General features: G+C 52.7%; 45 protein-coding genes and 2 pseudogenes (1 of these 47 running past the window's edge). 40 read left to right on the top strand and 7 right to left on the bottom strand.

Going from position 1 to position 57,671, the window contains the following annotated elements:
* Both PKO01S_RS16775 and PKO01S_RS16770 read left to right on the top strand, forming a co-directional pair.
* Positions 1-516: the 3' end of a glycoside hydrolase family 9 protein gene (locus PKO01S_RS16775; RefSeq protein ID WP_127532586.1), read on the top strand. Its footprint begins 2,652 nt before the window's first position; only the last 516 of its 3,168 coding nucleotides appear in the window; its start codon lies beyond the left edge, outside the window; its stop codon occupies positions 514-516.
* A gap of 262 nt (positions 517-778) precedes the next feature.
* Positions 779-2,395: a response regulator gene (locus PKO01S_RS16770; RefSeq protein ID WP_127532585.1), complete on the top strand. Its 1,617-nt coding sequence runs from the start codon at positions 779-781 to the stop codon at positions 2,393-2,395.
* 1,025 nt (positions 2,396-3,420) lie between these two features.
* On the opposite strand, the gene glsA is transcribed toward PKO01S_RS16770, so the two are convergent.
* Positions 3,421-4,365 carry a glutaminase A gene (glsA, locus tag PKO01S_RS16765; protein WP_127532584.1) on the bottom strand — a complete coding sequence of 315 codons (945 nt, stop codon included), beginning with the start codon at positions 4,363-4,365 and terminating at the stop codon, positions 3,421-3,423.
* Positions 4,366-4,546: 181 nt separating this feature from the next.
* Between glsA and PKO01S_RS16760 the strand changes: the two genes are divergently transcribed.
* The 19 genes from PKO01S_RS16760 (at position 4,547) to PKO01S_RS16675 (ending at position 29,536) form a co-directional block, all read left to right on the top strand.
* On the top strand, positions 4,547-5,194 hold the full coding sequence (locus tag PKO01S_RS16760; protein WP_246070602.1) for a cyclase family protein: 648 nt from the start codon (positions 4,547-4,549) through the stop codon (positions 5,192-5,194).
* Between the two features lie 136 nt (positions 5,195-5,330).
* Positions 5,331-6,014, top strand: coding sequence for a tetratricopeptide repeat protein (locus PKO01S_RS16755; RefSeq protein WP_127532583.1), 684 nt, complete (start codon positions 5,331-5,333; stop codon positions 6,012-6,014).
* A 90-nt stretch (positions 6,015-6,104) separates the two neighbouring features.
* The gene (locus tag PKO01S_RS16750) at positions 6,105-7,865 is read left to right on the top strand and encodes a sensor histidine kinase (protein WP_127532582.1); all 1,761 of its coding nucleotides are present in this window, start codon (positions 6,105-6,107) and stop codon (positions 7,863-7,865) included.
* 145 nt (positions 7,866-8,010) lie between these two features.
* Entirely contained in the window at positions 8,011-9,660 is a 1,650-nt protein-coding gene (locus tag PKO01S_RS16745; protein ID WP_127532581.1) for an SWIM zinc finger family protein, read from the top strand.
* Positions 9,657-12,539, top strand: a complete 2,883-nt coding sequence (locus PKO01S_RS16740) for a DEAD/DEAH box helicase (RefSeq protein WP_127532580.1) — start codon at positions 9,657-9,659, stop codon at positions 12,537-12,539. The genes PKO01S_RS16745 and PKO01S_RS16740 overlap by 4 nt, the downstream gene beginning before the upstream one ends.
* A gap of 27 nt (positions 12,540-12,566) precedes the next feature.
* On the top strand, positions 12,567-12,737 hold the full coding sequence (locus PKO01S_RS28845; RefSeq protein ID WP_164779643.1) for a hypothetical protein: 171 nt from the start codon (positions 12,567-12,569) through the stop codon (positions 12,735-12,737).
* 472 nt (positions 12,738-13,209) lie between these two features.
* Positions 13,210-14,586: an extracellular solute-binding protein gene (locus tag PKO01S_RS16735; RefSeq protein ID WP_127532579.1), complete on the top strand. Its 1,377-nt coding sequence runs from the start codon at positions 13,210-13,212 to the stop codon at positions 14,584-14,586.
* Positions 14,587-14,695: 109 nt separating this feature from the next.
* Complete coding sequence (locus tag PKO01S_RS16730; protein WP_127532578.1) at positions 14,696-15,580, top strand: carbohydrate ABC transporter permease; 885 nt, start codon at positions 14,696-14,698, stop codon at positions 15,578-15,580.
* Positions 15,580-16,485 carry a carbohydrate ABC transporter permease gene (locus PKO01S_RS16725; protein WP_127532577.1) on the top strand — a complete coding sequence of 302 codons (906 nt, stop codon included), beginning with the start codon at positions 15,580-15,582 and terminating at the stop codon, positions 16,483-16,485. The genes PKO01S_RS16730 and PKO01S_RS16725 overlap by 1 nt, the downstream gene beginning before the upstream one ends.
* 57 nt (positions 16,486-16,542) lie before the next feature.
* A complete protein-coding gene (locus tag PKO01S_RS16720; protein ID WP_127532576.1) occupies positions 16,543-18,351 on the top strand; it encodes a cache domain-containing sensor histidine kinase in 1,809 nt (602 codons plus the stop codon).
* Positions 18,348-20,033 (top strand): response regulator transcription factor, encoded by a 1,686-nt coding sequence (locus PKO01S_RS16715; protein WP_127532575.1) that lies wholly within the window; start codon positions 18,348-18,350, stop codon positions 20,031-20,033. The genes PKO01S_RS16720 and PKO01S_RS16715 overlap by 4 nt, the downstream gene beginning before the upstream one ends.
* Positions 20,034-20,131: 98 nt before the next feature.
* On the top strand, positions 20,132-21,775 hold the full coding sequence (nagZ, locus tag PKO01S_RS16710) for a beta-N-acetylhexosaminidase (RefSeq protein WP_127532574.1): 1,644 nt from the start codon (positions 20,132-20,134) through the stop codon (positions 21,773-21,775).
* Positions 21,776-21,959: 184 nt separating this feature from the next.
* Complete coding sequence (locus PKO01S_RS16705) at positions 21,960-23,033, top strand: undecaprenyldiphospho-muramoylpentapeptide beta-N-acetylglucosaminyltransferase (protein WP_127532573.1); 1,074 nt, start codon at positions 21,960-21,962, stop codon at positions 23,031-23,033.
* A gap of 39 nt (positions 23,034-23,072) precedes the next feature.
* On the top strand, positions 23,073-24,089 hold the full coding sequence (locus PKO01S_RS16700) for a S66 family peptidase (protein ID WP_127532572.1): 1,017 nt from the start codon (positions 23,073-23,075) through the stop codon (positions 24,087-24,089).
* A 245-nt stretch (positions 24,090-24,334) separates the two neighbouring features.
* Positions 24,335-25,891 (top strand): spore germination protein, encoded by a 1,557-nt coding sequence (locus PKO01S_RS16695; protein WP_407669662.1) that lies wholly within the window; start codon positions 24,335-24,337, stop codon positions 25,889-25,891.
* A gap of 20 nt (positions 25,892-25,911) precedes the next feature.
* On the top strand, positions 25,912-27,018 hold the full coding sequence (locus tag PKO01S_RS16690; protein WP_127532570.1) for a GerAB/ArcD/ProY family transporter: 1,107 nt from the start codon (positions 25,912-25,914) through the stop codon (positions 27,016-27,018).
* A complete protein-coding gene (locus tag PKO01S_RS16685) occupies positions 27,015-28,199 on the top strand; it encodes a Ger(x)C family spore germination protein (protein WP_127532569.1) in 1,185 nt (394 codons plus the stop codon). The genes PKO01S_RS16690 and PKO01S_RS16685 overlap by 4 nt, the downstream gene beginning before the upstream one ends.
* On the top strand, positions 28,196-28,417 hold the full coding sequence (locus PKO01S_RS16680) for a hypothetical protein (protein WP_127532568.1): 222 nt from the start codon (positions 28,196-28,198) through the stop codon (positions 28,415-28,417). The genes PKO01S_RS16685 and PKO01S_RS16680 overlap by 4 nt, the downstream gene beginning before the upstream one ends.
* Before the next feature lie 18 nt (positions 28,418-28,435).
* On the top strand, positions 28,436-29,536 hold the full coding sequence (locus PKO01S_RS16675) for a GerAB/ArcD/ProY family transporter (RefSeq protein ID WP_127532567.1): 1,101 nt from the start codon (positions 28,436-28,438) through the stop codon (positions 29,534-29,536).
* A gap of 36 nt (positions 29,537-29,572) precedes the next feature.
* Here PKO01S_RS16675 and PKO01S_RS16670 read toward each other — a convergent pair whose 3' ends face one another.
* Both PKO01S_RS16670 and yfbR read right to left on the bottom strand, forming a co-directional pair.
* The gene (locus PKO01S_RS16670) at positions 29,573-30,229 is read right to left on the bottom strand and encodes a hypothetical protein (protein ID WP_127532566.1); all 657 of its coding nucleotides are present in this window, start codon (positions 30,227-30,229) and stop codon (positions 29,573-29,575) included.
* 106 nt (positions 30,230-30,335) lie between these two features.
* Positions 30,336-30,947 carry a 5'-deoxynucleotidase gene (yfbR, locus tag PKO01S_RS16665; RefSeq protein ID WP_127532565.1) on the bottom strand — a complete coding sequence of 204 codons (612 nt, stop codon included), beginning with the start codon at positions 30,945-30,947 and terminating at the stop codon, positions 30,336-30,338.
* Between the two features lie 120 nt (positions 30,948-31,067).
* Between yfbR and PKO01S_RS16660 the strand changes: the two genes are divergently transcribed.
* Together PKO01S_RS16660 and PKO01S_RS16655 are read left to right on the top strand one after the other, a co-directional pair.
* Positions 31,068-32,621, top strand: coding sequence for a FumA C-terminus/TtdB family hydratase beta subunit (locus tag PKO01S_RS16660; protein WP_127532564.1), 1,554 nt, complete (start codon positions 31,068-31,070; stop codon positions 32,619-32,621).
* A 113-nt stretch (positions 32,622-32,734) separates the two neighbouring features.
* Complete coding sequence (locus PKO01S_RS16655) at positions 32,735-33,079, top strand: cupin domain-containing protein (RefSeq protein WP_127532563.1); 345 nt, start codon at positions 32,735-32,737, stop codon at positions 33,077-33,079.
* A 39-nt stretch (positions 33,080-33,118) separates the two neighbouring features.
* Here PKO01S_RS16655 and serC read toward each other — a convergent pair whose 3' ends face one another.
* Positions 33,119-34,210: a 3-phosphoserine/phosphohydroxythreonine transaminase gene (gene serC, locus PKO01S_RS16650; RefSeq protein ID WP_127532562.1), complete on the bottom strand. Its 1,092-nt coding sequence runs from the start codon at positions 34,208-34,210 to the stop codon at positions 33,119-33,121.
* Positions 34,211-34,686: 476 nt separating this feature from the next.
* Here serC and PKO01S_RS16645 point away from each other — a divergent pair, with 476 nt between their 5' ends.
* The 5 genes from PKO01S_RS16645 (at position 34,687) to PKO01S_RS16625 (ending at position 40,446) form a co-directional block, all read left to right on the top strand.
* Entirely contained in the window at positions 34,687-36,393 is a 1,707-nt protein-coding gene (locus tag PKO01S_RS16645) for an ABC transporter substrate-binding protein (protein WP_127532593.1), read from the top strand.
* Positions 36,394-36,516: 123 nt separating this feature from the next.
* A complete protein-coding gene (locus PKO01S_RS16640; RefSeq protein WP_127532561.1) occupies positions 36,517-37,488 on the top strand; it encodes an ABC transporter permease in 972 nt (323 codons plus the stop codon).
* Complete coding sequence (locus PKO01S_RS16635) at positions 37,485-38,483, top strand: ABC transporter permease (protein ID WP_127532560.1); 999 nt, start codon at positions 37,485-37,487, stop codon at positions 38,481-38,483. The genes PKO01S_RS16640 and PKO01S_RS16635 overlap by 4 nt, the downstream gene beginning before the upstream one ends.
* A complete protein-coding gene (locus PKO01S_RS16630) occupies positions 38,450-39,454 on the top strand; it encodes an ABC transporter ATP-binding protein (RefSeq protein ID WP_127532559.1) in 1,005 nt (334 codons plus the stop codon). Before PKO01S_RS16635 ends, PKO01S_RS16630 begins: the two co-directional genes overlap by 34 nt.
* Positions 39,451-40,446, top strand: coding sequence for an ABC transporter ATP-binding protein (locus PKO01S_RS16625; protein WP_127532558.1), 996 nt, complete (start codon positions 39,451-39,453; stop codon positions 40,444-40,446). Before PKO01S_RS16630 ends, PKO01S_RS16625 begins: the two co-directional genes overlap by 4 nt.
* A gap of 958 nt (positions 40,447-41,404) precedes the next feature.
* Here the strand turns inward: PKO01S_RS16625 and PKO01S_RS16620 are convergent.
* Positions 41,405-42,082, bottom strand: a complete 678-nt coding sequence (locus PKO01S_RS16620; RefSeq protein WP_246070601.1) for a hypothetical protein — start codon at positions 42,080-42,082, stop codon at positions 41,405-41,407.
* Between the two features lie 36 nt (positions 42,083-42,118).
* A pseudogene (locus PKO01S_RS29790) lies at positions 42,119-42,289 on the bottom strand (transposase); the annotation flags it as partial.
* 502 nt (positions 42,290-42,791) lie between these two features.
* Here PKO01S_RS29790 and PKO01S_RS16615 point away from each other — a divergent pair.
* The 5 genes from PKO01S_RS16615 (at position 42,792) to PKO01S_RS28840 (ending at position 47,099) form a co-directional block, all read left to right on the top strand.
* Positions 42,792-43,754, top strand: coding sequence for a bile acid:sodium symporter family protein (locus PKO01S_RS16615; RefSeq protein WP_407669661.1), 963 nt, complete (start codon positions 42,792-42,794; stop codon positions 43,752-43,754).
* A gap of 42 nt (positions 43,755-43,796) precedes the next feature.
* Complete coding sequence (gene pnpS, locus PKO01S_RS16610; protein ID WP_127532591.1) at positions 43,797-45,626, top strand: two-component system histidine kinase PnpS; 1,830 nt, start codon at positions 43,797-43,799, stop codon at positions 45,624-45,626.
* Positions 45,627-45,736: 110 nt separating this feature from the next.
* Positions 45,737-46,459: a response regulator transcription factor gene (locus tag PKO01S_RS16605; RefSeq protein WP_127532556.1), complete on the top strand. Its 723-nt coding sequence runs from the start codon at positions 45,737-45,739 to the stop codon at positions 46,457-46,459.
* A 191-nt stretch (positions 46,460-46,650) separates the two neighbouring features.
* Positions 46,651-46,944 carry a response regulator transcription factor gene (locus tag PKO01S_RS16600; protein WP_127532555.1) on the top strand — a complete coding sequence of 98 codons (294 nt, stop codon included), beginning with the start codon at positions 46,651-46,653 and terminating at the stop codon, positions 46,942-46,944.
* A 2-nt stretch (positions 46,945-46,946) separates the two neighbouring features.
* The gene (locus tag PKO01S_RS28840; RefSeq protein ID WP_164779642.1) at positions 46,947-47,099 is read left to right on the top strand and encodes a hypothetical protein; all 153 of its coding nucleotides are present in this window, start codon (positions 46,947-46,949) and stop codon (positions 47,097-47,099) included.
* Between the two features lie 19 nt (positions 47,100-47,118).
* Here the strand turns inward: PKO01S_RS28840 and PKO01S_RS16595 are convergent, their stop codons facing one another.
* A complete protein-coding gene (locus PKO01S_RS16595; RefSeq protein WP_127532554.1) occupies positions 47,119-47,829 on the bottom strand; it encodes a response regulator transcription factor in 711 nt (236 codons plus the stop codon).
* A 173-nt stretch (positions 47,830-48,002) separates the two neighbouring features.
* Between PKO01S_RS16595 and PKO01S_RS16590 the strand changes: the two genes are divergently transcribed.
* From PKO01S_RS16590 to PKO01S_RS16560, 7 genes and pseudogenes are all read left to right on the top strand, one after another.
* Entirely contained in the window at positions 48,003-51,272 is a 3,270-nt protein-coding gene (locus PKO01S_RS16590; protein WP_164779641.1) for a response regulator, read from the top strand.
* Between the two features lie 169 nt (positions 51,273-51,441).
* The gene (locus tag PKO01S_RS16585; RefSeq protein ID WP_127532552.1) at positions 51,442-51,867 is read left to right on the top strand and encodes a hypothetical protein; all 426 of its coding nucleotides are present in this window, start codon (positions 51,442-51,444) and stop codon (positions 51,865-51,867) included.
* A gap of 154 nt (positions 51,868-52,021) precedes the next feature.
* A pseudogene (locus tag PKO01S_RS29785) lies at positions 52,022-52,240 on the top strand (diguanylate cyclase domain-containing protein); the annotation flags it as partial.
* A 46-nt stretch (positions 52,241-52,286) separates the two neighbouring features.
* Positions 52,287-54,170 (top strand): methyl-accepting chemotaxis protein, encoded by a 1,884-nt coding sequence (locus PKO01S_RS16575; RefSeq protein WP_127532551.1) that lies wholly within the window; start codon positions 52,287-52,289, stop codon positions 54,168-54,170.
* Between the two features lie 171 nt (positions 54,171-54,341).
* The gene (locus PKO01S_RS16570; protein WP_127532550.1) at positions 54,342-54,803 is read left to right on the top strand and encodes a LytS/YhcK type 5TM receptor domain-containing protein; all 462 of its coding nucleotides are present in this window, start codon (positions 54,342-54,344) and stop codon (positions 54,801-54,803) included.
* The gene (locus PKO01S_RS16565) at positions 54,734-56,989 is read left to right on the top strand and encodes a hybrid sensor histidine kinase/response regulator (protein ID WP_127532549.1); all 2,256 of its coding nucleotides are present in this window, start codon (positions 54,734-54,736) and stop codon (positions 56,987-56,989) included. Before PKO01S_RS16570 ends, PKO01S_RS16565 begins: the two co-directional genes overlap by 70 nt.
* Positions 56,990-57,034: 45 nt before the next feature.
* Positions 57,035-57,671 (top strand): hypothetical protein (locus PKO01S_RS16560; protein WP_164779638.1); only part of this gene is annotated, 637 nt, incomplete at its 3' end.

Here is a 57,671-nt window from a genome sequence, read left to right as displayed (position 1 = left end):
GAGAGCGCGAATTCCGCGCAGACAAGCGCGACGCCAGCAGGGGTGACGACGCCGCCAGAAGGTACGCTGGCCGTTCAATACAAAGTGAATAATGCCAATGCGACCGACAATATGATCTATGCCACGTTCAACATTAAGAATACGGGCACGGCTGCGGTTGGTCTGAGCGGTCTGAAGCTTCGCTACTATTTGACCAAAGATGGTGCAAGCGGAATGAGCTGCTGGACGGATTATGCGCAGGTTGGCTCGTCGAATGTCAGTGGATCTTTCGCGTCCGTGTCACCTGCTAAGACGACCGCCGACACGTATGTTGAGCTGTCGTTCAGCGCAGGTGCAGGTTCGATTCCAGCGGGCGGCCAATCCGGTGATATTCAGATCCGCATCGCGAAATCGGACTGGTCGAATTGGAATGAAAATAACGATTACTCGTTCGATGGAACGAAGACAGCGTATGCAAATTGGAGCAAAGTGACGCTTTATCAGAATGGCACGCTTGTATGGGGCCAGCAGCCGTAACGTCATTCTTCTGTTGGCGGCAATACAGCGTACAACGTCAGGTTAAGGCCTGATGCCGCTAACCGGCCAGCGCAAAGTCTCGGCGGCTCCGCCTGAAGCCGCCGGGGCAGCGCTCTGTGAACGGCATGGCCCGCTTGCATCCGTAATAGACGGAAATTATTGTACGCCATACCCAAAATTTGATAGACTAATAGGGGGAGCGTTATGTGCTTCCTGACAGAAGAATCTCCTTATTCGCATCCTGGATGAGAAGGGGGTATCGATGATGTATCGGCTTCTGGTCGTCGATGATGAAGCATTCGCATTGAAGAGTGTAGTGGACACCATTGATTGGAGGTCACTACAGATCGCACAAGTGTTCGCCGCATCCGATGCGGAAGAGGCAAGAGAACTGCTTGACGGACATGCAATTGACGTGATGATATGCGACATCGAGATGCCGGGAGAAAACGGACTGGAACTGCTAAATTGGATGAGGAAAAGAGGCGTTGCGACAGAGACAATCTTTTTGACCGGGCATGATAAGTTCGATTACGCGCATACGGCGCTGCAGATGGGCTGCTTCGATTACTTGCTGAAGCCGATCCGGCACGAGCGGTTGAAGGAAACCGTTATGAGAGCGTTATCAAAACTGGAAGAAACCAAACAGAAGCTTTCGATGCACAACCGGGTGGAGCGTTACGAGAATTTGCTTCGCACGCAGAAGCATATTCTGGTTGACCGATTCTGGACCGATCTGATCGAGCCGGGCGGCGAAACGTATGACACGGAACCGCATACGACCTATCTGTCGATGATTCAACCGGAGTTCTCGCCGCATGATGTGTTTATGCCGGTGCTGCTCAGCGTCGATCGATGGAAGCAAAGTTTCGGAAGCCGGGACGAGCATATTCTTGAATATGCGATGATGAACTCCGCCCGAGAGACCGTGCTGCGCAATTGGCCGGGAACGGTCGTGAAATGCAGAGGCGGTGCGATCTTCATCATCATCTATGAAGCGGCGTCGGTAGAGCGCGAGCTGAAGGAACTGGAATGGCGGTGCCGCCGGTTTATAGCAGATTGCAATCAGTACTTTTACGGTCATGTGTCCTGCTATATCGGATCTGCGGGTCCGATCGACCGGATTTCATCCACCTGTGCTGAATTGCTCGATATGGAGAGGCGCAACGTGTCCAAGTCGGATTCGATCTTTATTAAAGGCGAGTTCTACGAGGATCAAGGGGGCATGAATGCGGTTGCTTGGCCTTCGGAGCTGTCGGTTCTGTTCGAATCAGGCAAGAAAGATGAGCTGCAGAGGCGGATAGACGAGATGTTCAGCATTTATGAGAATCAGAAGTCGTTATCAAAGGAACATTTGAAAGCGTTTTACTTTCATTTCGTTTCGATGATCTACCAGACGTTCCATAAAAGTGGTTTCTCCGTCGATCATGCTCTGGAATCGCTGAGCCGGCAAGAGGATATGGCGCAAGCGACCAAATCGTTATCGCAGCTGCGAGCCTGGACGAAGCGGATGACCGACGCGGCGATGAATGCGGTCGATAAGCGGCGCAATCGCGAGCCTTCCGTTATCGAGCTTATCGAGCAGTATGTGCAGACGCACATCTCACAAGATTTGACGCGCGAAGACATAGCCGCTTTTCTCCACTTTAACCCGGCTTATTTGTCGAGGCTGTTCAAGAAGGAGACCGGCTTATCCTTGTCGGACTATATAATGGACCAGAGGATGAAACAAGCGAAGCGGCTACTAAGCGAATCTGATCTGAAAGTAAGCGATGTGGCCGAAATTACGGGATACCGGAATTTCTCCTATTTCTCGAAGCTGTTCAAGAAGCAGGAAGGGTTTACTCCTCAAGAGTTCCGCAAGCGAAACAAGCGGTAGCTGCTGGAATCAATGGCAGCTTGAAGCTCTATGCGGTTGCAGCCGGCTTTGTTACAACGGATGACAAGAACGATGCCAGGCAGCATAGTGCTGCCTGGCATATTCATTTTCTGAACAACGTTGTTTGTTTTACATATGAAACTATGCGAAAAGGTGGCCGTCACACATACGAATTGATGCTCATCAGAACTTTTGGAACATCGAACGGGGCGATCTTGGCTGGCTTCAGCCGGGCACGGTATTATACGGCAGTTACTTGCCGGAGTTGCTTGCGCCAAGATTGGACCGCCATAGCATCGGCGGTACGATTGTCGTGAAAGAGGAGCGTTCGCACGAGGAAACCGATTATTTGCTGAGGCCATACTTCGTGCTCGTTGCATTTTGTACAATGAAATCGGCCAGTAGGTGCTCGAAATTAGGGTTCATTGTAGTTTCTGCAATGGAAAAAGACGCAATCGCCGAAAGGGGCCATTTATTCAACAAATTTAGAAATTATCGTTGTATAGAATGCAACGAACTCTATCATTTCGAACCAACCTGCTAGTTATGGTTGTATGAAATACAATGAAGGGATCATGCTCCGCAGGGTACATTGCCGTTAAGTCGCTGTGGCAGTCACGGAGGAGTAGCAGTTTGTAAGGTGGAGGCCATACTTCGTACTCGTTGCATTTTGTACAATGAAATCGGCCAGTAGGTGCTCGAAATTAGGGTTCATTGTAGTTTCTGCAATGGAAAAAGACGCAAATGCCGATAGGCTCCCATTTATTTCGCAAACATAGAAATGTTCGTGGTATAGAATGCAACGAACTATATTATTTCGAACCAACCTGCTAGTTATGGTTGTACGAAATACAATGAAGGGATCATGCTCCGCAGGGTGTGATCCCTTTCATCAGAGCAGTCGTTGATGCATCTCATGCTAGAGCAGCCTTTTCCGCTCTATTGCCATGCCCAGCACGCCGCACCACTCAATTAAAAAGGATGAGCAGAAAAGGAAAATTTCTGCTCATCCTTTTTGGTGTTCCCTAGAACATGCTCCAGTCGCATTCGACGGACATCGTCTCGAGCAGCCGGATGCCTGCGACGCTGTTGCCGCGGCTGTTAAGCGCCGGACCGACGACGCCGATGCCGTACCGGCCGGGGACGACGGCCAGGATGCCGCCTGCGACGCCGCTCTTCGCCGGAATGCCGACGCGGATGGCGAACTCGCCCGATGCGTTGTACATCCCGCAGGTGAGCATGAATGTTTTGGCGATCTGAACGTAGCGTCTTGGCACCAACTGGCGCTCTGTCAGCGGGTCGAATCCACCGTGGGCGAGAATGAGTCCCATTCGGGCCAGGTGATGGCAGGTGACTTCGATTGCGCAATGGTTAAAGTAGACGGACAGCACTTCCTCGACGCTCGCATGAGGAGACAAGACGCCGTTCTCTTGCAAGAAATAAGCGAGGGAGCGGTTGCGGTATGCGGTAGCCGATTCCGATTCGCTTACCGAGCGGTTATAGTCGAGCGAATCGTCACCAGCCATAAGCCTCATAAAGGCAAGGACGCGTTCGGTCTTCTCATCCGGGCTCGCACCTCCGATCAGCGAGGTGACTGCAATGGCGCCTGCGTTAATGAGCGGATTGAACGGAATGCCCGGTTCGACAAGCTCGAGTTTCAGTATCGAGTTGAAATCGTCGCCGGTCGGCTCCATGCCGACTTTCGAGAACACCGCTTCTTCACCGTTATCAATGAGGGCAAGCAGCAGCGTGAACACTTTGGAGATGCTCTGCATCGTGAACAGCATGCCGCTCTCGCCCCCAGCAATGATGCTGCCGTCTGCGCTTAGAATCGAAACGCCGAGCGCATCCGCCGGTGCGGCGGCAAGCGCCGGTATGTATGCTGCGGCTTTGCCGTCCTTAGCGTAAGGGCGGCAATCGCTCAGCCATTGCGGAACATTTGCCGATAAATTCATCCATTGCTCATTCATAGCTATCACTCCTAAACCTTGTTCGCGTATCGATAACCGTCAGTCCAACCATTTTCTTCTGATACTGTTAGTCTAATCTTGTCAGCTTAAGCACGCAATAACATTCCATTTATGGAGGCGGAGCAAGGAATTAGATCGTATAGGGTCGAATAAATAGAAATAAAGAGAGAGGAGCGGAATCATGTTGATCATTGATCTAACACACTGTATCCGGGACGGTCTGCCTGTATATCCGGGAGACGATCAAACCGTGCTCACGCATTCCAGAACATTCAGCGCTGACGGCTACAACAACCACCAGCTGTCAATCAATATGCATGCCGGAACGCATATCGACGGTCCGATGCATCTGCTCGATATTCAACAGCGGATTCATGAAGTGCCGATCGACCAGTTTATCGGCGATGGCGTCCTTCTCGACGTTCGGCATGCGTCGGTGGTTGATTATGAGCCGTCCTATGAGCAGATGATCCCGGAGAGAAGCATCGTTATTGTCTGCACCGGCCACGGAGACAAGTTCGGCAGTCCGGAATATTTCTCCGGGCATCCGGAGCTGACGCCGGCTTTCGCTGAATTGCTTATCCGCAAGCAGGTGAAGCTCGTCGGTTTGGATTTTCCGTCGCCGGACCGTTACCCGTTCCAAGTGCACAAGATGCTGTTCACCAATAACGTATTGATCGCCGAGAACTTGGCTAACACCGAGCGGCTGATCGGCATTGGGCCGTTCGAAGTGATTGCCCTTCCGCTTCGGATCGAAGCAGACTCATCCATTGCCAGAATTATTGCCCGAACAACCGCGTCTGTGCCCGTGCAACCGAGCGGCAGCTAAACGCTTCATGGAGCGGGCTAGAATCGTTCGGAGTAAGGCCCGCGAATCGATCGGTGACATTGCCGTTAATGGTTAATATTGTGATATGATAGAGTGCAAGAATGATAGCATGAATTGGGATATGGGAGGATGCAAGATGATCGGAAAGTTTCTGCTGTTCGGACTGCTGTGGTCGATATTCGGGAATCCCTTTATCGCTCTAATAGTCCTGGTCGGTATTCTGTATGTGATTGACCGACGGTTTATCGGGTTGTCGCCAAGCTTAGTGAAACCGATCCGCCGGTTCAGCCGCATTCGCCGGCTGCGGCAGGAGCTCGATATGAATCCGAACGATCTGACGGCGAAGCTCGAACTTGCCAAGTTGCTTATTGAGAAGCGCAGCTTCCGTCAAGCCAGAGAGCTGTTGGAGCCTCTCCGCGAGCGGGAAGCCGTCGAGCAGTCGGCGGAATATTGGGACGATCTTGGTACGGCGCTGCTGCGTACGGGGGAACTCGAAGAAGGCGAAGCGGCGGTACGCCGTGCGCTGGAGATCAATCCGCGCGTCAAGTACGGCCAGCCCTACTTGCGTCTGGCGGCAATCATTGGAGCGAAGGATCTCCCTAAGGCACTGCGGGATATGGAAGCGTTCCAGCAAATTCAGACGTCCTCCTGCGAAGGCTATTACCGGCTGGCTAAGCTGAACATATTGCTTGGCAGGAAGGATGAAGCGAAGCGTGCACTTGATGAAGCAATCCGGCTGTACCGAATGCTTCCTAAATATAAGAAAAGACAGGAGAGACGCTGGATGCTGCTTAGCTTTGTCGCCCGGCGCACCGTTTAACGATTTCAGTCGCCTCTCCATTCACCATAGAACGGCTTGCGATGGAATAGCGATCGTCGCGACATTACTTCATAGAGGAGCAACGAATTGATGAAGCGGCGCAATAGTATATTGTTGACGATCATATTGCTGGTTGTCTTAATCGGAATAAACAATGCCGTCTATTATTTTATGGCTAAGCGGTCGCTGGAGAACGGCATGCGCCACGAAATGATGGCCGTAGCCAAGCAGATTCAGTTGTCGATCGAGCAGTCCCGGTTGGGCGGAGAAGTATTCCAGGACCAGATCGGCCGCGAGCTTCGCGCCGTATCTATAGCGGCTCAATATGCGCTTGATCCGGACATCGATCAAGTGACGAACGAGCAACTGAAGGAGCTGGCAGATAAGCTGGATGTGACGCATATCTCCTTATTCCGCCAGAATGCGGAGAAGGATGATATCATCATCGAGAAATCGTCCGATCCGAAGGAGCTTAACCGCGGTTCGAAGACATGGGACCCCTGGTATAAGGCGTTCCAGCAGCTAATTGCGTTGGAGCCGGTATCCGTCAAATGGGGACAGACGCTTAAGCAGTTCTGGACCGGACCATTCGAGAGCGCATCGACCGACGTCGAGAAAATATACAAATGGGGCTATTATTACGACGGTTCGACCAACTATATGATTGATCCGTATGTAAGCAACGATATGATGCACCAATATGAGGAAGCGACAGGCGTCAACCGGATGATCAAGCGTGCGGTCGAGGAGAATGCGTCGCTTCTGGAGATTACCGGCATTAATCCCGAGACGTTCGCGCTCGGCGGGCCGGTACTGACGAAGAACGAGGTCGGTGAATGGGTCGAGCATATTACGCAGCAGCCGATTATATTCGGCCAATATACTTATCGAACGAGTGATGACGCGGCAAGTGTAGAAGAAGCGTACAGGTCGAACCGGACCGTGACAGTGAATACGCATACGAACGGCAAGCACGTATTGAAGACGTACATCCCGGTCGAAATCCCGAAAGGATCCAGCATATTGGACAAAGATGGGGAATCGATCGAGCGGTACATTTTGACCATCGTATCCGATTATAAGTTCGTCCAAGACTCGCTCGACCAACAGTTCCTGAATATTGGGCTTATCATTACTATTATTACGACGCTTAGCGTGCTTGCGGTTATGATGACCGTCAGTTATCTCCGGCGCTCGCGCGACAAAGTAGCGAAGGATGCACAGCTGACTTACGTGGACGAAATGAATCAGCTGTTGCTGTCGGTTAAGGCGCAGCGCCATGATTTTCTGAACTATGTGCAGACGATTCAATCACTTGCCGACCTTGGCAAAGTGGCCGAGCTAAAGTCTTATACGCGCGAGCTTGCAGGAGACATCCAACTGACGAACGATATGATCAATATCGGCAATCCGGCGATCGCCGCGCTTCTCCGGTCCAAGCTGGCGCAAGCGAACGAACGCAAGATCCGGTTCGAGACGGTATTCCGGGGACTGGACAAGCTGGACTTCGGCATCAAGTCGCTCGATTTGACGCGCATGATCGGGAATCTGATTGACAATGCATTCGATGAAGTGATGAGATATTCGGAGGAGCGGCGGCTGATCCGGCTTGAAGGCGTTCTTGATGGCGGCCAGCTCGAGTTCGTCATCCGGAACACTTGCGACGATGCAGAGAAGGTCATCGCGGAGAGTAGGCTGCTTGAGCAAGGTTATTCGACAAAGGCGGAAGGGCATCAAGGGCTCGGGCTGTCGATTGTCAAAGGGATCGTCGAGTCGTACAAAGGAACGCTGCAAATAAGCGCCGATTCCGGCGGATATATTATATTTGCGGTTAGGCTGCCGCATTATTAGAAATCATAGTCGCAACCGCGACAAGTGAATGAAGGCTTCCGCCATCCAACGGGTGACGGGGGCCTTGTTCGTTGAACCAACTTACAGCAATAACCCTGCTGCTTATGTTATAATGAAAAGAATGTAAGATGAACGGAGTGAATGAATGGACTCCTTATTTCAAACCGAACTTATGCTGCTGCAAACGTTGGAGTCGGAACTTGCGGATCATCTGCCGCCGGCTGTCGCGGAACGCGGCTGGGATTATTATAGTAAGGGCCGGGTACAATCGGTCAAACTAATGGACGGCGATACGCTTATCGGCGCTGTACGCGGTACCGATATGTATAGCATCATGCTCGACGTCAGCCATTTTGCCTATAGTACATGCACATGTCCGAACAGCGATTATTGCAAGCATATGGCAGCTGTTTATTTTGCTGCATGCGCGAAGTCCGGCACGCGCTCACCGGAGGATGCAAGACGCAGACTGATGGGGCTTGCCGCTCCGGAAACGGCTTCTGCCAACGGCAGACCGGCCGAACTGACAGAGGACGATTACCGGCGGATAACGTCACGGATGGAAGAGTTGTACGGCGATGCTTGGAAGCAATGCCGCTACTCGCTTCATCCGCTGCAGTCCGTTCTGCTTGGCTTGAAGGGACTTGCGAGAGATTGGGATAAATCGATTCAAAAGTATGAATGGATGCTGGCGATACTGTTCACTTTGCGCCAAGCGGAGAAGGCGTTCACGCTGGTCGATCCGTTCAGCAAATATTATCAGCAAATGAGCTTCACTCGCATGGCGGAGCCGTGGATCGAGCAGTACGAATCGATTGCGGCGGATCAGACGAATTGGCGCGAGTGGTCGGCACGGTCGTCCGAATGGTTCGATACGGTTGCCGAGTACGCGCGCAATCAAGCGGCAGACGGAGTGAATGAGCTGTTCCGCTGGGACTTTCTTTATTTGAGCTTGACCTCCGGCCGGCTTGACGATGACAAATGGCGCGCCGCGGAGCGGGCAAGGCTGGAACGGAAGAAAGAAGAGGCGGCTGCGGAGCAGGGTAAGTCGGCTTATCCGAAGCCGTCGCCTGCCGCTGGCGTTTCCGAGGCGATGCAGGCGGCTGCGGAACAGTCCAAGCGGAGAAATTATTTCGCGGAGATCGGGCTGGCTGCACTCGATATGTTCGAAGGACATGATGTGCGTGCCGCAGCCCGGTTGGAGGATGCTCCGATTGAACCGATCGAGCCTCTTATTCAAATGTATGCGCAGACGAGATTGACGCAGCGGAATTGGGAAAGCTTCGAAATATGGATGCAGTTCTTCTTCGAACGGCGGTCCCAAGGAGCGAATTCGCGGGCGATCGTTCCTTTCCTTTACTTATGCAGGCAGGCCGATCTCGTTCAGCCGGACAATCCGCAATGGATTGGCTGGATGATTGCGCTGCTTCCCTATTCCTACAGCGAACTGGCGGACCATTGGCTGGAGCTCGGCAAGTTCGAGAACTGGGCCGATTTGCAGTTGCTGATGGGGCTGTCGCCTGAGGATCTGGATGCGAAGGATGTGCGCGAAGCAACGAAGAGCGCCCCGCAGTCGCTGCTGCCGATTTATCACCAGGCGATCGACGATGCGATCGGCGCACGCAACCGGCAAGGGTACAAAACTGCGGTCAAGCTGATGAAAAAGCTCGAGAAGCTGTACAAGACGTTGAATCAGCAGGAGCAATGGGAACGGTACGTCGGACTTCTGTCCGACAAGTATCATCGTCTGCGTGCGCTGCAGGAAGAAATGGCGAAAGGAAACATACGCCCATGAGAGGAATAGACATCAATCTGCCGCTCGTACTTGATGCCCGCTGGGCGCCAGGCGAAGGCGTATACGTGATGGAGGAGCGCCAAACGGCTTACGGTGCCCGGCTCAAAAGGCTTCTGTTCGCGTGGCACTCCTCTTCCTGGTACGGCTCGGAGATCGAGAACAAAGAGGCTTTCGGCAGAACGACGCTTCTGCTGCCTCCTCTGCTCGCGATCGATTACTTGGCCGGCCCGAAGCATGTCCGGCTGCTGAACATCGATTGGACGGATGACGGCAAGCGTGTGCTTGAGACTGGAGAGAAACTGCAAGAGGTGCTGGAGCGAGGATGGTTCGTGCCCGACGGCGTCAGGTGGACAGCAGAGCTTCCAGCTTGGCGGCTCGACGTGCCGGAGACGGAGCAGAACGGGCAATGGCGCAGTTTACTTAAGCGATGGGAGTCGGCTGGACAGGCGGGTGCGCCCGATGAGTGGCTGACGCTTGCTGTCAACAGCTTGATCGATTCGGATAAGTCCGTTGCAGCGGCATGGCATCAGGCGCTTGCCAGCATCGGATCGGCTGTGCTGAGAGGCGGCGCTGCGGACGAAGAGGATTGGCTCGTTGCAGCCGGCATCCGCAAGGATCTGTTCCCGTTCCGTCTGGCGCTGCAGCTCGCCGAGCCAGACGAGGAACATGGGTGGCGGCTTCGCCCCGCTGTGCAGCACCGGGATGGCGGCGCATGGATTCCGCTTGCCGTGGATGGTCAGCTTTCGCCTGTTGGCGAGGAGGATCTGCCGGCTGATTGGCTGCCGCTTATGGCTGAGCGGCTGGAACGGGAGCGGCTCAAGTGGCAGATGTCCGCACCGGAAATATTGCAAGAAGACGGGAGCATCCGGTCGGAATTGACCGATCCTGAAGCCTATACGTTTCTGGAATCGACGAGCCTCAAGCTGCTGCAGGCTGGTTGCCCGGTGCTGCTGCCGTCTTGGTGGGAGACGGTCCGTTCCCGCAAATTCCGGCTGAAGGCGAAGATGAAATCGTCGGTCGGCTCAAGCGAGCAGCCGATGTTCGGCTTGAACGAGCTCGTACAATTCGATTGGAAGCTTGCAGTCGGCAATATCGATTTGTCGGAAGCTGAATTTATGCAGTTGGCGGCAGACAATCGGCGGCTTATGCGAGTCGGAGGCGAGTGGGTTCATCTGGAGCCGGCCGACGTCGAACGGATTAAACGATGGATGAAGCAAGTCGGCAAGCGCAAAGGCTTGACGCTGCGCGATGTGCTTGAAATGCACTTGCGAGGCACCTCTCCGCTTGCCGAAGGAGAAGAGGAGGACGGGATTTCGCTCGCTGCCGAGGTAGAGCTGAACAGCCACTTGTCGAAATGGCTGGAGCAGCTTCAGCAAGGAGGAAGCATTCCGGATGTCGAAGTGCCGGAAACGTTCCAAGGCCAGCTCCGTCCGTATCAGCTTCATGGCGTGTCATGGCTTGCGTTTCTGCGCCGGTTCGGACTGGGCGGCGTATTGGCCGACGATATGGGACTAGGGAAGACGGTACAATTCACGGTTTATTTGCTATACGTCAAGCGGTTGGCGGAGCAGGGAACTGGCAGAAGCGGGCCGTCGCTGCTCGTCTGCCCGACTTCGGTCATCGGCAACTGGGAGAAAGAGCTCGAGAGGTTCGCGCCGGACTTGAACGTTATGGTTCATTATGGACCGAAGCGCGACAAGGGCGAGTCGTTCGCGGAAGCTGCGGCTGCCGCGGATATCGTCATCACGTCTTATTCGCTCGTTCCGCTCGATGAAGAAGAACTCGATAAGGTCGATTGGAACGCTTTATGTCTGGACGAAGCGCAAAATATTAAGAACGTCAACACAAAACAATCAGCCGCGATTAAACGGCTGCATGCTTATCACCGCATTGCGCTGACTGGTACGCCGATGGAGAACCGGCTGACGGAGCTGTGGTCGATCTTTGATTTCATTAATCCCGGCTATCTGGGCCGGCTTGGCGAGTTCCGCCAGCATGTCGTAGCGCCGATCGAAAGAACGCGCGATGAAGAAGCGATCGCAGGGCTGCAGAGGTGGACGAGGCCATTCATGCTTCGCCGGGTCAAGAGTGATCCGGCAATTATCGACTCTCTGCCGGATAAGAGCGAAGCGAAGATGTTCGTGTCGTTGACCGCTGAGCAAGGCGCACTCTATGAGAACATGGTCTCGGATCTGCTTGACAACCTGGATAAGGAAGGGCCGATGCGGCGCCGCGGACGGATATTGTCTGCGCTAACGAAGCTGAAGCAGCTGTGCGATCATCCGCAGCTTCTGCTCGGCGACGGCGTGACGGGACCGGAATGGGATGTCGAGCGTTCGAATAAGACGATGCGCATAGTCGAGATGGTCGAGGAAATTGCGGCGGAAGGCGAACGCTGCCTTATCTTCACCCAGTTTGTCGATATGGGCATGATGCTGCAGCGGCTGCTGGAGGAGCGAATCGGCTTGCCGGTGCCGTATTTGCACGGCGGCGTGCCGAAAGCGCAGCGCGACGCCATGATCGCGAAATTTTCCGATCCGAACGAACCGGGCTGCGCCTTCGTCTTATCGTTGAAAGCGGGCGGAACAGGCCTCAATCTGACGGCAGCGAATCATGTGTTCCACTTCGACCGTTGGTGGAATCCGGCCGTCGAGAATCAAGCGACGGACCGAGCGTTCCGGATCGGCCAGACCAAGAAGGTGCAAGTGCATAAGTTCGTTACGCTGGGCACGCTCGAGGAACGGATCGATCAAATGATCGACCGGAAGCAATCGCTGAACGACCAGATTGTCAGCCAATCGGATCAATGGGTAACGGAGATGTCGACCGATGAACTGCGGGAGCTGTTCGCTCTGCGCCGGGATAGGTTCGGCCGGTAACGAATCGGCTGTTGAGGAGGGAAAGCGATGGAACGTGAACGCGATGATATAGAGCAGGCGCAAGCCGAACAAGTGAAGAGCGGTCAACCTGTTCAGGCGGATGCGGATGAGGAGATCGGGCCAGCCGATGCGCTGCCGGCATGGCGTCCGTTCTACGCGGCAGTACGGGATGCGGTACGCAAACTGCGGGAGCAGTAAGCGGTGCAGGAGATTGGTATTGAGGAATCGAAGCTTGAAGCGGAGGTCAATAGCCTCGCTTCAAGCTTTTTTTGCCGGGAGGGCACTATTATCTTCTGTGAACGGGCTTGTACGGATGGATCGTTGATTTTTACCCCTCTTCATTAATGTTAAAATACATAACATAATTCAAGTAAGACAACCTGTTTCTCGTTGTGTTCTAACGAACAAATGACGTAGATGTGTTGTTTTTAAAATGAAATCGCTACATTTTTATTGTAAACGCTATCAAAATGTTATATTATATAACATCAATAAATCAAAAGTATCCGTCCTACCGTGAATTTTTACCCCTGATCATTCATCACAATATAAAAGTCTCCCTGCCTCATGTTTTTTTCAACCTCCTTGGGGTGCTGGCCTCCACTTATAATCAGAAGTGTAAGAGGCAAACAAGAATTAAAGATAAACCATTTATCTAGGAGGTCTTACGATGAAGAAAAATCTGACCCTGATTGCCGCTACACTACTTAGCTGTTCGGTGTTCCTCGCAGCTTGCGGATCTTCCGACAAAGAAGAGAAGAAGCCTGCTGACACGACTAGCAGCACGACAACGACGACAACGGAAGAGAAGAAGGAGGAGCCGGCACCAGAGACAAAGAACGTCACGCTCAAGCTCCGCCATACACAAATTAAAGAAACAAGTAAAGTACGGCTGAAAATTTTCCAAGATGTCGTCGCGAAGACGGAACAAGAAAATCCAGGCCTGAAAATCGAAATGGAAGGCATCGACGAGGTCGTCAACCGCGACCAGAAGCTGAAAGCTGAGATGGCAGCAGGCAACCCGCCTGACATCTTCGAAGTATTCGGCGGCGCTGACCTGAACCTGTACGTTAAAGCAGGACGCATGCTCGACCTGACGCCGATCATCGAAGAACTCGGCATCAAGGACAAATTCGCAAGCCTTGACGAGTTCACGGTAGACGGCAAAGTGTACGGCCTTCCGTTCGGCGGCTACAGCGAAGCTGTATTCTATAATAAGAAAATGTTCGCGGACATGGGTCTGACGGTTCCTACGACGTGGGATGAGCTGATCGCTACGGCTGACAAAGTGAAAGCTAACGGTAAAACGCCGTTCGCGCTCGCAGCGAAAGACGCATGGGTTAACGGCATGCTCTGGAACACGGTAATGGAACGCAACGTCGGCATGGACGCTCTGAACAAAGTCGTAACAGGCGAGACGAAATGGACGGATGCGGACTTCATCAAAGGTTTCGAAGCGTACTCGACACTCGTTAATAACGATTACTTCACGAAAGGCTCGCTGGGCCTTGCTTATGCGGACCAAGGCGCGAAATTCCTCGCGGGCGACGCAGCAATGCTGTTCACAGGCAGCTGGGATGCGAACCGCTTCACGAGCGACGAAGCTGGCGATCTGAAAGGCAACATCGGCTACTTCTCGTTCCCTAGCATTGCAGGCGGCAAAGGCGACCAACAATCGATCAACGCAAGCTACTCCAATGGCTTCGGTTTCTCTGCTAGCCTGAGCGAAGACCAAGTTGCCATGGTTAAGAAATTTATTGCGAACTTCTTCAACGAAGAAGTGCAAAAACGTACGTTGATTGAAGACAAACTGCTGCCTTCGATGAAGTTGACCGACCTGTCCGGCGTAGATCCGCTGATCTCCGACGTATTGACGGTCATGAGCAACGCTTCGAGCTCGTGGAAAGCGTTCGACGCAATCGTACAGCCTAGCGTAACGGCTGATATCGGGGTAGGTCTGCAAGAGCTGATCGGCAAAGTGAAGAAGCCGGCAGATGTAGCGGCTCACATTCAAGCAGCGCAAGAGAAAGCAAACGCTCAAAAATAAGCGACAGCAATAGATGGACGAGAGGGTGTCCTTCCTTGGAAGGCACCCTCTTCCTCTAACTGCACCCGCTTGCATGGCATGTTTATTGGAAGAACAGGAGGCTGACCACATGAACAAAGCGCTTCGCAATCCATGGATTTACGCCGCTTTCATCGCACCGACGCTTGCGTTGTACTTGTTGTTCTTTTTGTACCCGGTCGTTCAATCGCTGTATTACGGCTTCTATCAATGGGACGGCATTACGGACAAAATTTATATCGGGTTTGACAATTTCACCAGATTGCTGCATGACAAAGTGTTTATCAAGTCGTTCTGGAACAACATGTACTTCCTAGTATTCTCGCTTGTTATCAACATTCCGCTTGTCGTTCTTATTTCGATTCTCATTAGTAAAGTCAACCGTCTGCGCAGCTTCTATAAGTCTGCTGTGTTCGTGCCGGTCGTCATCTCGACCTCGACGGTTGCGATTCTGTTCGGTGTGCTGTACAACTACGAATCGGGCATGATTAACCAAGTGCTGCGTTCCATCGGCTTGGATAGCTGGGCGCAGGAATGGCTGTCCGATCCGAAACTTGCTATGCTGTCCATTCTTATTGCGAACGCGTGGCAAAATATCGGCTTCTTCATCGTCCTGTGCTTGGCCGCCATCTTGAATATTCCCCGGGAAATTGTCGAAGCAGCGAATATCGACGGGGCAACGTCATGGCGCGAGACGAGGCTCATTACGCTGCCGCTTATTCGGCCGGTGATGTTCGTTATGCTGCTGCTATCCGTCTCCGGTACGATGAAGGTGCTCGATATCGTTCAAATTATGACGAATGGCGGGCCGTTCCAATCGACGGAAGTCATGTCGACCTATATGTTGAAGGTCGGCTTCCGTTCCATGGAGCTTGGCTACGGCAGCGCAATCGGTGTGGCCATGTTTATTATCATCCTAGTTATGACAGGCATTCTACAACTCATTTCGAGACGTCGTGAGGAGGTGCAGTACTAATGGCGAAAACAATGCAAAGCTTGCCTTCGGCACAAGGGAATATCGGCTCAGCCCAAGGATCATCCGGGTCGCTATGGTACCAAATCCGCCAGAAGCGTCTGCCGTTCCACTTCACGCTATGGGCCTACATTCTCGTGACGCTGTTTCCGCTCGTCTGGCTGTTGATGTCTTCGTTCAAGACAAACCGGGAAATTACGGTCAACACATGGGCACTGCCCAAATCATTCAACTTCGATAATTATAGAGCAGCCTGGGAGAGCGCCAACATCGGCGGCTACGCATTCAATAGCTTGTATATTACGATCGTCTCTTGTTTGCTGACGCTGGCCCTTGCTTCGGCTACTTCTTTCGCGATTGCGCGGATGAAATTTAAGGCGCTGAACAAAGCCGTGTATCAATTTATTTTGCTCGGATTGCTCGTGCCGGCCAGCGCATTGTTCATTCCGCTCTATCGCCTCATTAATGAATTACATTTATATAATAACCACTGGTCCTTAATTTTGGTATACTGCACGTATGCGCTTCCGATTACGGTATTTATTTTGCATGCGTTTATGATCTCAATCCCGAACGAGCTTGAAGAAGCGGGCATTATGGATGGTATGAGTGCAGCGGGATTGTTCGTCCGTGTCATTCTGCCGCTGTCTATGCCTTCGCTCGTGACGGTGACGATACTGAACTTTATCGGGAACTGGAACGAATATATTTTGTCTCAGCTGTTTATTTCCTCGGAGGCGAAGCGGACGCTGACGACCGGTATGGCAACGTTCAACGACGGCTACCGGACGAACTTCGCTTCGCTGTCGGCGGCGGTTATTATGAGCGTTATTCCGGTACTGATCGTCTATCTGTTCCTGCAGCGGCAAATTATTGCCGGCATGACGGCAGGCGGTGTGAAGGGGTAACAGAAACAGCAGTCGTAACGAGGGGTAACAGCTCTGAGGCGGAAAGGCCTGGCGGACATGAACTTAAGACCGAAGCTGCTCGTCGCATTCATCATCCTTATCGTCGTGCCGATTTTCTCGCTCGGCATCGCCTCGTTCTTGAATTCGGAGAGACTTCTGGAGAAAAAGTATAACGAGCAGACGGAGCTGACGCTGACAGCGGTCGGCGGCAACATTCGTTATTTCTTCAAAGAGCTTGACCAGCTGTCGGATTCCAGCGTAACGAGCAGCACGGTGCAATCCATTCTTAAGTCGAGCTGGCAAGGACCTCAGGATGCCAGTTACCAGATTCGGCTCAGTCTGGCGGAGAAATCGATCAGCGCCAACTTGTTCCAGCATCAAGCGGTCAGTCTGATCGTGCTTTATGCGAAGGACGGCATGATCTTTCAGTCGTACCGGAGCGATCCGACAACGTACCGCCCTATCTCGTACGACCTTCTTCAGAACCATTCCGTATTTAAAGAAGTGACGAAGCGGGCTGGCCGCCCGTTATGGATCGGTCCTTATGAGCATCAGGAAATTACGGGGCAGGACCCGCCGCTCTTCACGCAGCTTCGCATCGTGAAAGATTTGGATACGCTGAACGATATCGGAGTCAGCGTTATGCAATTCAAGACATCGGGTGTAGCCGACATCCTGCAGACGTTCGGCAATCCTGTACTGGATGACGAGCATTCGCGTTATATGCTTGTCAACAGCAGCGGCATGGTGATGCTCGACAGCAAGAAAGAGATGAACGGGCAGTTGCTCAGCGAATTGACGACGATTGCGCCGCAATTAACGGAACGTTATGCAAGCAACCGGGCGGAGTTCGGCGGCAAGGACAGCCTTGTTTCGTCTTATAATCTTGAGATGAACGGCTGGGTGCTCGTATCGGTCAAGTCGTGGGAATCGCTGACGAACGAGAACGTCCGTTTTATTAAATGGATCGCTTCCATCACGATTATTTGTTTGCTCTCGGCTATTTTGTTCAACCAGTTCTTCGTTGGCCGGGTTGCGAAGTCGATTATACGCGTCGTCCGCAAAATGCGTCTCGTCGAGCAGGGGATGCTCGAAATCCGGATTACGGCTGGCGGCAAGGATGAGACGGTCATGCTGGCGAACAGCTTCAACAGCATGGTCGACCGTCTAGGGAAGCTGCTGAACGAGGTGCGGCAGGAGCAGGAACGGAAGCAGCGCGCGGAGATGATGCTGATGCAGGCGCAGATCAAGCCGCATTTCCTGTTCAATACGCTGGAATCGATCAACGCGCTCGCCGCGCAGAACGAAGGCCATAAAATTATGCTGATGGTCCGCAGGTTAGGCAATTTGCTGCGAACGAGCATGCATGAGAACGAAGAAAATACGGTTTATCAAGAAATCGAACATGTGCGCAGCTATTTGGAAATTCAAAAATACCGGTTCGAGGAATTGTTCTCTTACGAGATTGACGTTCCGGAAGAAGCGCTCGAATATACGATTCTGAAGCTGACGCTGCAGCCGCTTGTCGAGAACAGCATCCAGCATGGGTTCGACGGCATGGATGGCAGCGGCATGATTCGCATTCGCGTTACGCTGGAGCCGCACCGGATCGTCTTTATGATCGAGGATAACGGCGTCGGCATGACGCCGGAAGTATTGAAGCGGCTTGACGACGGACGCCACGAACGCGATAAGGACGAGGCGTCGTCGGAGCTTGGTGAGCGGCGCGGTCTTGGACTGCGCAGCGTCGCAGAGCGGCTTCGCATTCATTACGGTCCGTCCTATGGATTATGGATTTGCAGCGAGCAAGGTCAAGGGACGACGATCCGGTGCACGATACCGAGAAGCAGAGGTGGACGGTTATGAACGGCAAAGTCATCATCGTCGACGACGAACCGCATATTTCACGCAATCTAGAGAAAGTCATCCCTTGGGAAATGCTTGGTCTTGAAGTGGTCGGCACGGCGAGGAACGGGGCGGAGGCATATGAGCTCATTCAGTCTTTGTCCCCCGATTTGCTTCTGAGCGACATTCGAATGCCGGTCATGGACGGTCTTGAGCTCGTCAAACGGATTCGTGAGGAGGAGCTTGACGTCGACGTTATTATGCTGTCCGGTTATCAGGATTTCGCGTATACGCGGACAGCCATCCAATATGGGGTGAAAGATTATATATTAAAACCGATTCCTTACGACGAGCTGACCGGCGTCATTGCCCGCGTCATGAGCGAGCAGCGGAACAAGCGACGCCAGCGGAAGGAAGAGGAACGCAAGCTCGGCCGAATGATTGATATGGCCGGAGAGAAGATGCTGTACGATATTCTAATGGACTACACCGATCCGTCGTCGGACCATTGGCTCATGAATGGCGAAGAGCAGCGTCACGCCGACCGTTCTTACATGCTTGCCCTATTCAATTACGACGTTGGTTCGGAAGCGGCGAAAGATTGGCGGGAATGGACCGATAAGGAACGCAAGCTGTGGAATTTCGCCATCTACAACGTGCTGCGCGAATCGATGCAGCAGCCGGGCCAGTCGCATGCCGTCATTCAGATGCGCGACGGTGAGTGGTGCGTGCTGGTCGAGCGGACAGGCGAAGGAAAACAGGATGCGGAGTTTGACCGCGAGGCTGTCCGGGAATGGACGCTTGCGCTGCTTGAACAGGTGAAGAAGCATGTGAAGCTGACGCTGGAGACCGGCATCTACCCGAGTTATGTCAGCATCAAGGAGCTGTCCGGCGCTTATAAGACGGTTCAGCGGGGCATGCAGCTTGCCGGTGAAGAGCAGCAGCTTAGCAAGAGCGAGCAATCCGTCCGTTTCTATGAAGACGACGCATCTGAGCAATCTGGCGCCGATCTTGCGATGTGGGGCATTGCGGAGCGGCTGGTCAGCGGTTTGAAGAGGGGCGATAAAGTGGTCGTCGAAGACGAGCTGCGGGAGATCAGCACGCAGATGAAGCGGATTGACGAGCCGTCTTACCGCCGGCTGCGTCCGATGATTCATTTTATCGCGTTGCATATGATGCGGGAGATGAAGGAGACGGGGCTGCTGCGCCGGGAACAAGAGGAGCAGCTGTGGCGCAAGCTGGATAAGCTGTACGGCGTGAAGGACTTGATCGCAATGATCCGTCTGCTAAGCGACGCCGGGCTGGAGCGGGACAACCGCAAGCAGTCGGAGCGCTCTATGCTTGAGGCTAAGGCTTATCTCGACCGCAATTTGTTCCGCGATATTAGCGTCGAGGAGACGGCTTCTCATGTCGGGCTAAGCGCTTCGTACTTTAGTCTGCTATTCAAACAGACGTTTGGGCTGACGTTCATCGAATATGTGACGCGTCAGCGGATGGAGAAGGCGAAGGCGATGCTGGCCGAGACGACGAAGAGCGTCGCACAGATCGCGAAGGAAGTCGGCTATTCGGAACGGCGTTATTTTACGAAGGTATTCATGAAGTTTACAGGGGAAAATCCGACCGATTACCGCAGCAGTTGCCAGCCGGCAGGCGTATCCTCCGCTCCGGAGGAACCGGAAGAGCCGGAGGCGTATCACCAGTAGAGCAGACTTGCATCAGCTTGCATGGGCGGCGGAATCGGAATCGCAAATTGTAAATGGCACCAAATCGAGAGCTTTAATGACGAAAGGGAGACGTCCTTATGGCAGAGCAGCAGCTTAGCGGCACGAGCCCGGCAGCAGGAGCGGAGCCGGAATGGAAGCAATGGAGCTTGAAGGAGAAGGCAGGCCAGCTGTTTATATTCGGATTCCATGGCTATCAGCCGGATGAAGAAGTATTGGCGCATATTCGTGATTACGGAGTCGGCGGCGTTATTTATTTCAGCCGCAACGTCCAAAGCGCGCAGCAGGTGCATGCGTTGTCGGAGTCGCTCGCACAGGCGGCCGGCGCTGCGGGCAGGCCGCCGCTTCTGGTCGCGATCGATCAAGAGGGCGGCATGGTATCGCGTATCGTAGACGGGGTCACGCTTATGCCGGGCAACATGGCGATTGGCGCGACGGGGTCGGAGCAATCGGCGTATGAGACGGCGCGCATATGCGGCGAAGAGCTGCTGAAGCTGGGCATTAACGTCAACTTTGCGCCTTGCTTGGATGTGAACAACAATCCGGATAATCCGGTTATTAATGTCCGTTCGTACGGCGACCGCCCGGAAGTCGTCGGACGGCTCGGCGTTGCGGCTGTTCAAGGCTATGCGGAAGCGGGCGTTGCGGCAACGGTGAAGCACTTCCCGGGGCATGGCGATACGGATGTGGATTCCCACCGGGATATGCCGGTCGTGGCGCATGACAGAGAACGGCTTGATGCGGTTGAGCTTGTGCCATTCCGTGCGGCAATCGAAGCGGGAGTCGACGTCATTATGACGGCGCATGTCGCGATGCCGGCACTGGAGCCGACAGGCTTGCCTTCGACGCTATCGAAGGCGGTATTGACGGGGCTTCTGCGGGAGGAACTCCGTTATGAGGGCGTTATCATAACGGACTGCTTGGAAATGAAGGCGATCGACGACGGCTTCGGACCGGAACGCGGAGCGGTCATGGCACTTCAGGCGGGAGCTGATCTGGTGCTCGTCTGCCATACGTACGACAAACAGAAGCGTGCGGTTGAAGCGGTTGTGGCGGCTGTGGAGCGGGGCGAGCTGAACGAAGAGCAGCTCGACGAATCGTTGGCGCGCGTCATGGCGCTGAAGGCGAAGTTCGGCGGCGGCGCAGCGATTGCGCCTTGGAGCAGCGTTCAGCCGGCGATCGGAACGGCGGCTAACCGCGAAGCGGCACGCCGCTGGAGCGAGGCGTCCGTGACGCTCGTGAAGAACGAAGGCGGATTGCTGCCGCTGCCGGCCGAATCGCGTACGCTTGTCTTGTGGCCGGACATCGTCGCCGTATCGGAAGCCGACGAGCTGCTGCAAGGCGACGGTACGCTTGGCGGATATTTGAACTTGTACTTGCCGAACGTAGAAGAGCGGCGGATGAGCGGTGAATCGCCGCTGGCGGACTTGGAGTCGTTCGAGCGGATCGTGCTCGTAACCTATGACGCCGTGAAGCATGAACTGGAGCGGCGTACGGCTGCAGAAGTAATCGCGCGCGCCGGTGACCGGACGGTTGCCGTCTCGGTGCGCAATCCGCTCGATCTGCCGGTCTATCCGGACGTTCGCGCATATGCTGCGGTATACGAATGCCGTCCGCTTGCGCTGCAATCGGCGGCGAAGGCGCTCGCCGGACAGCTTGAGCCGCAAGGCCGGCTGCCTTTGGACCTGTCGCCAGTTTATCCTTACGGCTGGAAATGCGAGTAATGCTAAGGCATTATCGATAGTATCGACGATGACTGGATGAGAAGCTGTCCCAGGCCGTTTGGCTTGGGACAGCTTTTTTTAGCAGGGAATACCGTCCTCGGGAGCGAACCTATTCTTAAGTTATGGCGTGTTTTCAGCGGCATGGCTGAAATAGAAGACAGCGAAACGAGGACGAACAGCAAATATGAGCACCATTATGTTTACCGGCGGCGGGTCCGCTGGTCATGTCACCGTTAATCAAGCATTGATCCCGCGTTTCCTGGATGAAGGCTGGAAGGTCGAGTATATCGGCTCGGAGAACGGAATCGAGAAATCGTTGATCCAGCCGATGGCCGGTGTACGTTATCACAGCATCGCGACAGGCAAGCTTAGAAGATATTTCGATTGGCGCAATGTGACCGATCCTTTCAAAGTCGTGCAAGGTGTCTGGCAAGCCTACTTCCGCATTAAACGGTCGAAACCGAATGTTTTATTTTCCAAAGGCGGCTTTGTGTCCGTACCGGCAGTTATCGGAGCGTGGCTGAATAACGTCCCCGTCATTATTCACGAATCGGACGTCACGCCTGGATTGGCGAACCGGTTGTCGATCCCTTTCGCGCGATCGGTGTGCACGACGTTCCCTCATACCGCGAGCAGCTTGCCGGCAACGAAAGCCTGTTACGTCGGGCCTGTCGTTCGAGCAGGTCTCGATCAAGGGAACGCGGATAGAGGGCGGGCATTGTGCCGGTTCACGGATCAGAAGCCGGTTCTGCTTATAATGGGCGGCAGTCTCGGCGCCAGATCGATCAACCAAGCGGTTAGGGCCGCACTTCCGCAGCTTATCCGTCAGTTCCAGATCGTCCATCTGTGCGGTAAAGGACAATTAGACGATACGATCGAATTTAGCGAATATCAACAGTTCGAGTTTATGACCGATGAGCTGACGGAGGTGCTGGCGATGACGGATATCGTCGTAACGAGAGCGGGAGCCAACTCGATCTTCGAATTTCTCGCGCTCAGCAAGCCGATGCTGCTTATTCCGCTGTCACAAGCGCAAAGCCGCGGCGATCAGCTGCTGAATGCAGACTTTTTCGAGAAATCGGGATATGCGGAAGTATTGTTAGAAGAACGGCTGACGCCGGACATGCTTCTGTCCAGCATTACGTCGCTGCACGATAACAGGGAGCGCTATATCCGCAGCATGGCGCAGGTTGAACAGTCCGATGCGCTGTCCCAACTTTTCGATCATATTAAACAGACGGCGAAAGCGCTGCGATAAATGGACAGTCGGCTGTGGCCGCAATGAGGAGGGATTCGATTGATTCGATATCCGATACTGGAACCGCAATCCACGATTGGCGTGACCGCGCCGTCATCGGGTGTTTCGCCGGCTCTGCATGATCTGGTCCATCTTGCTTGCGGCCGATTGAAGCGGGATGGCTATAATGTCATATGCGGTGATACGGTATGGACTCAGCGTAAGGCGAAGTCGGCGCCGGCTCAGATTCGCGCTGCCGAGCTTCAAACGATGCTGCAGGATGACCGAGTACAGATCATCATCCCTCCATGGGGCGGGGAACTCTTGATCGAGCTGCTGGAACATTTTGAGTTCAACCGAATGCCCTGCAAATGGATACTCGGCTACTCCGATACGAGCGGGCTGCTGCTTGCCATAACCTTAACGACAGGTATCGCTACGGCTCACGGTACGAATCTGATCGACCTGAGGGGACAATACTCGGACGAAACGACTGGCATGTGGCAATCCGTGCTCTCTACGAAAGCTGGGCAATCCAATGTCCAGCATTCTTCTCCTTTCCATCAGAAGGAATGGAAGCACGATTCGCCGACGCCGTGTGTTTTTCACCTGACCGAACCGACGTGCTGGAGTTCGATACCGAATATGGATATCAGGATGGCGGGGCGGTTGCTTGGGGGCTGCATCGATATTATCCGGCATTTGATCGGAACGCCATACGGGGATTTGCAGCAATTCCGAGAGAAGCACATCGGCAACGAACCTGTAATATGGGTTTTGGAAAATTGTGAGCTGTCCGCAACGGATCTGCGCAGATCGCTCGTTCAGATGAAACTGGCGGGCTGGTTTAACGGATGTGCGGGGATCATGTTCGGCAGAAGCGGCGCTAATCAACCGGTTGACGACTATACAGAAGAGGACGTTTACCGGGATCTGTCCGAAGACCTTGGCATTCCGATCGTATTCGATATCGACTGCGGCCACGTCCCGCCTCAGATGACGTTCATTAACGGCGCATACGCAGAAGTTGAAGTAGCTGGCGGCAAAGGAGTAGTAAAGCAGTATTTTAACCCCTAATTCAACCAGCCTAATACAATGAACTTAATAAAATAAAAGATAAAAAAGCTCCCATAACGATGGAGAGGCGCTGCCCGTGCCCCTGCTTCGTCGTGGGAGCTTTTTGCGTTTTGTACAAGACAACGGCAGCCGGCAGAATAAAAAGGAAAAAATAGCTTATTCTAACGAACAGAGCTTGGGCCAAATAATGGATGACGCCGGAAGCGGGATTGCGGTGGATGCGTAATGCAGGAGGTGCTCCTATGATGACTAGCAATGCGAATCCTTCCAGTGCGCAGCTTCTGAAGCAAGAGCTGCAGAAGCTGGGCAAACAGCCGGTCGGCGCTGAGCTTGAACACAGCTCGGAGCAGCTTCGCCAATTGTATGCCGGATGCTCGGACGTCGTATTCCGTCCTTTTTTAATCGGCGGCCAAACGAATGCGTTCCTATTGTACATAGATGGATTAAGCGATGCGGAAGCGATCGAGAAAAGCATAATCGCTCCGCTCATGCAAGTGCAAATGCAGCCGAGCGCAGCGGAGGGATTGCCGAAGCTTGTCAGTCAGACAATAACCGTCTCCAGCACGAAGCCGGTTACGACTTTCGCGCAGGTGATGGAAGCGGTCGCGAATGGAATGCCGGTCCTGCTGCGAGATCAAGAAGCAGGGGGCGTGGCATTCGGCCTGCCGCAATGGGAGAAAAGAACCATTGAGGAGCCTGGGGCCGAATCCGGCATTCGGGGGCCAAGGGAAGGCTTTACCGAAACGCTCCGCGTGAACACGTCTATGCTTAGACGGATCATCAAGAGTCCGCTTCTGAAGCTCGAAATGATGACAATAGGCGAGTACACGCAGACGAACGTTGCTATCGCCTACATTAAGGGACTGGCTGATGAGACGCTTATCGAGGAGACGAGAGCGCGGCTTAGCCGGATTCGGATCGACGGCATACTGGAGAGCGGCAACATCGAAGAATTAATCGAGGATTCGCCATGGTCGCCGTTTCCGCAAATGATGAATACGGAGCGTCCTGACGTCGTAGCTGCCGCATTATTAGAAGGAAGAGCCGCAATATTGATTGAAGGCACACCATTCGTGCTCGTGGCGCCGATTACGTTCTTTTCCTTGCTGCAGACACCCGAAGATTATTATCAGCGGTTTATGGTCAGCACCTTTATCCGCTGGCTGCGCTACATGTTCCTGCTCATGTCGCTTCTGCTTCCTTCCCTGTATGTGGCGGTGCTGACCTACCATCAAGAGATGGTGCCGGGCAGCTTGCTTGTCAGTATGGCGACGGCGAGGGAGCCGGTTCCATTCCCGGCTCTAATCGAAGCGCTCATAATGGAAATCACCTTCGAGGCGCTTCGCGAGGCAGGCATAAGGCTTCCGAAGCAGGTCGGCGCGGCAGTCAGCATCGTCGGCGCGCTCGTTATCGGCCAAGCGGCTGTGCAGGCGGGACTTGTATCCGCTCCGATGGTTATCGTGGTTGCCATAACCGGCATCGCTTCGTTCATGATGCCCCGTTATATCGCGGGCATAGCAGTTCGGCTGATGCGGTTCCCGCTAATTATGCTCGCCGGAACGTTTGGTTTGCTCGGCATTATGCTGGGCATTATTGCGATAGTGCTTCACATGTGCAGCATTCGGTCCCTCGGCGTGCCATATCTGTCCACGCTTGCCACATTCAAGGGCCGCGAGCTGAAGGACGTCCTGATTCGAGGACCGCTGTGGATGATGGATGAGAGGCCGCGCCTAACGGGCGATAGTGATGCAATCCGGCAGGCGCCGGGACAAATGCCAGGCCCGCAGCACGGAGGCGAGTAACCGGAAGGAGGTGCTGAAGCATGCTGGCGAATCAGAAAATATCGGCCCTGCAAATGGCGTTGCTGCTGTACTCGACCGTATTGGCCACCGGTTTTATGGTGCTTCCTTCGTTCGCGGCTCTGCACGCTTCGAACGATTATTGGATGACCGGTCTATTGGCCGGCAGCACAGGTGTGATTGCGATTGGCTTGGCCGTAAGTCTTCATACCCATTTTCCGAGGCAGACGGTCATTGAATATGGACGGCGCATTGTCGGCAAGGCAGCGGGGACGGTCATTGGGCTGGTTTATGCCATGATTTTAATGCACCTTAGCGGAGTGATTTTGCGGGAATACGCCGAATTCGTCAAAGGCAATTTCCTGTTCAACACGCCGGGCTTGTTCATCATGATCAGCATGATCGGGCTTTCTGCATGTGCGGTACGCGGCGGTGTTGAGGTGATTGCAAGAGGCACGATGTTGTTTACGCCGTTGTTTGTGATCCCGCTGTTTATTTTGCTGATGCTCATTCCGGATCTGAATCCAGGCAATATGCTGCCTGTGCTGAACCATGGTTTCAGGCCTGTCCTTCAAGGCTCGATCATGCCTGGCGCGTGGGTGAGCGAGATGTTTCTGATGAATTTTCTGCTGCCTAGCTTAGCTAATCCTGAGCAAGGTCGAAGATGGGGATTTATCTCATTGACAGCAATCGTACTCAGCATGACGTACATCAATTTCATCACCTTATTTTTGTTGAATGCTGACGCAGGCGACAAAATGTTTCCCGTACTCGTTGCGTTCCGGTATATAAGCGTCGGCGGATTTTTCGAAAATTTGGAGTCGCTGCTGCTCGCGATGTGGGTCATCGGCAGCTTCGTGAAGCTGACGGTTTTCCTCTATAGCGCGGTCGTCGCCTTTCACCAAAGCGCCGGATTATCAGAACACCGTTATGTAGCCATGCCGATTACGCTTGTTGTCCTTTTGTTCGCTTATTGGGATATGCCGAGCTTGTCGAGGTTGTCCGGCTTTCTAAGCAAGATGGTTACATTCGAAGTGCTGGTATGTATGATTGTGATTCCGTTATTCCTGTATACGGTTGCGAAGCTGCGCGGGCAGCTGAAGGAGGATAAAGGAGGGCTTGACGGATGATAGCGCGTTTAATGCGGTTATCCCTGCTCCTGCCGCTGTTCGCGCTGCTGTCGGGATGTTGGGACCGGATTGAATTGAATGATCTTCTACTCGTTACGGCGCTTGCATTTGATCAAGAGAAAGGGCAGGTCGTGACGACCGTCCAGTTTCTGCTGCCGCGAAGCCAGACTGCCGTTGGGGGGACGGGCGGAGGCTCTCCTGCGGCCAAGCAAACCTCCGTACGGGCGGGCAAGGGCTATAACGTTGCCGACGCGTTATCCAAGCTGCAGCGGAAGCTCCCGCGGAAGCTGTTCTGGGGACAGTGCAAAGTGTTCATTTTCGGAGAAGAGCTGGCCAAGTCGGGCATAAGGGATGAGCTTGATTTTCTCATCCGCCATCCTCAACCGCGTGAAAGATCGTACATGTTCGTCAGCAGAGGGAAAGCGGCGGATATGCTGGAGGTGTACCCTCCGCTGGAAAGGTCATCGGCCGAGGTGCTCAGAGAGTTATCCGATATGAGAATCGGCTATAAAGTAACGCTGCAGGAACTCAACATGAAGCTGAAAGGGGAATCAAGGGCGGTCGCATTGCCGCTTGTTAGTATTTTACAACCAAACAAAACGGCGGACCCGTTCCAAACGATATCTTATATTCATGGCACCGCGATATTTCACAAGGACCGGAAAGTAGGCGACCTGTCGGAGAAAGTATCGCAAGGCTTGCTATGGCTCTTGAACGAGGTGAACGAATTCACCGTAACCTTCCCCATCGGCGATTCGAACAGGCTCGTGTCGATCAGTCCTATTAAAGCGAAAGTCAAGCTGATTCCTTATATCAAGGGAGATCAGTGGACGATGACCGTTCGAGTCGAGGCGCAGGGCGACATGGTCGAGAACGACTCGAATTGGAATCCGACGAGCGAGAAATTGTTGGATCAAATGGACCGGGCATTCGAGAAGGAAGTGAAACGTTATATTGACTTAGCGGCTAATGATATTCAGCATCGCCTCAAGACAGACGTAATCGGGTTCGGCACGGCGTATCACCGTAAATATCCGAAGCATTGGAAGCAGGTGGAGGACCGCTGGGACGAGCAGTTTCAACAAATCAAGGTAGTGACGAAAGTGCATGCACGCATATTGCGTACCGGCAACGTAAGCAATCCCGGCGGTCTGCCGGAGGAAGAGATTAAACAAAAATGAACATTAGTCTGTTTATTACGATAACGTTGGCTGTGATCGCGATTTGGTGGTTGGATTGGCCGAAAATAAAGAAAAAGACAGGCAAAGAAAAGACGCTGTTCATTATGCTGCTCTTGCTTGGCTGGGTGTTGTCGATGCTGAACTTGCCGGATACGCCTGGGCCAACAACGCTGCTTCAATTTGTATTCAAGCCGCTGGAGCCTTTAGTTGAGAAATGAGAAGGGGGCGTCATCCCGATGCAGATGAAAGAACAAATATCGGCGTTCCAGATGGCGCTGATGATGTATCCGACCGTGCTGGCGACGGGTTTTCTTGCGCTGCCGAGCGTGTCGGCTCATTATGCAGGCAGCGATATGTGGCTGGCGCCTCTCTTCGCCTCGTTCTCCGGTTTCCTTGGCATATTCTGCGCAGTCAAGCTGCATCAGCGATTCCCGGGCCAGACAGTCGTGCAATATGGCGAACAGATCGTTGGACGATGGCTCGGGAAGTTGATTGGTCTGGGCTACTTTATTTATTTAGCGCATCGGTTGGGAACGATCTCCCGGCAATATGCCGAGTTTGTGGAAGGAAATTTTTTGTTTCGCACGCCTAATTTAATCGTAATTTGCACGATAGTATTGCTTGCGGGCTTGGCTGTACGAGGCGGCATCGAAGTCATGGCGCGTTCCGCAGTCATTTTTACGCCTATTTTTATTTTTCCGATTTTCTTTCTGCTGCTTCTTTTTCCCGACTTAAATTATCATCATATGTTTCCCGTGCTTGATCACGGTCTAGTTCCGGTATTACAAGGGTCGATTGCTCCGCAGGCGTGGTTTAACGAGTATTTTCTTATCTCGTTCATTCTTCCCAAATTGGCGAATGCGGGGGAAGGGGGAAAATGGGGATATATTTCGTTCTCAGCGGTGCTTGTGAGTTTAGTGTACGTCGATCTCATCTGCTTGTTTCTGCTTGGCGAAGATACGGGGAGCAAAACGTATCCGGTGCTTGTCGCATTCCGGTTTCTAAGCGTCGCCGATCTGTTCGAAAATTTAGAAGCGCTTTTGCTTGCCATGTGGGTGTTCGGTAACTTCGTTAAGATAAGCGTATTTTATTATGCAGCGGTAACATCGTTCACTCAATGCTTGAATCTGCAAGATTATCGGGTATACGTGCTTCCGGTCGGAATTATCGGTATCGCATTCAGTCTGTGGGATCTGCCTACTTATCCGTCGCTTGTGCAGCATCTGCGCCTAGCAGCGCCGTTCGAGATTCTGCTGTTTCTGTCCGCCATCCCGCTGCTTCTGCTTATTATTGCTGCCTTAAGCGGCAAAAGCAAAGCGGCAGCCCAAGGATCGTGATCCGATCCGGACTGCCGCCCGATGCAAGCATAAGGGTTAAAAATAGGATTTGCGGTTCGGTTGCTTGCTGCTAAGCTCGCGGTACCGGATCAGCGCATACCGCTGCAAACCGGCTGTCTTCTCGATGGCAAGCTCGCCGTGTTGTTCGGCTTTAGCCAGATCGCCCCGGCGAAAAGCCGCATCCGCTTCAAGCGCGTGGACAAGACCAGGATGCTCGACCAACCGTTTCGCTCCCTCGAACCCGTTCCAATCGTCTTGCATTAGTCGGATGATGGCGCGGCCGACATGCTTGACGTCGGTATGCTTTTGCTGGTTTATATGCTGCTCCGCTTCTTGCCAGCGCTCGCCCGCAATAGCCACATTGGCGCCGACTACAGCTCGAAGCTTATCATTTTTAATATTGCCCATTCGGTTTGCAGCCGATTCAACTTGGCCGTCTAACAGATCGTTCATCGCGGCATAATAAGGAATGGTCCGGGACAGTTTCTTAAGACAGCTCTCGACAGATGACATGTTGCGCGAATAACGCAGCATATAGTTGGTTCGCACAATGGCAGGTACAGCAAGGATAACGAAAACGCTAACGAAAATAAGGATCAGCGTCGCCGCGTTCCATTCCACGCCCTTGAAGCCCATCCACAAGCCTAGCAGCGCTCCTAGAACGATAATGATAGCCCATCTTATCCATCGCAAGTTTATAGTTCCCCCTTCTGTATCGTGTATCGCGGTGTATAAAGAGACCTATCAAACTATACACGACAAAAAGCAGGTTGAACCATATCCAATTGCTGGATGGAAACTATTCACTGCGGCTCAGCTCATCGAGCGTACGGCCAAGACCCGGCGCGAGATGATCGAGAAACCAAGTGACCTCAGGCATGTCGAGGCTGGCCAGCTTATGTTCAATCTCGGTCTTGGCTACAGCAAATTCACGGTTGCCTGATGCGACTTCGGATACGCATTTTAAATAGGCATCGAGGAGATCCGCTGCTTTGAGCATACGGCGGAGGTCGTGGTCGGGATCGTTCACGCCATTCGTCTCGGATCCGATGCCGAGCAATGGGGCGTATGTCGCGCGAAGCGGCTCCGGCACCATATTGTGCAGCCGTTCCGCAGCCATAGCCTCAATCTCACGGAAGCTGGCAAGCATCTTCGGATTATGATGTTTAACCGGTGTAGGAATGTCGCCTGTGAACACTTCGGTTGCATCATGGAACAGCGCCATCGCAGCCGCCCGGTCCGCGTTCAGAGATTGGCCGAACATCCGGTTGCCAATCTCGCACAGCATGTGCGCCAGCAATCCGACATGGAATGAATGCTCCGCGACGCTTTCGCGCGTTGTATTGCGCATCAAGCTCCAGCGCTCAATATACTTCAATCGGTACATATACGCAAAAAAATCGCTGTCCACCGCGTATTCTCTCCTTTTTCGTACGATTTTCCCGCCGATGCTTACGTACCCGTAAGCGGCTATCTATGCTATTATAAAGCTTAGTGAGTCAAGCGACCAGAGAGGAGCAATCGTACGATTATGCAGCATTTTGAAGATAGCGTCTATAAACTTATTGTCGAGACTTCTACGAATCTTCCAGGTGACGTTCGCGTCGCGATCCAAGCGGCGAGAGAGGCGGAGGACCGCGCTACGCGCGCTGGTCTGTCCCTGTCGACGATCGCTGATAATATTGAAATGGCGGAATGCAACGTGTCGCCGATCTGCCAAGATACGGGCATGCCGACCTTTGTCGTTCATACGCCTATTGGCGCGAACCAGATCGTGATGAAGCAGGCGATCCGCAGCGCGATCGCGCGCGCGACGAAAGACGGCAAGCTGCGCACGAATTCCGTGGATTCGCTTACGGGCGCGAACACGGGCGACAATCTCGGCCCAGGAACGCCAGTCATTCACTTCGAGCAATGGGAGAAGGAAGATGTCGACGTTCGTCTTATTCTGAAAGGCGGCGGCTGCGAGAACAAAAATATTCAATACAGCTTGCCGGCTGAAATCGAAGGCCTCGGCAAAGCAGGCCGCGATCTTGACGGCATCCGCAAATGCATCATGCATGCGGTATATCAAGCGCAAGGCCAAGGCTGCAGCGCTGGCTTTATCGGCGTCGGCATCGGCGGCGACCGTACGACGGGCTATGAGCTTGCGAAGCAGCAGCTGTTCCGTCACGTCGACGATACGAATCCGATCGAAGATCTGCGCAAGCTTGAAGAATATGTAATGGACAACGCGAACAAGCTCGGCATCGGTACGATGGGCTTCGGCGGCGCGGTTACGCTGCTCGGCTGCAAAGTTGGCGTTATGAACCGTCTGCCTGCCAGCTTCTTCGTCTCCGTCGCGTACAACTGCTGGGCGTACCGCCGTCAGGGCGTATTGCTCGATGCTCAGACTGGCGAGCTGAAGGAATGGATCTACCCTCAAGGATCGGAACTGCCGATGAATTCGACTAGCGAGGAGACAGAAGCGGTCACTGCGGCTTCAACGGATGAGGAACCGCGTGAAATTCATCTCAAGATGCCGCTTACGGAAGCGCAAGTACGCGAGCTTCGTGTCGGCGATATCGTCGTACTCGAAGGCGAAATGCACACGGGCCGCGATGCGCTGCACAGCTATTTGATTAATCATGATTCTCCAATTGATCTTAATGGCGGCGTCATCTATCACTGCGGTCCGGTCATGATGCAAGACCGGGATGGCGAGTGGCACGTGAAGGCTGCTGGACCGACGACGAGCATACGCGAGGAGCCTTACCAAGGCGACGTGATGAAGAAGTTCGGCATTCGCGCTGTAATCGGCAAAGGCGGTATGGGAGCGAAGACGCTCAAGGCGCTGCAAGAGCATGGCGGCGTCTACTTGAACGCAATCGGCGGTGCTGCTCAGTATTATGCAAGATGCTTCAAGAAAGTGAATGGCGTTCATTTCTTGAAGGAGTTCGGCATTCCAGAAGCGATGTGGCATCTGCAGACCAAAGGTTTTGCTGCGATCGTCACGATGGATTCGCACGGCAACAGCCTCCATGCCGACGTAGAGCAAGACTCCCGCACGAAGCTGGAGCAATTCAAAGAGCCGGTGTTCAAGTAATACCTGGGTGAACTCATATATTTATTGTTCGTGAAAGGCGCTCCCTCGGTGCATCCAAGCATCAAGAGGGGGGCCTTTCTTAATTAAACCGGCGGATGAAAGGGGAAGACAGCATGAAAATTAGTAAAAAGGATGCTGCCCATTACATTTGGGGAAATCAATGCGACGGATGGCGTTTGGTCCAAAATGAGGGGCTCAGCGTCATCCACGAACGAATGCCTGCCCATACTTCCGAGGTCAAACATTATCATGAGAAGGCACGGCAATTTTTCTTCGTATTATCCGGTACAGCAACGATGGATATTGGCGGAAAAGAGATTCAATTGAACGAGCAGGAGGGGATTGAGGTCGCACCATTAATCCCGCACCGGTTACTGAATCAATCGGACCGCGATGTGGAGTTTCTCGTGATCTCTGCACCTAACAGCAGAGGCGACAGAATTGCAGCAGAGGGATAAGAAAGCGGAGCGATTGATGAAATCGCTCCGCTTATTTTTTTATCCGTGCCGAAGCTGGAAATCGGTCATAAAGTCGGCTAATGCTTGGCATGCTTCGACAGGTACGGCATTGTAGGCCGATGCACGAATGCCGCCGACGCTGCGGTGGCCAGCCAGCCCCTCGAAGCCATATTGCTCCGACTCTTGCACGAACAGCCTCTCCAATTGTTTGTCCGCAAGCCGCCAAGTAATGTTCATATCCGAACGGTCAGCCTTAGCGATAATCCCTTGATAGAAGCCTCCGCTTTGATCGATTGCATCGTAGAGGAGTGCGGCTTTAGCACGGTTGACAGCTTCCAATTGCTTCACGCCGCCTTGCCGCTTCGTCCACTGCAGCACAAGATTGGTCAAGTATAATGCGTGTACAGGCGGCGTATTATACAGCGAGTCGTTGTTTGCGTAAGTAGCATACCGCCATATAAGCGGGATGTGCTTGGAGCCTCGCTCGAGCAGTTCTTTGCGGATGATGACGGCGGTAATGCCGGCAGGGCCGATGTTTTTTTGTGCTCCGGCATAGATCATCGAGAACCGTCTGTAGTCGATATCGCGTCCGAGCAGATCGCTCGTCATATCGGCAATAAGCGGAACGTCGCCCGTCTCCGGGAACACATTGAACCGTGATCCTTCGATCGTATTATTCGTCGTCATATGCACGTAAGCCGTATCAGCTTTCACTTGCAAGCTGCTCACATCCGGAGTGCGTTGCCACTGCTCATCCTTGGTGCTAGCGGCTTTCCGGGTGCTGCCGATAAACTGTGCTTCTTGCAGTGCCTTCTCCGAGAAACTGCCCGATAAAATATAATCCGCCGCAAGGCCTTCAGCCAGAAAGTTAAGAGGCAGCATGGCGAACTGAGCGCTTGCACCTCCGCCCATGAACAGCGCGCGATAGCGATCTTGCTGCAGCCCCATCAGTTCCAGGAGCAATTGCTCCGTTACAGCGGCCAATTGTTCAACCGGCTTGCTGCGGTGAGACATCTCCATGATGGAGATGCCTCGTCCGCCATATTGCACCGTAGTTTCCTTCGCTTCTTCGAGCACTTCAAGCGGCAGTGCCGCCGGTCCCGGATTAAAATTGTACAATCTTGTCGTCATTTCGCATTCCTCCTAGGCAAATTGGGTGAAACAAAAAAAGCGCTCCACATCCCATATTGGGACGAGGAGCGCATGCTCGCGGTGCCACCCAAATTCGAAGAACAGCAATCGTTCTCCATCTTTGATCCGCGGTAACGGGCGGACCCGGTTAGCTTAGGACAGAATGCGCATACGGCGCAAGCTTCTTGACGAAAACGCCTCGGAGTTGGATGCTCGTCATCGGCATAATGCGATAATGAAGTTCGAAGTTATTATATTCCTCTTATTGGGAGTGAGTCAATAGTAGTGTGCATCATTAACAAATGGTTTATAAAGTGATACAAAAGACTGAATATTTCGACTTTTATGTTCTCAAATAAAGGAAGCAGTGATACAATACGGCTTATCCAAGGGCATACAACACAGAGTTTCTGCCATCACGAGAGCACAACCATTTTCGAGTATGGGGTGATTAGGTGAAGAAGTGGAATCTGTTCATGTTGTCGGTCGTCGTGTTGGTCATGGTTGTGGTGGCGGGTTGCAGTTCCGGGTCTGATGATCCTGAACCGGAGAAGACGCCTCCGAAGGAGGAGAGCACTCAGGTCGACAAGCCAGCGGAGACTGTCGATCCTAATAAGCCGGTAGACGGCGGGACGCTTGTCATTAGCACATTCACCGATATCGTCAGCGTCAATCCTCTCTTTATTCAAGATACGGCTTCCGCTGATGCCGCTACTTTCATTTTCGCGAACTTGTACGATTTGGACCGTCAGGGCAACGTTACGGCGGAGCCTTGGTCGCTCGCCTCAGAGAAGCCGATTATCTCGGAGGACGGTAAATCATACACGATCAAATTGAAGTCCACGGCGAAGTGGAGTGACGGCCAGCCGGTTACAGCGGACGACGTCGTATTTACGATTAATGCGATTCGAGATCCCAAGGTGGCTTCTCCGGGAATAAGCCAATTCGACAAAGTAGACAAGGTCGAGAAGGTAGATGACTCGACTGTTCTAGTCACGCTGAAACAAGTATATGCACCTTTTCAGTACGCGCTCGCAAGCGCGGTTGTGCCGGCACACGTCTTGAAGGACGTGAAGCCAGAAGAGCTGCTGACTAACCCGTTCGGCACGGATCCGGCGAAGACGGTAACGAACGGGCCATGGAAATGGACGGAGTGGAAGCAGAGCCAGAGTATGAATTTCGATGCCGATTCGAATTATTGGGGGCAGAAGCCGCATATTCAGAAGATTGTGTTTAAACAGTACGCCGATCAGAATACGGAAGTGCAAGCGCTCCTCAAAGGCGATGTCGATCTCACACAGGCAATTCCGGTTACACAGGTTGAAGCGGTGAAGAACAAAGGCGACATCAACGTTATTCTGGCGCCGGGACCTGTGTACGAATATTTAGGGTTTAACTTTAAGGAGGATAATTTTAAAAATAAATTCGTGCCGTTCGCGTCACAGAAGACAAGACAGGCGATCGCTTACGCGCTCAACCGTCAAGGAATGGTCGACAACATTCTAAAAGGAACCGGCAAACTGATGAACGCCCCATTCCTGCCGGGCTCCTGGGCTGATCCTGGCGATGCAGTCGTCAATTACGGCTATGAACCGGAGAAAGCGAAACAGCTGTTGGCGGAAGATGGCTGGTTGCCGGGTGATGACGGCATACTTGTCAAGGACGGCAAGCGGTTTGCTTTCGAGCTGCAGTATAATGCCGGCAACAGCCGCCGTGAGCAGGTTGCAGCTGTCATTCAACAGAACTTGAAGGACGTAGGCATCGAAGTGACGCCGAAGGCGATAGATTTCTCGGCGTGGGTCGAGCAGAATTTGACGCCGGGCAAGTATGAAGCCATCCTGCTGTCCTGGTCGCTCAACAATCCGGATCCGGATGGCGAGTCGACGTTCTCGTCCAAATATTTCCCGCCGAACGGGCAGAACCAAGGCTGGTATAAGAATGAGAAGCTTGACCAGCTATGGGTCGACGGCTACTCGACTGTTGATCAGAACGCGCGTAAGCAAGTGTACGCCGAGGTCGGCAAAGAAATTTCGGCCGATCTGCCTTACGTCTTTATGTACCAATACGGACTGCCGGAAGGAATCGGACCGAAGGTGAAATTCGCCGAAGAAGACAAACCGGAGCCGACGCTGCCGTACGGATATTTCTACCGCATCATCAATTGGTGGGTCGATTCGAAGTAAGAAACCGGAATTGATCAAGCCGGAAAAGCCGCATAGGGGCCGGAATGAGCGCATCGATAGCGATGTACCGAACTCATCCGTCCCCTTCGGCTGCGCATGCAGCAGCGGGGGAGGATGACGGGAATGACCGAATATTTGATTAGGCGGTTGGTTCAATCGGCAGTGGTAATGTTCCTCATTACGGTGTTGACGTTCGGTCTAATTCATTCGGCTCCTGGCGGGCCGACCAAGGTGTTTCTGTCGCCCGGGTTATCGCAGCAAGCGGCGAAGGTTCAGGCGGAGCATCTCGGACTCGACAGGCCGATTCCGGAGCAATATTTGAAGTGGGTAGGCGGACTGCTTCGAGGGGATCTGGGCTATACGTTCAAAAATCATCTGCCGGTCGGAGATATTTTATGGCCGACAGTCGGACATACCATGGTGCTAATGGGTGCTGCATGGCTGCTGTCGCTTCTCATTGCAATTCCGTGGGGTGTTTATAACAGCACGAAAGAATACGGATGGTCGGACCAGACGGCATCGTTCATCTCTTATATTGGGTTCGCGATGCCGACCTTCTGGTTCGGCATACTGCTGCAGGAGTTATTCGCTCTTAAGCTTGATTGGCTGCCGCTGTCGGATATGTGGTCGCTGGACAAGGAGGGGCAGATCGGCGATTTGTTGCTTCATCTGGTTCTCCCGGTTTCAGTGTTGACGCTTGGCTTTCTTGCGGGGTATGTCAAATATGCCCGCACTAGCATGCTTGAGGTGCTGCAGCAGGATTATATTCGAACGGCACGCGCCAAAGGCATTCATGAAGTTCGAGTCGTGTACCGTCATGGGTTGCGCAATGCGCTTATCCCAATCATAACGATCATCGGGTTGGATTTGCCGATACTCGTAGGCGGGGCGACCTTGACCGAGAATGTGTTCAATTGGCCCGGGATGGGACGGTTGTTCGTCGAGATGGCGCTTGCCCGGGAGTATTCGGTCTTGATGGCTATTACGTTGGTGACCGCTTTTATGGTCATCCTTGGCAATTTAATTGCGGATTTGCTATATGCGCTTGTCGATCCTCGCGTACAATTGGGACGCAAAGGAGGCAGCACAGCATGAATTTAACGATTCGTGAACGCCAGCCGGAACCGGCGGCGGAGCCCGGCTGGAAAGGCGGTGCGAACATTAGCGGTTTGACTGTATCGAGGAGGCCTCCTGGGATGTGGAGGAACGGCGCCTCGAAGTTTATCCGCAATCCTTATGCAGTAGCCGGTCTAGTTGTACTCGTTTGCTTCATCATCTTGGCGTTGCTGGCGCGGGTCATCGCCCCGTATGATCCCGCGGCTATCGATCTGCTCGGCGCTAATTTGCCGGCGGGCGCAGGCAATCATTGGCTTGGTACGGATGAGCTTGGAAGAGATATTTTGTCGCGGCTGCTTGTTAGCGGGCAAGTATCGCTTCTTATCGGCTTCTCGGTCGCGTTCGCGTCCGTCCTGATCGGTACAATGGTCGGTGCCGTTTCCGGCTACTTTGGCGGTTGGATAGATGTATGTTTCATGCGGCTAGTCGACGTTATGAACGCTGTACCGCTCTTGTTTTTGAACATTCTTATTCTAGCTCTCTTCGGCTCGAAATTCAGTTATATGATTATCGTGCTTGCACTGACCAGTTGGATGGGCGTTGCCCGGCTCGTCCGAGGCACGTTCCTTCAATTGAGAGAGATGCAGTATGTCGAAGCGGCAAGGGCGATCGGCGTATCGAATACGGGCATTATCGTACGGCACCTGCTCCGGAATTCGACCGTTCCCATAATCGTGACGGCAACTTTAATGGTTGGCGGCGCCATTCTTAGCGAGTCGGCTCTTTCGTATCTCGGTCTCGGCATACAGGCTCCTGACACGAGCTGGGGAGTTATGTTAAGCAACGCACAGGAGTTTATGCTGATCGATCCGCTTCAAGCATTGTATCCGGGCTTATGCATTTTGCTAGTGGTGCTTGCCGTCAATTTCGTAGGGGACGGCATCCGGGATGCGCTTGATCCGAGAAAACAGACGCATCCGAGCCGGAAGGGAGTGGGCATATGGCGGAGAAACTCCTCGAAGTTCGAAGTCTGACGACAGGATTTGCGGCTGGTCAAGGGCTTGTGAAAGCAGCGGAGGGCGTAACAATATCGATTGATCGGGGGCAAACGATTTGCCTCGTCGGAGAATCAGGGAGCGGGAAGAGCGTCACTTCCTTGTCCATTATGCGTCTTGTAGAGTTTGCAGGCGGCATGATTTCGGAGGGAAGTATTCGACTTGGCGGAGAGGAACTGACGACCAAATCGCAGAAAGAGATGTCGCGCATTCGCGGCAATAAGATGGCGATGATATTTCAAGAACCGATGTCGGCGCTTAATCCAGTCTTCTCTGTCGGCGAACAGATTGCCGAGAGCATTCGGCTGCATCAGCGGACCAATGCCGCAGAGGCGCGGCGCAGGGCGGTCGACATGCTTCGTCTGGTCGGCATTCCCGACCCGCACATTCGGGCGAAGCAGTATCCGCATGAGTTGTCTGGCGGCATGTGCCAACGCGTCGTGATCGCAATCGCATTAGCATGCAGCCCTGATCTGCTAATCGCCGATGAACCGACAACTGCGCTCGACGTGACCGTACAAGCGCAAATCTTAGACCTACTTCGGTCGCTGCAGCGCGATCTCGGCATGTCCATCTTGCTCATTACGCATGACATGGGCGTTGCAGCACAGATGGCCGACCGAATTGCCGTTATGTATGCAGGTGTGATTGTGGAAGATGGTCCGGCTCAAGACCTCTTCGAGCATCCTGCTCACCCCTATACAATGGGTCTGCTCCGATCCGTACCTTCTATGGACGGCGAGCGGGAGGAGTCGTTATACACAATTCCAGGTACGGTACCCTCGCTGCATCAGCTGCCGCAAGGCTGCCGCTTCCATCCGCGCTGCCAGTCAGCGATGGCACGCTGTGCGGTGGAGTCTCCTCCTCTTGAAGGGGTAGGTCCCGATCATAAAACAGCCTGCTGGCTGTATGACAATAGTGCTGGCAGCAAGGAGGTGCTGAGCAAATGAATGCAGAGCGGGCAGTAGCGGCGTCAACCCATATTATTGAAGCTCGAAACGTTAGTAAATACTTCCCGATACGGCAAGGCCTGCTCAGCCGTGTCGTCGGTCATGTTAAAGCGGTCGACGGGGTTTCACTAGCGATCGGACGCGGAGAGACATTCGGTCTTGTAGGCGAGTCGGGTTGCGGCAAGTCGACACTTGGGCGAGTACTTTTGCAGCTTCAATCTGCCACGGCAGGGGAGGTGTTGTTCGACGGTACGAGCTTGCAGGAGCGTTCGGCAAGCCAGATTCGCGATCTGAGGCAGCACATGCAAATTATTTTTCAAGATCCTATGGGCTCGTTGAATCCGCGGTTCCTTGTTCGAGATATTATCGGCGAGCCGCTGCGTATTCATCGCAAGCTGAGGGCCCGTGAGCTTGACGAACGAGTAGCCTCTCTGATGGAGCTCGTCGGTCTAGATGCTTCCCGGCGTAACCGTTATCCGCATGAGTTCTCCGGCGGACAGAGACAGCGCATTGGTATCGCCCGGGCAATAGCATTGACGCCTTCTTTCATCGTAGCTGATGAAGCGGTTTCGGCACTCGACGTTTCTGTACAATCGCAAATTGTCAACCTGCTGGCGATGCTGCAACAGCAATTAGGCATCGCCTATTTGTTTATCGCGCATGGATTGAACGTCGTACGTCATCTGTCCGATCGTGTCGGTGTTATGTATTTGGGCAAGCTTGTCGAAGTGTCTCCGACCGACGAGTTATACCGGCAGCCGCTTCATCCCTATACGGTTGCTCTGCTGTCCGCCGTGCCAAGGCCGAATCCTAGCGACAAAAGACAACGAATCGTTCTGCAGGGCGATGTCCCTTCGCCCGCCAATCCGCCTACCGGCTGCCGGTTCCACCCGCGCTGTCCGTACGCTCAAACCCGCTGCCGGCAGGAAGAACCGCTGCTCCGCACCGTCAACAGCGGAGGTCATCAAGTTGCTTGTCATTACCATTTGTAATCGAACCTATCGAATCGAATCGAGCTAGTCTATCTAGTCTATCGAACCAATCGAATCAATCGAATCATTATTCAATGCTCCCTGCCTTTGCTCCACTATCCCCACAACTCAGGAAAAAACTACATGATTAAACAGGTATAAATTGTAAAATATGAAGCACAAGTTGCTTCGTTGGTTAGGTGATACGAAGTGAAAGTGAAAGTGAGACACGAGTAGCTTCGTTGGTTAGGTGATATGGAAGTGAAAGTGAGACACGAGTTGCTTCGATTGGTTTGGTGATATGGGAGTGAAAGTGAGACACGAGTTGCTTCGCTTGGTTAGGTGATATGGAAGTGAAAGTGAAACATGAGTTGCTTCGATTGGTTTGGTGATATGGAAGTGAAAGTGAAACACGGATTGCTTCGTTGGTTAGGTGATATGGAAGTGAATATGAGTCATGGATTGCTTCGATTGGTTTGGTAATATGGAAGTGAAAGTGAGACACGAGTTGCTTCGTTGGTTAGGTGATATGGAAGTGAATATGAGACATGGATTGCTTCGATTGGTTTGGTGATACGGGAGTGAATGATACACGAGTTGCTTCATTGGTTAGATGATACGGAAGTGAATATGAGACATGGATTTCCTCGATTGGTTTGGTGATATGGGAGTGAAAGTGAGACATGAGTTGCTTCGTTGGTTAGGTGATACGGAAGTGAATATGAGACATGGATTGCTGCGATTGGTTTGGTGATACGGAAAGTGATTGTGAAACACGAACTACTTTTAGGCTTGGTTATATGGAAAATGAATGTGAACACGAGCTGCTGCTTTGGTGATCAAGGCGTAATTATTGCTGAAAGTGAATATGCAAGTCGGATTTCTTTACATGAATGGTGCGGAAGGCGACAGAAGAAAGCGGATTGCAATAAATATTGAGTCTCCCTGTAGGATAGTTCTGGGCCGTTCACAAATGTCACTATGATATTCTATACTTTTGCGTTAATGATCGGAGGGTTGTAGGAGTGAGCTGGTTTGAGCATATTTGAAATATGCGAGCAAGCAAGGGTTGCCTCTGTTGGCGTGAGTTATAACGGAAGGTGAATTCATTCGCATACGCTTGCAAATATTTGCGTCCGAGTCCGTGAAACGTAAGATTTGCCCAACTGCTAAATTCAGCGATGCATCTTACAAGAGGACGAAAACAAGAACGATGCAGCCGGAATCGTACAGATTTCACTTCGGCCGCGGTTAAAGACACGGCATCCTTAATGAACTCTTGTTCGCCGTCATGGGAGATGTAGCCGTTGGGTTGAACATGCTGCGGGTCAATGATTCGGAGTCTTAAAACATCTACCTCGCCAGTATCGTGAACAGATCCTCCTGCGAGAAGCGGGTGGCGTTGCGGATCCTTTTCGGTATATGGATTAAATGGAGAGCCATATGCGCCGCCTTGTACGCGAACAATGCCGTTGAGAAGAGGATCACACTCAGCTTGATCCAGAGCATCACGGAGCTTATGAAGCATCAGCCATGCAGTCTTATAAGTGACCTGAATAGTGTGGCTTAGATTTATTGCACTAACGCCGTCCTCAGAGCTGGCGAACAAATAAATTGCGATAAACCATTTGCGGAGCGGAGTGCGGCTATTCTCCATGGCAGTTCCCTTCGTCAGAGAGTGCTGGTGTTTGCAGCTTGCGCATTCGAAAAGCGGAAGCCTTCGAGTCGTGACAGCATACGCCCGTCCATGATTACATTCCGAGCAACAAAAACCGAGCGGCCACTTCAATTGAAATAGGAAAGAAGAACAGATTTCTTCATTGTTATAATGATTCAAAAAAGACTCCAAGGAAGGGAACGGCATAGCGGATTCGCTCCTTTAATCGAACAAGAACTTGGTCGATCAAAACATGTGTTCTTAAGTAATTATACCGAACACTTGTTCCTGTTTCAATGTTTTTTTTGGTAGAAATCCGGGTGGCTTTTGATAACAATTTGGGTGATTATAGTAGAACTATTCTTTCCTGAGTTAAGGGGATAGTGGACCAAAGGGACAGCAAGGCGAGTGTGAAGCTATGTGAGGCTATGTGAAACTACGAGAACTACATGAGAACTACGAGAACTACGAGAACTACGAGAACTACGAGAACTACGAGAACTATGTGAACTACAGGAAACTGTGTGAACCATGTGAAACTACGAGAACTACGTGAACCATGCGACGCGTATCAATCAGAGCACCGGAAGTGATAAGGGAAACAAGCGAGGGAGCGTCCTAAATTTCGGGCGGTCTCTTGTTTCTTGTTCTCATTAAACCGTAGTATACTGAAACTTACTTATGAGTACCGAGAGGGGATATGGGGTTCGTGGCTTTTAATCGATGGTTTGAGAAATGGATGTTTCTGCTTATCCCCGGATCGCTCGTACTAGGGTTTCTATGTTCGTCGGCGCTGCGTCCGATGGTTGATGCGGTACCTTATCTATTCGCATTCGTTACGTTGTCGATGGCCATAGGCTGCGGTATTGGGGAGCTGCGGCAAGTGATGCGGCAACCTGGCATATTGGCATGGACGTTCGTGCTTACACATGTGGCGGCTCCACTGGCGGCTTTTGGTATTGGAGCGGCGCTGTTCGGCGCTGATTCACCCTATGTTGTCGGGTTGGTGCTGTTCGCGATTATTCCGCTTGGTGTTTCGTCCGTACTATGGGTCGGCATGTCGGGCGGCATTGTTGCGCTAATGCTGGCGCTCGTCGTCGTGGATTCCGCGCTAAGTCCGCTCGTTGTACCTGCAGGCTTTCACTTGCTGTTCGGCGCGGTCGTTGATATCGATACCGGCGGCATGATTCGCGATCTTGTGCTTATTATCGTTGCGCCGACTGCAATTGGCGTTCTGCTCCATGAGCTTTCGAGGGGGCGTATTAAAGGCATCGTTCAGTCCTATACCGCCCCTGTGTCCAAGCTGTGCTTCGTTGCGGTTGTCGCGTTAAATGCGGCTGCAATTGAGCCTTATGTCGAGCAGTTAAAGCATGATATGGTCCGTCTCATTCCAGTCAGCATTCTGCTCGTTGCTTTGTGCTATGCCCTCGGCTTCTTCGGCTCAATGCCTTACCGTAATCGGGAGCTGCAGGTCACAGTGTCTTACGCGTCCGGAATGCGCAATATATCGCTTGGCATTGTATTAGCGATGGGATATTTTAGCCCGCTATCGGCTGTGCCGGTCGTGTTATCCATACTGATTCAGCAGCCAATGGCGACGCTGCATCATTACATTTTACAAAAAATTAACAAACGGGATGCTGGCGCAACTGCTCCTATACATGTACGATAAAGTCGTATGCTGCCGAATGGCGACAGGAGATGACGTAAGGTGATGAACAATTTTCGCACACGGTTGACGCTTATTATGATCGGCATTATCGGGTTATCCGTACTAGCCTCCGGGCTTATTATGGCTAATATGTTCAAGAGCAAGCACATTCAAGGACTAGAGAGCAGTATGGTTCGCGAAATCTCGATTATTGCAAGCGGTATGAAGTGGGCTCCTCCGGGCGAGAACATGTCGGAGCAATTTGATTATTATACGAGATTGGCAGACGACTTGAACCGCGATACGGGTGCCCGCACTACCTTCATTCGTCCGGACGGGCTTGTGCTGGGAGATTCCTACCACGACCCGAGAACGATGGACAATCATCTACAGCGCAAAGAGGTGCAGCAAGCGCTGTCAGAAGGCACGGGCCGCACGATTCGTCTTAGCGATACGATGAATACGAACATGCTGTATGTAGCGAAAACGGTCCAAGTCGGGCAGGATAACTATGTTATTCGTCTTGCTATGAGTCTTGCTAGTGTAGATCAAAGCATTCGGGATTTGTGGACGGCGCTTATCGTATGGCTGCTTGTTCTGTTCTTGGTCGGCGCGTTAGTCAGTTTCCGGGTTGCGCAAGGGATGACGCGTCCGCTAGAGCAGATTACGGCAGTAGCGAAACGGATTCAACGCATGGATTACCGGGCGAGAGTTACCGTCGTGAAAAATGATGAAATAGGAGAGCTCGGAAGCGCGATCAATGCGATGGCGGACAGCTTGCAGGAGCAGATGGAGCGGATTCGCCGGAATGAAAGCCAATTGGAGAGCGTGCTCGATAATATGATTAACGGCATCGTCATGATTGACCGGACAGGCCGTATCGTGCTGATCAGCCGCAGAGCGGAAGAGATACTTGGCTTCTCGTCGAAAGAGCTTGTCGGCCGTCATTATACGGATGCGAGGCAGCAGCATGAGCTGACGCAGCTTATCCGGGAGGCGTTCGAGAAACAGTCTTACATTCATGATGAGATGACGTTCTACTATCCGGAAGAGAGGCTGCTCGAGCTCAACATCGTACCGGTTATGCAGGATCAAGATGAATTTACAGGCGTACTGCTCGTCCTGCAGGACGTGTCAGCGATCCGCCGTCTGGAGCGGATGCGAAGCGAATTCGTTGCCAACGTATCGCACGAGCTGAAGACGCCGGTTGCGGCAGTGAAAGGCTTTGCGGAAACGCTGCTCAGCGGCGCGGTTAAGGATGAGGAGACATCGCGCTCATTCCTTCAGATCATCTATGATGAGAGCGAACGGCTTAACCGTCTGATCGGCGACATTCTAGAGTTGTCGAAGATCGAATCCCGCCGCGTTCCGCTTCTGTTCTCTCCCGTCGAAATGGGCACATTCGCCGCGAAGACGCTTCAGTTGCTGGAGGCGGAGGCGGCGCGCAAAGCGATCGAGCTGAAACTTGTAGCTGACGGTGACATTTATGTCGAAGCGGATGAAGACCGTCTGCGGCAAATTATTATGAATCTGCTGGCGAACGGGATAAGCTATACGCCTGACGGCGGGAAGGTTACACTTATAGTCGAGCCGGTATGGCCAGCATCGTACAGTCATACAGCGCAATTGGACGATGAGGCGCGCGATGATTACGACCGGATCCGAATTATTATAAAAGACACTGGAATCGGCATACCGAAAAAAGATTTGCCGCGTATTTTCGAACGTTTCTACCGAGTCGATAAAGCGCGTTCGCGCAGCTCAGGCGGTACGGGACTAGGCCTGTCGATCGTCAAACATCTTGTCGAGCTGCATAACGGAACGATAGCTGTAGACAGCGAAGTGGGCGTTGGAACGACGTTCGTTATCGAGCTTCCTGTCATTCATCCCTAGCTTCTGTAAGAAAAGGGTTGACCGAAGTTTACGAAACCATGATAAAATAGTTGTAAAATGTAACTTGCGCAGATTGTCGCTTGCCGGCGATAAGCGAATTGGAGGTATCCATGTCGCATAAGGTGCTAGTCATCGAAGACGAACCGACTTTGGCCCGATTATTGTCGTATAACTTGACGCAGGAAGGCTATGAGACGACGGTCATCGATCATGGTGGAGAGGGACTGCAGACGGCGCTTCAACGAAGCTTCGATCTGATTATTCTGGATATTATGTTGCCTGGCATGAACGGCTTCGAGATCTTGTCGAAGCTGCGTCAGAACGGCGTTCGTACGCCGATCATTATTCTGACTGCACGCAACGCCGAAGAAGAAGTCGTTCAAGGTTTGAAGCACGGGGCGGACGATTATATCACGAAGCCTTTCGGCGTAGCCGAGTTGCTCGCTCGCGTATCCGCTGTTCTGCGACGTACGCAGCAGGACGAAGGCAAAGCAGCCGTCGAGTCGAACGAAAAGGTCATTATGGCCGGCGATCTGGCGATTTATCCGGAGAAGTACGAGGTTGTGCTCAACGGTGAGACGGTGCCGCTGCGGCCGAAAGAATTCGAGGTGCTGCTCTACCTGGTACAGCGGCCAAGCATGGTTGTAACGAGGGATGATCTTATGAATATCGTATGGGGCTTCGATTATATCGGCGGCCAACGTACGGTGGACGTGCATGTCAGTTCGCTTCGCAAGAAGCTGGAGCTCGGTCAGCAATCCGTGCAAATTGAATCCATCCGCGGCGTCGGCTACAAGCTGGTGCTTCCCAAAAAACTCGGTTCCTTCAAGTGAGAAGGAGACCGGGTTTTTTTGTTGTGTTGTGCGTGTCCGTTATTTTTTAAACAATTATGAAGAAATAAAATGATCCGTTAATACTTTTTCTTCTTTCATTTTAATAATCTTGTTGTACGATTCGGAACGGCTATTACAAAGGGAATGAAACCTCGAACGCTACAAAATATCGTAAGGGAAGAGATAAACGAATGAAATCCAGCGGGTGTAACGAAAGCGGCTTAACGCGGCGGGAGTTTGAAGTCATCTCCTTAATCGTGTTCAAAGGCTGCACGAATCAGGAACTGGCGGACAGTCTGTGCATTAGCGAGAAGACAGTAAAAAATCATGTCGCGAACATTTTTAAGAAGATGAACATTACGAGTGTCCGGAAACTGATGTCCATCTGTATGAGCGCACTGCTCGTGGACGGCAGCATGTACAGCGACAACGCGGAATATTGTCAGGCGAGACTCGTGACGGCGCTTAACAGATGGAGCAAATAACGATGCCGGAGAAGGGTGGAGTGCGGGTGGTGCCGGCAGATGTCCGCGCGAAGCAGATGGCGATAGATAGCGTGTATCGAACAGAGGAACAAGGGCTGGTCTTTCAATTAAACGTAGATGTATTGCAAGGTATGCTGGGCGGATATTCAATATAGAGGGGGAGATTGCCCCCTCTTATTTTTTTACAAACTTGTAACCGACGCCCCAGACGGTCTTAATATATTGGGGCTCCTTCGGATTGTTCTCGATTTTCTTGCGGAGATTTGTAATGTGTACGTCAATGGCTCGTTCATTAATATAGGAATCGATGCCGCGTATTGCGTTGATGAGCTCTTCGCGGCTGAACACTTTGGCTGGATTATGGTACAACAGCTTCATAATTTCGAACTCGGAATAGGTCGTCTCAATCTCTTGTCCGTTGCAAATAAGAAGACGGCGAGCCATGTCGAGCGTCAACACCCAATCGTCCGCAGCTGGCGGTACGGCTGGAGCTGCATTGGCTGTATGTGCCGCAAAGGACAGTGAACTCGTGCGGCGCAGGACGGCTTCAATGCGGGCTTTCAACTCCTGCATGCTGAACGGCTTGCATAGGTAGTCGTCTGCTCCCTCAGAGAGGGATTGAATGCGTTCCGATACCTTCGTCTCGGCTGAGGTAACAATGATCGGGATATTCGTATATTCTCTTAGCAAAGCGCAAGCGTTAATACCTTCGGTGTCTGGCAGCATTAAATCTAGTAGAATGACGTTGGGCGGAAAGTCCGTAAGTGAACGAATCCCTTCTCCGGCACTTGGAACGCGAGTCACTTCATATTGCTCTTCCGTGAGATAGAGGCTCAACATGTCTCCAAAGATGTTGTCATCTTCAATTATTAGAACTTTAGTCATGGATGCTCCCGCCTTAATCAAACGAATGTTAGCAAAACTAATACTTTCCTAATATTTTAATCTCCATAATTATTATATTATGTCGAAATATGCCCGTCTATCGTTATTTAAGTATAATAGAGTAAGACTTACGTCGTTGTATGATGGCTTATCATCAGGAGGAATACAGACTCATGTTTGAACACTACATATTGAATTTAGCCTTGCTTGCGATTTTCGTGTTTATAGGCGTGCAGCTGTATTACCATCCGCTGGTGAGCCGGATGTCATCCGCCCTTCGCATTATATCGACAGGAATGTACTGCGGATTAACCGGTATTATTCTACATCGCTTCGGCGTCACTTACGGATCGGACTATGTGCTTGATTTGCGGACGATCGCGATGATGATCGCGGTTTATTTTGGCGGCGTCCGTGCCGGCATTCTCTCTATTGTGATTATGACGATTCCCGAATGGAATGATCCGTCCGTCTGGTTCAGATCGGTCGTGGTCGGTCTGATCAACTGGTTGATCGCCGATGTTACGATTCAATACATCCGCTCGTTCTGGTACCGGTGGCTTCTGCTGGCGGTTGTGCCGGCCGCCATTTTTACGCTGGCTGGCATTGTACTGGATGTGCCGCCCTTCGATCGACAAGTGTGGTCCTTCCTATTGGTAAGCTTGTTCGGCACTATGTTTATCGGCTCGCTGCTTCGTTATTTGCAGCGGGTGGACGAATGGCGTTCCGAATTGGAAGTGGCAAGAGACGAACTGCACAGCGCGTTAAGCTTGCAGCACGGGCTCACGTTCAAATTAGTAAAGGCAGACGGACAGTTTGTATATAAAATGATTAGCGGGAAGCTCATGCAGCGGGCGATCGGAATCGATCAGGATTATATGGAAGATTTGAAGGCGTTCAATGTACTCACTCACGACGCCGATATTGCGTACCTTGCTTCCAAGTATGAGAAAACATGGGAGAGCGGCCAACCGTGCAGTTTCGAAGGACAAATGGCCGGTTTTAACTTATGGGTAACGCTGGAGCCCATTGTGGAGGAGGGCAAAGTTACGTCGATCATCGGCTGCGTCATGGACGTAACCGATAGCAAAAGAGCGGAAAAAAGAATAAGCGCGAATGAAGCGCGCTACCGGTCGCTTGCGGAGAATCCGCAGGATTGTATTCTGGAGCTGGATATGGACGGGAGAATCCGGTTCGCGAACAGTTACTTCGGCCAAGTCGTCGGCGTTGAGCCGGAGAAGATTGCGGACTGCGGACTCGGGCTGTTCGATTTGAATTGGACGATAAATGAAAGCCAGTGGCGGAACAAGCTGACCGAGCTTGTCACTTCAGGCAAGAAGAAACGGTTCGAGACGAGCGTCGTGGAGGCAGACGGACGGCATAGTGAGTATTATGTTACGCTGTCGATTATTACCGGAGCCGCCGAAGAAGGTCTGTCGCTTATATGCAGCATGCACGAAATTACAGATTTGAAGCTGGCCGACCGGGAAAGCCAAGCCAAGAGCCGGTTTCTCGCGAGGGTCAGTCACGAGATTCGCACACCGCTGAACGGCATTATCGGCATGTCGCAGTTGATGAAGCAGACTGAACTGACGGATATTCAGCAAGATTATGTGCATAAAATACTGTCTTCCTCCCATCTGCTTCTTGGCATCATTACCGATATTCTCGATCTGTCCAAAATTGAAGCCGGCAAATTGAACATGGAGCGGATCGAATTTCAAATGGATGAATTGCTGTACGAGCTGACGAGCACGCTCGGCGTGTTGAAAGGTATTAAGCAGATCGAAGTCATCCTCGATTCGGAAGCAGGGCTGCCGGACCGGGTTGTTGGAGATCCGCTCAGGCTGAAGCAAATCCTAATGAATTTGTGCAGCAATGCGATCAAGTTTACGGACGAAGGGCATGTCCTCATACGCGTTCAACGGGTCAGTCAAACAGATAACGGAGTAAGGCTCCGGTTCACGGTAGAAGACACTGGTATGGGCATGTCGGACGAACAGGTCCGCATGGTGTACGAGCCATTCTGGCAAGCTGAGCATGACAGCGGCAAAACATTGTCCGGCACGGGGCTCGGGCTGCCGATCGTGAAGGAGCTCGTGGCATTGCTGGGCGGAGAAATGTGGGTCGTGAGCGAGTCTGGCGTCGGGAGCCGGTTCCAATTCGAGCTTGATTACGCCGTTACGAAAGACTGCGAGCTGCGGAATTGGACGATTGAGACGGGGAACGGTCCTTTCCACGTTCATCTCGTCGAAGATAGCGTGATTATGCGGGATTTGATGGTTCGGTCGATCCAATCGTTCGGATGCCGCGTTACGACCTCGCCGACATGGGAGCATCTGTATGCTTTCATTGAAGGTGCGAATAACTCTGGCTATCCGGTAGATTGCGTCTTACTCGATATGGAGATGGATGATATGTACGGTGAACATACATGGAATCGGTTGATGGGCTCGATTGACGGCAAACCGGTCTCAGTTGTCGCTACATCGTCTGCATACGCAAGAGAAGAGATTATGCAAATGATGGACGGCCGGCTGCCGGATGCGATGCTCAATAAGCCGACAAGCCGGCTCGAACTGTTCCGGACGCTGCAGCGAATTGCGCAGCGGAGCCCGGTGACGGCTGCTGCTGAAATGGCGGCGGACGGTATTCCCGGCCAAGATGCGGTTCAAACGGCGGGTACCCGGGTGCTGCTTGTCGAGGACAATATCATTAATCAGCAAGTGGCGATAGAGCTGCTCCAATACCGGGGCTTCGACGTCGTCGTCGCAGGCAACGGACTCGAGGCGCTTGAACTGCTGGAGGCAGGCGGAATCGATATCATTCTGATGGATATGTATATGCCATTATTGAACGGCTACGAGACGTCCAAGCGGATTCGCGAACAGGAAGCGTACAACGACATCCCGATCATTGCACTGACTGCCAATGCCATGCAGCATGATCACCAGACGTATTATGAAGTTGGCATTAACGATATTGTGCTGAAGCCGCTCGATGCCGAATTGTTAAGCCAATGTATGGACAAGTGGCTGAAGTCCGTTCGGCTGCACAGCAAGAAGGCGGCTGAGCGTGCATTAATACATGATATCCGGCTCAAGGTGAAAGGCGTCGACATGGATGGTGTGCTGCAACGGCTGGAAGGAAGAGGCTCGATTCTGGTTCACATTTTGCAATTGTTCAAAAAAGAGTACACGGCATTCGCCGACCGGCTTATCCGGCTGATGGAGGAAGGCCAGCAACGGGCGGCGGAGCGCGAGGCGCATACGCTGATCGGCGTTGCCCGCAATCTGTCCGCTCACCGGCTAGCCGTTGCGGCCATCCAACTGGAGGCGGCGCTGCTCGACAATCCGTCCGCCTACCGTCCGGCGCTGGACGCCGTAATGGCTGAAGTCAATATGATCATCAGCTCGCTTTCAACCATAGAAGCAATTGAATAAGATTGAATGAGAGAAAGCACGCATTCGCCGTCTGCTCCCCGACATGGAGGCAGGCGGCTTTTATATTTATTGCAGCAATATTAATAAACAGCAAATACATTCAGAAGAACTTTCCTAATAATTACTGTTTATACTTCGTTGTAGATTGAATGAGCGCGGAGGTGAGAGCATGAATTTGCTTCCTTATTACAGGAGCCAATTCGTTGCTAATTGTTTAAAACATGAAGAAGATTGGGTCGAATCGCTTCTTGATGATCATATCAGCCATTGGCACCGCGACCGATTGAAGTGCCATGAATTTTTTCGAATGACGAACCATAACGGCCTGGCCTGCTTCGAGTATTCTGTTACGCTCCCGTTTGAGTATTTCAGAGCGGAACGCCAGGAGCAAGCCTATCCGCGCGCAGTGGCAAGCGAATTGGAATTCCGAAGCAACGAGCAATACGTGTTGATCACGTATTCGATGAAAGCCGAGAACATTAATGGCTCCGTGCTCCGTTTTCTATTCAAAGCAAGGAGCGAGGCTGCTCAATCGATTGACTTCACCGGCGGATCCGTACGCAAGCATCAAAGCGCCGGGCATGGAGCGTGCTGAAGCACATGCCTTACCGAATAAGATCAGGCCGCTCAGCTGCAGCCTGATCTTATTGTTATGGATGCTGAAATGCCGGAGATGGACGTATACATTCAAGCTGTACCGGTGAGCTGTTCGGCATCCAAGCAAGCCATACAGGGAGAAGAAATGAGCGCTGCAGTTCATCGGACTGGATCATTTCAAACTAGTGAACGAAACATACGGGGACGATGCCGGTGACCAGCTTCTGATGAATATGGCCCGCAAGCTGCAAAAGCTTGGCGGTGAGAGCGCCCGTACAGTACGAATGGGCGGCGATACGTTTGCTTATCTGTTCCCATACCATTCCGAAGCAGAAATCGAGGTCTTCGGCCATGCTGGAACAAGAAGAGTTGAACAGCAAACCAAGGTAATTCCATGTGAGAGGCAGTGGAGAAGCGGTGAAAAATGCTCGTTTCAAACAAATGTTCCAAATTCGCAAATTGTCCACGCGGCTTATGCTCGCTACTTTCTTAATTGCGGTCGTCATTATCGCATCTATGGCGTTCTCGTTGTTTATTCCGAACTCTGCGATGTTCCAGAAGCAGATCAAAAAAGATCTTGGCTGGCAGACCGATATCATTGCTCTGAAGCTGGATCAAGAAATCCAATCCAAGTTCGCGAAGCTGGAAGCTGCGGCGAATATCGGGATGTCGTACGGGACGGACGCGGCAAAGCATCAGGCGCTTGTTACTGCTTTCGCGACAGGCAATCCGGAATACACGGTTTCCGCCTATTCGCTTGATTTGACCGGCAAGAACAGCTTTGATCAAAACGGGAAGCTGCTGGACTTGGCGAGCCGCCCTTATATTCAAGCAGTTGAGCAGGGCAAGCCTTTTATTTCCGATCCGGTGCCGGCGCTTAACGATTCTTCGAAGCTCGTTGTGACGTTCGCGGTGCCGCTGTTGAAGAACGGTATGCCATTCGGCTTCTATGCAACGAGCTACTCGATCAGCGAAGCGGCTAAAAGCGTCAGTGAAGCGTCCATCGGCAAGACCGGTTATGCAGTGCTCGTAGACAGCCAAGGCATTGTTCAGAGCCATCCGAAACCGGAGCTGATCGGTACGAAGTTGGCCGATCTAGGCATGCCGGAATCGCTTGCGGCGTTTCAAACGGTCAGGAACGGGAACAAGGATGTCAGCTACAATTATACGTTCAACGGCGTACATAAGATTGGACATTCCAGCGCGACTAAGAACGGCTACGTCATTCAGATGGCGGTGCCGGAGACGGAACTGACAGAGCCGATCACGGACATGATGCGGACGACGCTTATTGCCGCCGCACTCGTAACGCTGGTTGCTATTGCGATCACATACGTGTTCACAACGAGATTGGCCAAGCCGATCGTCTACATAACGGAAGTTGTGCAGCAGCTGTCCAAAGGCGACTTCCGTCCGCGGCTTCGCATCAAGACGAAGGATGAGCTTGGGGAACTCGCTTCCCACATGAACGGTATGCTGGATTCGTTGTCATCGACGATCGAGCAGGTGAATGCGGCTTCGATCAGCGTAGCGGCTTCCGCCGAAGAAATTACAGCAAGCACCGATGAGGTGGCAAGGGGCAGCGTCGATCAAGCCGACCGCGCGCTTACGATGTCCGATCTGTTCGATGATTTGGAGCGGGCCGTGGAGCTTGTATCGAATAACGCGAAGCAGGCACGCGATTATTCCGGCGATGCGGTTCAGATTGCTCAGCAAGGCATGGACCAAATTAACGGTTCGATCGACACGATGGAGCAGGTCAATCAGAAGATGGAGACACTGGAGCGGGATTCGAAGCAGATCGGCGACATCGTGCAAGTCATTAACGAAATTGCGGAGCAGACGAATCTGCTTGCGCTCAACGCGGCGATCGAGGCGGCGAGAGCGGGCGACCAGGGACGCGGCTTCGCCGTCGTGGCCGGTGAAGTCCGCAAGCTCGCGGAACGAAGCGGCAATGCGACGAAGCAGATCGCTTCCATCATTCACGGGATGCAGGACAACACAACGACGTGCGTCAAAGCGGTCAGCGAAGGCGTGCAGCAGTTCGCACAGACACGGCAATCGTTCGACGGAATCGTCGTGAAAGTGAGCGAGGTATCGGACAAGGTGAACGATATTGCCGAATCGAGCGCAGAGCAATCGGCCAAAGCGTCCGATGTGCTCTTGGCGATCGAATCGGTCGCGGCAGTCAGCGAGGAGGCTGCGGCTGCAGCGGAGCAAACGGCGGTCGCCTCTCAAGAGCTAGCGACGCTGGCGGAGCGTCTGCACGAGTCGATTGAGGTGTTTAAATATAAAAGGTAACGAAAAAAGCAAAGCGGTTTAAGGTTGAGCGGCTCGTGAAGCCGCTCAACTTTTTATTTGGATGGATGGAAAATGGACGCGCTCGAAGGATGTCGAAATCTCGTTGCTTTTGCGCCTTTGGGCATGCTACCATCTTTTTGCAAGGTCAATATCGTTCAATAGGAGCGGGTCATGATGAATATGAATGTTCTCATCTATTTCAGCCAGTACAGCACGCTGCTGATCGGGATGATCGTTGTGACCAGGTGGATCTACCCTTACTTGTCTTCCAAGACGGTAATTGGGTGGAAGAAGGTGAGCTTTGGCTTGCTGTTCAGCTTACTGGGGTTGCTTATTATGCAGATGCCGCTTGCGACCAGCCACAGTCTGCATATGGATGCCCGGCTTGTCAGCGTTGCGCTGTCGGGCATATTCGGCGGACCGTGGGCCGTGCTAATTACGGCGGCTGTTATAGGCGGTTACCGGCTGACGCTCGGCGGAGCGGTCATTTTTCCATTGGGAGCGCTCATTTGTACGTCTTTGATAAGCATTGCCGGCTATTATCTTCGGATGAAATATGTTCGATGGTTCATATGGATCGCTTGGTTGATCGGGTTCGCGGTAGGGGGCAAACGGTTCTATGGGCTCTCTTAGCGCCGGCCGAGGGAGTCGAGTTATTCTTCCGCGAGTTCGACCAAACGTTTATTCTTTTTCATACGGCAGCTGTACCGTTGTTTTACTCCGTCATGGCTTATGAGATTAAGAGGTACGAGACGGAGCAGACGCTCATGCATTACAAGAATCATCTGGAAGAGCTCGTCGAGCAGCGAACGCAGGAGCTGGAACACAACAACGCGCTGCTAGCGGACGCGAAGCAGTCGGCAGAATCGGCGAACAAGGCGAAGAGCGAGTTTTTGGCTAATATGAGCCACGAGATACGGACGCCTATGAATGCTATTATTGGTCTTAACCATTTGATGAGGCGGACGGAATTGACAGAGCGCCAGCAGGACTATTCGAACAAGATGATGCTCTCCGCTAACAACCTCATTACGATCATTAACGATATATTGGACTATTCCAAAATCGAAGCGAACAAAATCGTGCTCGAGCAGATCGATTTCGACCTGTTCGAGGTGCTTCATAACGTTTCCAGCGTCATCAACGTGAAGGCTTACGAGAAAAGGCTCGACCTTCATTTCGCGATTCATTACGAGGTTCCGCAGATGCTCGTCGGAGATCCGCACCGGTTGAGCCAAGTGCTCATTAACTTGCTGAACAATGCCGTGAAATTCACCGACCGGGGAGAAATTACGGTTGAGATTGAGCGTGAGCATTCGCCGCAGGAGGATATGGCTGCAACGCTTCGCTGTTCCGTAAGCGATACGGGAATTGGCATGACGATGGAGCAGCAGACGAGGCTGTTCCGGCATTTTACGCAAGCGGATATGTCGACAACCCGCAAATATGGAGGAACAGGACTCGGCCTCGTCATCAGCAAGGAGCTCGTTGAACGAATGGGCGGAGAGATGTCGGTCGAGAGCGAGCCAGGGCAAGGCAGCTGCTTTACGTTCACGGCACGGTTCGAATTGTGTTCGCGCACATTCGTCAACATTCAGAAGGACAGTCCAGTCCGGTTCTTGAATGTGCTTCTGGTATGCGACGAGCCGGATATGCAGAAGGTGCTTACATGCCAGTTGGAGCAGTTCCAATTCCAAGTCGCCATAGCGGATTCGGAGGATGCTGCCGCTCAGCAGTTGTATTCAGGCGCAAGGTTCGATCTTGTTATTGTCGATTGGAAGCTCAATCATGATGATCCGATTCAATTGGCCGAACGAATCAATCAATATGGCTCTTCGCCGATGCAGGTTATTGTGCTCGTCAGCGCCTATCACGATCTGGAGTTGCAGCAGCGTATCCGTTATACACCGATTGAGAAAGTGCTGTATTACCCGATGAGCCAGTCTCAGCTTTATAACGAAATGGTGGGCTTATTCCATAAGCATGTATTGGACAAGCAGCATATCGGCAAGGAGAAGGAGCAGCAGATCCATTATGATGCGCTGCGGGAAACGTCGATTCTCCTGGTTGAAGATAATGAAATTAACCAGCAGGTGGCCTTGGAGATGTTGAAAGGGATTGGCGCCACGGTCGATATCGCATCGAACGGCGCAGAAGCGCTGGAGCTGCTGGATACCAAACGTTATGACATCATCTTGATGGATTTGCAAATGCCGGTGATGGACGGGATCGAAGCGACCCGCCGCATTCGGCAGCGGGAAGACGGGAAGGATGTACCCATTATCGCGATGACAGCCGATGCGATGAAGGGCGTGAAGGAGAAGGTGCTCGAGAATGGGATGAACTCGTACATTACGAAGCCATTCGAACCAGCACAGCTGTATGCGCTGCTGCAGCGTTTCGTGCTCAGCTACCGTCGAGCGGCGGTTTCTCCGGCTGGAGAACGCCCGGATATGCCGGACCGGCTGCCGGGGCTTCACCTGGCGGAAGCGGTCGAGCGGCTGCGCGGCAACCGGGCGTTCTACCTCGGCATTCTGACCCGGTTCGCAAGTGACCATGCGAATGCCGCTTCGGAGATCGCCGAAGCGGTTGCGGCCGGCGAACGCAAGCAGGCCGAATTGTTCGTCCATACGTTGAAGGGAGTCGCCTCCAATCTTGGCGCGAAAGAGCTGGCGGAGACGGCGGAGGCGGTGCAGGCTTGTCTGACGGGTGAGGACGGAGAGCAGCTTCGCTTGCGGCTGGAGAAGCTCAGCGAAGAGATGTCGGTCGTCCTGCAGTCGATTCGAATTGCAAGCCCGATGCTTGAAGACGCCGTGTGACCGGACGGACTGGCTAAGGACGTGTTCCTGAAGGAGCGACTGCCTGTGAGTATTTTGAAGGAACTGTCATCCCAAGTCGGCGAACGATCGCAGGATGCCAATCGCGCTGCCGCGCAGCGGTGCTTGGATGAACCGGCGCTGCTTGCGGAAATAGCGGAAGCGTTCAGCGGCCGCGATGCGGCGCTGCTGGGCGATTGCTGCGAAGTGTTGACGAAAGTGGCGGAATCGAGGCCGGAGCTGGTTGTTCCTTATTTGACCTTATGCGTGCCGCTGTTGTCTCATAAGACGACGCGGGTGCGATGGGAGGCCATGCATGCCATTGCTCTGACCGCGCATCTTATACCGGAGACGGCGAGCGTTCTGTCTGCGATGCTTGCGGTGACGATTCGCGAAGATTCGAGCACGATCGTACGCGATTATGCGGTGGATGCGCTCGGAGGCATAGCACGGTCAAGCGAGGCTGCTGCAGCAGCGGTGTATCCGCTATTGAGGGATGCGCTGACCGCAGCGGACGGCAAGCACGCGGGCCGGGCGCTCGCGGCGCTGCGCCGCGTCGTCGAAAGCGCGCCAGGCCTGGCCCTTGAAGTGCTGCAAATTGCGCACGACTATGCGGATCACGGCAAGCCCGCTGTTCGCAAAGCGGCAAAGATGCTTCTGCATGATTTGCCCGGCGGTCAGGCAA

The organism is Paenibacillus kobensis NBRC 15729 (assembly GCF_004000825.1).
GTDB lineage: Bacteria > Bacillota > Bacilli > Paenibacillales > Paenibacillaceae > Paenibacillus_T > Paenibacillus_T kobensis.
The sequence above is the reverse complement of the archived record's forward strand: the minus strand, read 5'-3'. Positions and strand labels throughout refer to the sequence as shown.

What these genes read in the sequence shown, in the direction of transcription:
- PKO01S_RS16770 (WP_127532585.1), top strand. Translation starts at nt 779, where the DNA reads ATGATGTATCGGCTTCTGGTCGTCGATGATGAAGCATTCGCATTGAAG.
- glsA (WP_127532584.1), bottom strand. Translation starts at nt 4,365, where the DNA reads ATGAATGAGCAATGGATGAATTTATCGGCAAATGTTCCGCAATGGCTG.
- PKO01S_RS16760 (WP_246070602.1), top strand. Translation starts at nt 4,547, where the DNA reads ATGTTGATCATTGATCTAACACACTGTATCCGGGACGGTCTGCCTGTA.
- PKO01S_RS16755 (WP_127532583.1), top strand. Translation starts at nt 5,331, where the DNA reads ATGATCGGAAAGTTTCTGCTGTTCGGACTGCTGTGGTCGATATTCGGG.
- PKO01S_RS16750 (WP_127532582.1), top strand. Translation starts at nt 6,105, where the DNA reads ATGAAGCGGCGCAATAGTATATTGTTGACGATCATATTGCTGGTTGTC.
- PKO01S_RS16745 (WP_127532581.1), top strand. Translation starts at nt 8,011, where the DNA reads ATGGACTCCTTATTTCAAACCGAACTTATGCTGCTGCAAACGTTGGAG.
- PKO01S_RS16740 (WP_127532580.1), top strand. Translation starts at nt 9,657, where the DNA reads ATGAGAGGAATAGACATCAATCTGCCGCTCGTACTTGATGCCCGCTGG.
- PKO01S_RS28845 (WP_164779643.1), top strand. Translation starts at nt 12,567, where the DNA reads ATGGAACGTGAACGCGATGATATAGAGCAGGCGCAAGCCGAACAAGTG.
- PKO01S_RS16735 (WP_127532579.1), top strand. Translation starts at nt 13,210, where the DNA reads ATGAAGAAAAATCTGACCCTGATTGCCGCTACACTACTTAGCTGTTCG.
- PKO01S_RS16730 (WP_127532578.1), top strand. Translation starts at nt 14,696, where the DNA reads ATGAACAAAGCGCTTCGCAATCCATGGATTTACGCCGCTTTCATCGCA.
- PKO01S_RS16725 (WP_127532577.1), top strand. Translation starts at nt 15,580, where the DNA reads ATGGCGAAAACAATGCAAAGCTTGCCTTCGGCACAAGGGAATATCGGC.
- PKO01S_RS16720 (WP_127532576.1), top strand. Translation starts at nt 16,543, where the DNA reads ATGAACTTAAGACCGAAGCTGCTCGTCGCATTCATCATCCTTATCGTC.
- PKO01S_RS16715 (WP_127532575.1), top strand. Translation starts at nt 18,348, where the DNA reads ATGAACGGCAAAGTCATCATCGTCGACGACGAACCGCATATTTCACGC.
- nagZ (WP_127532574.1), top strand. Translation starts at nt 20,132, where the DNA reads ATGGCAGAGCAGCAGCTTAGCGGCACGAGCCCGGCAGCAGGAGCGGAG.
- PKO01S_RS16705 (WP_127532573.1), top strand. Translation starts at nt 21,960, where the DNA reads ATGAGCACCATTATGTTTACCGGCGGCGGGTCCGCTGGTCATGTCACC.
- PKO01S_RS16695 (WP_407669662.1), top strand. Translation starts at nt 24,335, where the DNA reads ATGACTAGCAATGCGAATCCTTCCAGTGCGCAGCTTCTGAAGCAAGAG.
- PKO01S_RS16690 (WP_127532570.1), top strand. Translation starts at nt 25,912, where the DNA reads ATGCTGGCGAATCAGAAAATATCGGCCCTGCAAATGGCGTTGCTGCTG.
- PKO01S_RS16685 (WP_127532569.1), top strand. Translation starts at nt 27,015, where the DNA reads ATGATAGCGCGTTTAATGCGGTTATCCCTGCTCCTGCCGCTGTTCGCG.
- PKO01S_RS16680 (WP_127532568.1), top strand. Translation starts at nt 28,196, where the DNA reads ATGAACATTAGTCTGTTTATTACGATAACGTTGGCTGTGATCGCGATT.
- PKO01S_RS16675 (WP_127532567.1), top strand. Translation starts at nt 28,436, where the DNA reads ATGCAGATGAAAGAACAAATATCGGCGTTCCAGATGGCGCTGATGATG.
- PKO01S_RS16660 (WP_127532564.1), top strand. Translation starts at nt 31,068, where the DNA reads ATGCAGCATTTTGAAGATAGCGTCTATAAACTTATTGTCGAGACTTCT.
- PKO01S_RS16655 (WP_127532563.1), top strand. Translation starts at nt 32,735, where the DNA reads ATGAAAATTAGTAAAAAGGATGCTGCCCATTACATTTGGGGAAATCAA.
- serC (WP_127532562.1), bottom strand. Translation starts at nt 34,210, where the DNA reads ATGACGACAAGATTGTACAATTTTAATCCGGGACCGGCGGCACTGCCG.
- PKO01S_RS16645 (WP_127532593.1), top strand. Translation starts at nt 34,687, where the DNA reads ATGTTGTCGGTCGTCGTGTTGGTCATGGTTGTGGTGGCGGGTTGCAGT.
- PKO01S_RS16640 (WP_127532561.1), top strand. Translation starts at nt 36,517, where the DNA reads ATGACCGAATATTTGATTAGGCGGTTGGTTCAATCGGCAGTGGTAATG.
- PKO01S_RS16635 (WP_127532560.1), top strand. Translation starts at nt 37,485, where the DNA reads ATGAATTTAACGATTCGTGAACGCCAGCCGGAACCGGCGGCGGAGCCC.
- PKO01S_RS16630 (WP_127532559.1), top strand. Translation starts at nt 38,450, where the DNA reads ATGGCGGAGAAACTCCTCGAAGTTCGAAGTCTGACGACAGGATTTGCG.
- PKO01S_RS16625 (WP_127532558.1), top strand. Translation starts at nt 39,451, where the DNA reads ATGAATGCAGAGCGGGCAGTAGCGGCGTCAACCCATATTATTGAAGCT.
- PKO01S_RS16620 (WP_246070601.1), bottom strand. Translation starts at nt 42,082, where the DNA reads ATGGAGAATAGCCGCACTCCGCTCCGCAAATGGTTTATCGCAATTTAT.
- pnpS (WP_127532591.1), top strand. Translation starts at nt 43,797, where the DNA reads ATGAACAATTTTCGCACACGGTTGACGCTTATTATGATCGGCATTATC.
- PKO01S_RS16605 (WP_127532556.1), top strand. Translation starts at nt 45,737, where the DNA reads ATGTCGCATAAGGTGCTAGTCATCGAAGACGAACCGACTTTGGCCCGA.
- PKO01S_RS16600 (WP_127532555.1), top strand. Translation starts at nt 46,651, where the DNA reads ATGAAATCCAGCGGGTGTAACGAAAGCGGCTTAACGCGGCGGGAGTTT.
- PKO01S_RS28840 (WP_164779642.1), top strand. Translation starts at nt 46,947, where the DNA reads ATGCCGGAGAAGGGTGGAGTGCGGGTGGTGCCGGCAGATGTCCGCGCG.
- PKO01S_RS16595 (WP_127532554.1), bottom strand. Translation starts at nt 47,829, where the DNA reads ATGACTAAAGTTCTAATAATTGAAGATGACAACATCTTTGGAGACATG.
- PKO01S_RS16590 (WP_164779641.1), top strand. Translation starts at nt 48,003, where the DNA reads ATGTTTGAACACTACATATTGAATTTAGCCTTGCTTGCGATTTTCGTG.
- PKO01S_RS16585 (WP_127532552.1), top strand. Translation starts at nt 51,442, where the DNA reads ATGAATTTGCTTCCTTATTACAGGAGCCAATTCGTTGCTAATTGTTTA.
- PKO01S_RS16570 (WP_127532550.1), top strand. Translation starts at nt 54,342, where the DNA reads ATGATGAATATGAATGTTCTCATCTATTTCAGCCAGTACAGCACGCTG.
- PKO01S_RS16565 (WP_127532549.1), top strand. Translation starts at nt 54,734, where the DNA reads ATGGTTCATATGGATCGCTTGGTTGATCGGGTTCGCGGTAGGGGGCAA.